This is a genomic window from Bacillus sp. JH7 (assembly GCF_001563515.1).
Lineage (GTDB): Bacteria > Bacillota > Bacilli > Bacillales > Bacillaceae_G > Bacillus_A > Bacillus_A cereus.
In genome coordinates this window covers 2131966-2189636 of sequence record NZ_LPUS01000001.1, presented here as the reverse complement: position 1 = coordinate 2189636, position 57671 = coordinate 2131966, and the positions used below count along the sequence as shown (strand labels likewise).

Below are 57671 nucleotides of genomic sequence, written 5' to 3'. Positions count from 1 at the left end.
AAAATTGAAAAAGAAGATGAAATTTTATTAATTCCTGGAGTCGTATCACAAAAACAAGAATTTAAAAATGGCGAGTATAAAAAGAATATAGAAGTCATTCAAGGTGACTGGACAAAGACATTTCATGTGAAAAAAGCTGTAGAAAATTTAGTTTTACCACACGATTCTAGAACTATTTATATCGCTGTTCAAGATCAGGTATATGATGGAATGCCTCTTACTAGTGACCCAGTTAATAAAGAAATTCCATATCGTACTTACGGATTTGTTGTAGATGATTGGATAAAAACGAAAGAGATTTCCAATCAATTAAAGAGTATATTCGATAAAGATCTTAGGGACAGAGATTTCTACTTTGAAGCTTTAACATTAAACTTGTTGGAAGCAAAGCAAAAGAATGGTTTATTACTTATGGTAAGTATTTTAGTCGGAATCGTCTTCTTTACATTCGCTGCTAGTTTTATTTATTTCCGATTATATACAGATTTGGATCGCGATCAGCAGCAATATAAAATGATTTCGAAAATGGGATTAAGTAAAGGTGAGTTAAAAAAAGTTGTAACGAGACAGTTATTATTAATGTTCTTTTTACCAATTGTCGTTGCAGTGATTCATACTGTAGTCGCTTATATAGCATTACAGCAATTAGTCGATTTTTCTATCATAAATAGCTCTATCGTTATTTTAATTTCATTTATATGTATACAAGTTTTATATTTCTTTATAACCCGTTGGCGTTATCTGCAAAAGCTTTATAAGGTTATGGAGCAATAGAATTTATTAGCTTGTAAGACTACAATAAAGTATGTAGAAAAATGAACTGTATGATGAAAGGAAACGAGATGAAAAGAACTTTAACTATTTTTATGTTAACGATACTATTATTAATAAGTTTTAGTGCATGTTCTAAAAAGGAAAATCCATTTCCTGCAAACGGTGTATTAATTATTGGAGATGAAAATAATATTTCACCAATTATTAATCGTTATCAGGAAATTACGGAAGAAAATGAAGTGTTTTCTGTGAAAAAAGGGGAAGTTGGAAATGGAAATGTCTTAATTTTAAATGAATCTACAGCACAAGCATTGATTAAAGAAAAACTTTTTCGAAAACAAGATAATGGCTCCAATTATATTATAGATACGTTACCGAAATTCCCCAAAGAAGGGGCGCTATTATTTACAAGTGAAGACAATAAGACTATGAAAAGTATTAAAATAGGAGAGGAAGAGATTCCTGTTACATACGATAGTGATGCTTGGATAGGTAACAATCGTAAATATTCAACGGAATGGTATATGATTGTAGCAAAAAATAGTGTTTATAAAGAAATAAAGGCAAATGAAATGAAAATGCATCTTCTTCATTTGAAAAAATCACTAGGTGACGAAAAACCTAAAATGTCGACAGATAATACATTGGTTAATGAAAATGTCAAAGTAAAAAAGTTAATTAAAGGTTTGGAAGGAGAAGTATCTTTTCACTTTGTAACGATTGGCGAAAAACCTTAAAAAAGAGTTCGAAGTTGATAAAAATTTCATCAGCTTCGAACTCTTTTTAGTTTATAGACAAATCAATTATTATGCTTTACATTACTTCATTTAATCGAGTCTCACTCGTTTCCTCAATCCCATTTGAATTTTGAACTGAATTATTTTGTGCTTCTTTTTCTTTACGAGCCTTTTGTAGCATTTCAAGTATAATCCATAAAGGAACACCTTTATCCTTTAACATCTTCCATAAATCTAATTCATTAAATTTATGCTCAGGCTGTTTCATTTCTTTTTCAGATGAACGAATATCAAACTTGATAGGATCATTTATTTTCTTACTTTCAAGTTTAGTAGAAGAGATAGTATTATGCTCAAGAGTAGATGGAGTTATTTTAGTAGGTTGAGATAATGTATGAATATTTGATCCGATTTGCATGCTTTTTCCTCCTTTTCAAGCAATGAGATTAGTTTTCTTATGGTTTTTAAATCTTTTTAACATGAGGCAACTATATCTAATTATAAATTCAAATAAACAGATTTACAAGTTGTATTGTAAAAAGTAAATATTTACTTGAATTAATATTTATCAACATTTGTATATGTTTTCTATATATACAACGTATATAAAATACTTTACATTATGTTTAAGTTGTTAAAGTATTCTGTTAATTTTTTAAAAAAGAAAAATGTAAACGTTTTATTAGGGGGAGAAAGTATGGGGAAGTTATTTTTAAAAATATGTTTTTTCGCATTAGTGACCGTATGTTCATTCGCAGCGAAAATATCATACGCTGAAGAGAGGCAACAAAATAATTATCCAATCATATTGGTGAATGGATTTGCTGGATGGGGTAGAGAAGAAATGCTTGGCGTAAAATATTGGGGTGGTGTTCATGATATACAGGAAGATTTGAAACGCAATGGTTATACGGTACATACCGCAGCTGTTGGACCTGTTTCTAGTAACTGGGATCGTGCATGTGAATTGTATGCACAAATTAGCGGTGGGACAGTAGACTATGGTGCCGTACATGCTGAGAAACATGGACATAATCGTTTTGGCAGAACTTATAGTGGTTTTGCGCCGAATTGGAGTGAAACAAATAAAGTTCATTTAGTTGGACATAGCATGGGTGGACAAACGATTAGAACATTAGTACAGCTATTAAAAGAAGGTAGTTTTGAAGAAAAGAATTATGTGAAAAATCACCCAGACATCAAAATATCACCACTATTTGAAGGCGGAAAATCATATGTTCATAGTGTTACAACATTAGCAACCCCTCACAACGGTACAACACTTGCGGATGGTAGTCTTCTACTGCCGTTCGTTAAAGATTTACTCATTACAGCTGCAAGCTTTGGAGGAAACAATAATTTATCATTATATGATTTTAAATTGGATCAATGGGGTATAAAGAAAAATGCTGGAGAGTCCTTTTTCCAATATAGTAATCGTATTCTAAATAGTTCACTTTGGAAAAATACAAAAGATATAAGTCAATGGGATTTAAGTACAGATGGTGCAAAGGAGTTAAATAATTGGGTAAAGACGCAACCAGATGTGTATTATTTATCCTATAGTGGACATGCATCACAAGCAGCACCTATAACAGGTTTACATTTACCGCATATTACGATGAATAAAGTGTTGATGGGGAATGCATTTTTCTTAGGTTCTTATGCGAGATATGAAGAAAACCGTCCGTTAGTTGATACTTCTTGGTGGCAAAATGATGGTGTAGTAAATACGAATTCTATGATTGCACCATCTTCTAATGTTGCTGTAAATAATAATGGGTCATTACAGATTGGAAAATGGAATCATATCGAAACGAAAGCGAATTGGGATCATCTCGATATGGTAGGATTAAGTGTTTCAGACTCATTAGGTTTTTCTAGCATTCAAGAGTTTTATAGAACAATTGCTGAAAAGCTATCACGTTTACCGAAATAGGTAATAATAAAGCGCTCTCGATGGAATTCGAGAGCGCTTTATATTATATTGAAAGAGGGATTTGGTAGAAAAATATGGGGGGATATTATGAAAATTCAAGTTGTATTATCAGGATACGGAACAGTAGGCAGAGAGTTTATAAAATTATTAAATGAAAAATATTCATATATATATGAAACATATGGGATTCAATTAGTTGTAAGTGGCGTATTAGGGAGAAATATTGCAATACATAATGAAGACGGCTTATCACTTCATCATTTATTGATGTATGGTGGCGGTACCGCTGCAATTGAAAAATATTTAGAGTATCATCCGAAGGAACGTGCAACAACTAGCATAAGTGGTACTGTATTGGTAGAATCAACAGTTACAAATCTTAAAGATGGAAATCCAGGGAAACAATATATGAAACAAGCGATTGAGAAACAGATGGATATAGTAGCAATTTCTAAAGGGGCGCTCGTTACAAACTGGAGAGAAATAAATGAAGCAGCAAGAGGCGCAAATGTACGAATTCGATATAGCGGTGCAACAGCCGCTGCATTACCGACCCTAGATATCGGACAATTTAGTTTAGCCGGTTGCAGTATTGAAAAAATAGAAGGAATATTAAATGGAACAACTAATTATATTCTTACGAAAATGTATGAGGAAGATATGACATTTGAAGAAGCATTGAAAGAAGCACAAGATAAAGGAATTGCTGAGACAAACCCTATATTAGATATAAGTGGTTCAGATAGTGCGTGTAAATTGTTACTTTTGACAAACAGCTTAATGGAAACAGAGAAAACACTTACTGATATACATATAAAAGGAATCGAGCACGTTACAAAACAGCAAATTAGAAATGCTAAGGAACAACATAAAATTATTAAATTAATAGCATCAACATATAAGGATGAGGGTGGCAATGTGAATTTAAATGTTGAACCGTGCGAAATAGAGAAAGATCATCCGTTAGCAAAAGTAAATGGGACCGAAAAAGGAATTACGTTCTTTACAGATACGATGGGACAAGTTACTACAATTGGTGGGGCTTCTAATCCACGAGGCGCTGCAGCTGCAGCTTTAAAAGATGTAATTAACTTATATCGAAAAGATTTGTAAGACCGTACCGCCCTTTATAAAAAATACATATGTCGTGGACCTTTTGAGAATGAAATAAATATGCAAAAATGATTGCAGGGGGTAAGGAATTGTTTAAGGATTTTAAAGTTGTTAAAGATCGTCCCGTTTATATTCAATTGAAAGATTATTTGAAGAAGATGATTATGAAAGGGCATTTGCTCGGGGATCAAAAAATCCCATCAACAAGGGAACTAAGTGAATTACTAAGTGTGAGTAGAAACACTGTACTCGCTGCTTATGCAGATTTAGAGCAAGAAGGACTCATTTATGCAGTTAAAGGAAAAGGGAACTTTGTTGCGAAGGTGGATATATCTAACACTTCATCTGTTGAAATAGATTGGAAAAATAAACTTAATACAGTGACCGCATTAGCGGATGAATTAGATTTAATGAAACATGGTGTTCGTTGGGAAAAGGGAATGATTGTTTTTAATAGTATAGCCCCAGATGAGAAGCTATTTGATGTTGAAAATTTCAAAAGAGCTTTTCTTACTCGTATGTCCATTGAAGGAGACATCGTATTGAACTACGGATATGCAAAGGGATATAGACCGTTAATGAATTATTTACTTCATTACATGGAAATGAAAGGTGTAGACATTTCGAATAAAGATATTCTAATTACAAATGGATTTACAGAAGGATTGGATATTGTACTCTCTTCTTTATCAAAAAAATCCGGTCGTGTCATTTGTGAGAATCCAACTCACCACGCTGCACTTAAGCTTTTCCGTTTACATGGACTTGAAGTTCATGGGATTGATATGCATGAGGATGGTATTGATACGAATGAAGTTGAAAAAAGTTTGCGTGAAAAAGATTTTGATTTTGCTTATTTAATTCCTTCTTATCATAATCCAACCGGTATTGTTACGAGTTCAGAGAAAAGAACGGAATTGATGAGGTTATTCTCAAAATACAACGTTCCTATTATAGAGGACGGATTTAATGAAGAATTACGTTATTCAGGTTCACATTTAGCTCCATTATTAACTTTTGCGGGAGCTGGCAATAATGTGATTTATATTAGTAGCTTTTCAAAGGTACTTTTCCCTGGTTTACGTGTAGGCTGGATTATTGCAGATAAAGAGCTGATTCATTATTTAGAAAGCGTAAAAAGAGCAAGAACGATTCACACATCTACGCTAGATCAAGCTGTTCTGTTTCAATATTTACATGAGGGATATTTTGAGAAATATTTAAAAAAGGCAAGATCTGTTTATAAGAAAAAATATGAGTTAGCTGTCGGGGCATGTAACCAGTACATTCATTTCAAAAGAATGACTGGAGATGGTGGACTTCATTTATTTATAGAACTAGAAGAGCATATGAATGCCCGCACACTTTTACAAAAGTGTTATGAGAAAGGCGTTACGTTTTCACCTGGAGATGTTTTTTACTCTGATGGAGAAGGAGCGAACACTTTCCGATTAGGGTTTTCGCGCTTGAAAGAAGAAGAAATAGTTCGGGGAATTAAAATAATTGGTGATACATTAAAAAATGAAATTTGGAGTTGAGAAAATGAAAATCGGTGTTATTATGGGCGGGGTATCGTCTGAAAAACAAGTTTCAATTATGACGGGGAATGAAATGATTGCTCATTTAGATAAAAATAAGTATGAAATAGTTCCAATTACATTAAATGAAAAAGTGGATTTAATTGAAAAAGCGAAAGACATTGACTTTGCGTTGCTCGCGTTACACGGAAAATACGGAGAAGATGGGACAGTTCAAGGAACACTGGAGAGTTTAGGGATTCCTTATAGCGGAAGTAATATGTTATCTAGCAGTATATGTATGGATAAAAATATTTCGAAAAAGATTTTACGTTATGAAGGTGTAGAAACACCAGATTGGATTGAACTTACAAAAATGGAGGATCTAAATCTTGATGAGTTAGATAAGTTAGGATTTCCATTAGTAGTAAAACCAAACTCTGGCGGATCGAGTGTCGGAGTGAAAATCGTTTATAATAAAAATGAATTGATCTCAATGCTAGAAACTGTATTCGAATGGGATTCTGAAGTAGTAATTGAGAAGTATATAAAAGGTGATGAAATTACATGTTCAATTCTGGATGGAAAACAGTTACCTATAGTTTCAATTCGACATGCAGCCGAGTTCTTTGACTACAATGCAAAATATGATGATACTAGTACAGTTGAGGAAGTTATCGAACTTCCAGCAGAAATTAATGAACGTGTAAATAAAGCGTCACTTGCTTGTTATAAAGCATTAAAATGTAGTGTTTATGCAAGAGTTGATATGATGGTGAAGGACGGAATTCCATATGTAATGGAAATTAATACATTACCAGGGATGACACAATCAAGTTTATTGCCAAAAAGTGCAGAAGCGGCGGGAATTAGTTATAGCGAACTATTAGATATGATTATTGAAACATCATTAAAAGTTAGAAAAGAAGAAGGGTTTTAAGGGAATTATATAACTAATTTTTTGACAGTTTCACGAAGTATGCTATGATGAATACATTATAAAAACAAAATATTTATCCACTAGGGGGGCCTTTTATAGGCTGAGATCAAATGTGATTTTGAGACTCTTAGTACCTGATCTGGTTAATGCCAGCGTAGGGAAGTGGGAAAGACGTTGCTATTTAATGAGTAAATAAATACTGTCGATTTCACTTTCTTTACGCCTGTAAAGAAAGTTTTTTTATTTTACAGCTTTAATAATTGTGGATAAATACTTATATTTTATACATTATTGGAGGGATTTAAATGACTTTTTCACAATCGTTACGTAAAGAAGTAGATTCAATTTGGGAAGCGAGTTTTAACCATCCTTTTGTAAAAAAACTTGGTGAAGGAACGTTAGATTTAGCTAGTTTTCGTTATTATGTGCTTCAAGATTCATATTATTTGAGCCATTTTGCTAGAGTACAAACTTTAGGAGCTGCGAAAGCTCTTGAATTAGAGACGACAGCTCGTATGGCACATCATGCTCAAAATACATATGAGGCAGAGTTATCTTTACATGAGAATTTTGCGAAGAAATTAGGGATAACAAAAGAAGAAAAAGATAATTTTATTCCTGCGCCAACTGCATATGCGTATACTTCACATATGTATCGTGCTGGGTATGAAGGGCATTTAGGAGATATCATTGCAGCAATTTTACCTTGCTATTGGTTGTATTATGAAATTGGCGAACGCTTAAAAGAGTGCCAGCCGGAAGAGCCAATTTATAACGAATGGATTTCTGCTTATGGATCTGATTGGTTCCGTACGCTAGTTGAAGAACAAATTACACGTTTAGATACTATCGCTGAAAAAGTAACAGAGGCAGATCGCAAACGTATGAAACAGCATTTTATTATTAGCAGTCAATATGAATATTCATTTTGGGAAATGGCTTATACATTAGAAAAGTGGCCAGTGGATACAGACGTAAAAGACGTAATTGGATAAAGAATAGAAGTAATGTTATAGCTAGGTATGGATCATACCTAGCTATATATTTTTTCTTGTCAAATTTGCGTAAAGTCATTAGTGCTACGGAAATGGCGAAATAGAATATCGATAATTTAGCTCATTTACTTGTCTACGCATTAACTGGATAAACTTCTGTCACATTTATTTTACAATCAAAGAACGTAAATGTTGGTGGTATGAAGTTAAATAAGAAAAGAAACCCGAGCTGTTAGCTGTAACGGAGTTGTTTTTTCTTTGCAGGAATTTCTAAATTATCATGGAGTGTTGTTAATACGATATGCAAATATGCATATCGTATTTTTTTGAGTTCTTTATGTGTTAAAATTAGATATAGAGATATGGAAATATAAAGAAGCAAAAGCAGGAATATCCAATGAATTTTGAGAGGTGTTATATGTTTACAAATAAGAAATTAATTCGATTTGGTTTATCGTTGTTTGTATTTTTAGGAATAATTAATTTTACAATCAGCTATTTCCAAACATATCTTGAAACAGCAGCAGATATTAAATGGGTAATTCCAGAAATTTGGAAAACTATTTTGCTAGATGTTCCTCAAGGGATACTTGTTCTTTTAGGCGCAATTGCTTTATATGATTTCACAAAAGAGGCATCAAAAAAAGACGCATCAATCTAAATGTGTCTTTTTTCAATTAGCAATTTCATATAGAGATTTGCTGGAGAAATAGAATGAAAAGCCCTAATTAGGGCTTTTTTTGTTGGAATTTCTTAACCGTCATAGAAATCGGTCACTTGGAGGTGTTATAGCGAAAGCCATTTACAGTACAGAAAAATCTAAGCAGCAGACGGAAATATATAGGATATGGCATCATAATTGTTGAGAAATTAATTGAACTTAGTAAGTATGAAGATATGACGCTAGAATTCATATTTTTTAATTTTTATTTATCCCGCTATTTGCCGGGCAGTAAGCCCCCCACCTCAAAATTCAGCGGAAGCAAAGAAGTTAGGTAGGGGATGAACAAAACCCCACTGATTAAAGTTTCACTTTATAAAAATGAGCCCATAGTAAAAATAGGTATATGAACAAGGTGCATCATCTAGTGATAAGTCATACTTTGTTGGTGTACGTATTGAACTTAGTTTATAGCGCTATTTCTACTTAGATGTAACGAACAGGAATATAGGGAAGTATCGATGAGGTTGTATTTTATAAACGGAGGTTATGAAAATGAATCAGTTTCAACAAGAACTACAAGCGTTAAGCCTTAATGATTACCGGTCTGGAAATATTGTCTATTGGGACCAGCAAAACCAATATCCATATTACTATATTGAAGATGCTGCTCGTCGCTGTGGCGGTTGTGGTCGTTGTGGCGGTTGTGGTGGAGGTCGTTGTGGCGGCTTCCGTTGTGGTGGCTTCCGTTGTATTGGTTGCTTCGGTTGTTTTGGTTGCGGAGGCTGTGGCGGTTGTGGCGGCTGTGGTGGTTGCTCTAACTGTTTTGATGGTTTTACTGATACTACCGGTACTATTGTAACGTATGAATATTGATAACATCTATCTTGCTAGTTGCGGGCAGTAACATCCCCAAAAAAATTCAGCGAGAGCAAAGAGAAGTTAGGTGGCGGACTGCCCATAAAAGCCCGATTGGTGAGAGCTGATTAAAGTTTCACTTTATCAATTAAAAAACATTAGTTATATGTACGTGCCGACAAAGAATATAGCCATTATTAATGGATATATTCAATGATTCAAGTGAAAGAGTAACAATAAGATATATAGATGTAATCAAGATGTGATGGATAAAGCAATGACTAGATTTAAAATCTAATCATTGTTTTTTTCTTATGGTTTTATCATTAAATATCTGTCTAGTTTGGGCCTTGCTTCCTTCTAGCTAATGATTTTATTACAACCGTGTAAGGTTAATGTAATGTTAATCGATAGTAAAATAAGTTGCTTAAGTGTATTTTAAATAAGATTAAAAAGTACTGTTTATCTACAAAATAATAGGGTAAATACTATGTAATTAGGAAGTGTATGAATATGGTTGAACTAAAATCTATTTTCCATTCGTATAAACTAAAGAGAAAAATAGCTAAAGATTTATACGGAAAAAGAGATGAATTATCACTGTTATTAAATGAATTTAATAATATGAAATGTACAGTAACATCTGAAAAGAAGAAAAATAATATATTATCTCGTTTGCAACTAATTTATCAAAATATGAAATCGGATAAGCAGTACCCTCTAGCAGTTGCTTTTGATAGTAAATTATTGGAGCGATTAGAAAAAGAATCTGTACATACTATTGAGGATGGTGTAACATGTCTACATTTAATGTTAGATATGAATTATGAGAAGATAAAACAATATGGTTCGGGTACAAGTAGGTCATTCGTTCCATTATCGCAGTCTTCTATTTGTCTTGCTGATTGTATTTGTTTAACAGGATTTGTAGTAGGTTTACTAGGAACAATTTCATTTGGAGGATTACTGTTATCTATATGTTCAATTACATAACGCTTAATATTTGTAAAGAGAGCGCCGATTTAAGGTGTTCTTTTTTAGTTTTTTGTAAATTTTTTGTAAATGATAAGTACAATACATTATATAAATTGTATAATTTAAATGTATTAAAATATAAATATAATGAGGTGCTGTATATGATAATTACTTTTAATTGTTAAAAGAGTCGATTTAATAATGTTTTATTCAGATAAATAGTTTTTACTTTTCTTTTAAATACTTGATTTAAATGGATTGGATTAAGTAACTATTGTTCTAGCTTTTTGATAATCAAGACAACTGAAGAAAGGAAGGAATCATTTTATGAAAAAATTAAGGCTGCTAACATTTGAAAATATAGTAGAACCCCTTTTAAATGAAAAGGTATCATTTATATACTTTCCTATTGAATGGCTGGACATCGTAGAGATACATTATAAGACATTTTTATTAACGAGTAAGTTGAAACGTTTGAATGAAAGATTGTATGATATGTTTTCAGATATATTGTTTATTCAGCATAATCCGTACGTATTAAATGAAAATACACCATGGATTGTATCAAAAGAACCTATTAAACAAGAGCAGCTCGATTATATTTTTCAAAGTTGGTATGAGATTATTCATGATTGGAAGCCAAATAGATTAGTAGAACCACCAAAATATGAATGGCAATCCGATTTGATTTCTAATTTGCCAGTACTACATGATAATGAAACGTATTCTAAGTGGATACCCGCTTTAATCTCACATATTTTTTGTGAGCGTCCTATATATTTAGAAAATACAAATGAAGAAGAATTCTATTTTTCTCCTCTTAGATCACAAAATATTTGTGAGGCGATGTCAGAGCCGATAAAAGATGAAAAAACACAAGATTTTTTCTCCTATGTATATCGATTTCAATGCATAACCCGCGGTGGTGAGAACGCTCCATTATTAAATATTTCAATAGGGATTCGGAGATTTTATCAAGAATATAAGATGATAGGTTAAACAAACCTTGATATAACAACGTTTGTTTGACCTATTTTTATGAATTGCAAACATTTTGCAAACATACGTTATCCAAAGATGCTTTTACCAAAGTTTTTAACGGCTTCTTCTTGCATATTCGGTAAAACATGAGAATAGACACTTAATGTCATTGAAATATCTGTATGACCTAATCTTTCACTGATGATTTTAGGGTTAACTCCTTGTTTCAATAGTAAAGTTGCGTGTGTATGTCTTAAATCATGGAATTTAATTTCTTTTATACCTACTTTGTGTGTCGCCCTAATGAAACCTTTTCTGAAAGGTGCTCTTTTTATGATTCTTCCAAACTCATTACAATTTATTAAATCTTGATCTAGATAAGCAGAACCAAACCTTAATTTCTCTTTATTAATTAAAATTTTATGTTTTTTTAAGGCGGCTATTGTTTCATTAGGTACAGGAATTGTGCGTTTTGACGAATTTGTTTTTGCAGTTTTTTTGATCTTATTGTCATGACCAGATGTTTGATTTATTGTAACGGTATGTTTTTCAAAATCAATATCCTGCCATCGTAAACCTAGAACTTCTCCCAGACGCATACCTGTAGTTATTGCAAGTAGATACCCAATGTGATATCGTGATTCTTGTGAATGAGCTAAAAACTTTTTTACTTCTTCCTCTGTCCAAGTCTGGATAGGGGTTTTTTCTTTTTTAGGTATCTCAGCAAAATCTGCTGGATTTCGAGACATAATATTTTGTTTTACAGCTAGGTTTAAAGCGCTCTTTAAAATTCTATGCATAAGCAGAATAGAATTGCTTGCAATCCCTTTATCTATCGCAGTCTTATAGCATTTTTGAATGTGCATAACATTTAATTTATGGAGCGCGACCATTCCTATACTAGGTATAACATGTTGGTTGATAAATGCCCTATAGCCAGCAAAGGTACTCTTTTCTATGCTCATACTTTTAATTTCTAGCCAATGATTTAGATAATCCTTTAACGTAACCTTAGATGGTTCTATAAAAGTTCCTTCATTCAACTCTGTAATTTTCTTTGCTACATCGGCCTGTGCTTCTTTTTTTGTCTTATATCCAGAAAACCACTTCTGTCTTCTTTTTCCTGTCTCTGGATCAGGACCGATATCAATAACAATACAATACTTATTTCCTCTTTTTCGAATATGTCCCTTCACTTAAAACACTCCTTCATTTGTTTTGAATCATGTTGTATAAGTCTAGTTGTAATTTTGCTGCTATGAAAATTACATGTTTGGACATATCAGCGATGGATATATTCTACCATATATAAACAAATTCAGTTATAGGATATGATTGTCATCCAATGTTAAATAATAGTAAAATATTAATAGAATTAGATAAAGGGGGATGTAAGACTATGAGAAAATTCACAAATGATCCAGGCGGCGGTGGATGGGATATAAGTTTAGACCCTGGAACAGGCATATAGTACATAGGTGGAGCTTAACGGCTCTTTTTTTATTGTAGAAAAAAGAGCCGTTAAGCTCCCTTGAGAAACGTTGATATATAACGATTTTAAAACTTTCTCAATAAGAATCAGATAACTACACGACTGAATTTTGGAAAAAATGTGATATTATGAAAATAATAAAATAAACGGACGTGAAAAAGACCTACGACTGTGCAAGTGGTGCTCGCAACACCCTTACACCGTCCTCCCTAAACGCGCTAGGGAAAACACTTGTCATAAGTCTCAAACATAATTATAACACATAACCTAGATATAATGGCACGTTTTCCTGTAAATATAAGACATCTAGGGTAACGTTGTCTTTTTTGTCCATAAGGAGGACAAGGATTGTGCAAGTTTTATTGGATTTAAATGACATGCAGGAGTGTCTAAAATCAAATGGTTATACAAATCGTAAATTGGCAACACGTTTTAAAGTAACGCATACAACAGTCAATAGTTATTTTAAGAAGCAAGGTAAATTTGATTTTATGCACTTGGTTGATGCGCTGAAGCTATATAAGCCTAAAAATGTTGATTTTAGAAGGGAATGCATCAAAGAGTGTATACCTACACTATCACATAAAAATTTGAAATTAGCATTAGAAGTGTTAGATATGTTTGGAGAATATGATCTTCAAGACCTAGTAATTCAACGAATAATGAGTTTTAAAACTAATAAAAATAAAAGCGAAGAAGAAAAGAAAAAAGGCAATTCAAAAACTGTAAGGATAAATTTAAATTTGGTTCCATTATACAAAACATTAAGAGAAAGAAGTGAAAATACAACTACTCCTAAGAGGTTCTTTGAGAAAGTTGATAAAATGAGAAAAAATCAAAAATACTCAGATAACGAGCTGGTAATAATATCTGTTTTAAATACAATTTACTCTTTTTTTGATTTAGGTAATTATAAGATGGTCAATGAACATATTCAGCAATTATTACCGGACATCTTGGGAATTAAATGTCATACATTAAGAGATTCTCTTTTATTAAGAATAAAAGAGATGGAAGTTTTCGTTGCACTTCACGAAAATAATTTAGACGAATCACGTGAATTATGTTTTGAAATAATAAATGATCAAAGTAATTGCTATGTCAGCACAAAGGCAGTAGCATATTGCAAAATTGGAGAAAGTTATGTTTTCTCTGATTATCAAAATGCTAAAGAGTACATGGAGAAATCATTAAATATAATTGGTGTTCCAGTGAATAAAAAATTAGAAGTAAGAAGAGAAAAAGTACTTAATACACTATTATTTTTAAGAATATATCATGAAAAAGATTTACATACCATTAACCAAGAAAATCTAGATGATGCTGAAAAAGCATTCTTATATGTAAAGCTAGGTGAAAATCAAAAAGCGATTAAAATTTTACAAGCTTTACAAAATACAAATGGATATCTTAGTAGTTTTCAATTGTACTATATGGGGCTTGCGGTCGGAGGAGAAGAAGGGAAGAAATACCTAGAAATGTCTATAGAAAGTTTTTCTAAATCAGGTGATTATTTCTATATATTCCTACCAAAGACAGCATTGAAATGTTATAATTGAATTATACAAAAAGGGTGGTGAAACGCTTGAAAAATAAGCTTTTGAAAATAGTTTTCACTATTGCTACTGTAGCTTGTCTTTCTATCACAGCTTTTCAGGTGACAGAAAAAGATAAGGTGCAAAGTGCTAAAGAACAAAAAACAACTTTATATATGATTGATCCAGGCCCAGGAGGCGGGTAATTAATATAATATTAGAAATGACACTATCAAATTGATAGTGTCATTTCTGCTTTATAGGGAATGGAAACATTTTGACTGAAACGACAAAAACTTTCCACTTTAAGATGGTTAATATATAAAACAGGATGTAAGGGGAGAATTAAGGATGACGAAAGAGGAAATTGTAATCCTATTTTTAGATACTGTGAAAGAATATGCACCAGATCAATTAGAAGAATATATAGCAGAAATTAAAAAAATAGCCATTCCTAATTAAGGGGCTATTTTTCTGTTTTATTATGGTGTTTGCTAAGAGCTTGAGCGATAGCTAACATTTGTTCTAACGCCATATCTTCTTTATCCTTTGGCAGCGGTTCTAGCCATTCCATGATTTCTTTGAATTTTTTATATTTATCATCACTAGAGTCGTCATCTTTATTTTCTCCGTACAAATAATTTACAGGTACATTAAATCTCTTCGCTATCTTTTCTATGGTTTCACGACTTGGGAATGCTTTTCCATTTTCAAACTTTGAAACAGTCCCTTTAGTTAAATCCACTTCTTTTCCGAATTGTTCTTGATTCATTTTGTTATCTATTCGAATTTGTTTAATTCTATCCTTCATTTCCATATTTAAATACTCCCCTTTTTACGATATATCGTAAATTACGTTAATTACATTATAAAGTTTCCTAGCAAGAAACGTAAAGAGTAAAAAAAGTTTCCTTCTCTGAAATTTTTTTGTTAAAAACACTTGAAGTTTCACGTTATGAAACTTATAATGAGTTTGTAAGCATCAGAAGGGAGTGATCAGATGCAAAATCAAAAACAACTAACGGCACTTCAAAAAGCGTTTGAAGATTCTGGTCTTAAATATCATGAATTAGCTAATATGGTTGGTATATCAAAGTCTTACTGCTATAAAATTATAAATTATAATCTAAGAGTTTATTATGATGTAGCTGTAAAAATATCAAATGTTTTAGGTAAAGAAACCGACATTCTATTTAATGAACAGGAAAAAAATTTTGAATATGAAGTTTCATTGGGTGAAACTAAAGGGGGTGAAAAAAATGAGCCAATTACAAGTTTTGCAACATCCAGTAAATGAGTTTGTTTTTATGGAAGGGAATTAAGTTGTTCATGATGGTGGAAAGAAACTTTTCGCAGCAACTTGGAGAGACGTAAAATCAGCGTTTGCAGTAAACAGTTATTGCAACATTTTACAGAAAGATTTCAATGAAGAGATATCATACATAAAAGCATGACGGCCAAGGTTAGTATGATTATCCATCGCTAATATAATTTTGGAAGGAGAAAAAATAAATGGGATTAGATCAAATCATTAAAGAATCAATCCGCGAAGTTGTTCGAGAGGAGATACAAGCTGCTTTAGCGCAGTTCCAACAACAATCACAACCAAACAAAGTAATGAGGGTGAAAGAAGCAGCAGAATATCTCAATATCGCTGTTTGTAGAATGTATGAATTAGCAAGTCATCCACAGTTTCCAGTGATTAGGGAAGGGCGCAAATTACTTTTCCTACAAAAGGATTTAGAAGCTTGGCTTGAAACACAAAAGGAGGTGATTTAGTGGAAGATACAACATCGTTAGTTATATTCGCAATGTTTATCGCGTGCAGCGCATTGTTACTTTACATTACTTATGAACCAATAAAACAGTGGGCTTGGAGTGACGTAAAACAAAATAAAAAGACCCATGGCAGTGGGTCCTTTAAGAAAAAACAGTTGTTATAAGTATATCACGAAAAGTAGGGAAATAGTAGATGTATCTAACTGAATATCAAGTGCTATTACCTAATAAGTTTTGGAACTTAGCAAAGAGCAGGGATGAATTAAAGCAAATGATTGAACAGTATTTCAAGGCTGGTTATCCGCATTATGAAATTCAACGAATTATCAAAAGTGGACAAGTATATGTGGCGGTTTGTACAAGGAGGTAAATAAATGGCAACATTTCGAGTTAGTAAAAGTAAAAATTACACAACCATTAATAATACAGGTCTTCGAGATGAACGTTTAAGTTGGAAAGCAAAAGGAATATTGGCTTACATTTTATCGTTACCAGATGATTGGGTGTTTTACATGGAGGAAATATCTACTCATGCGAAAGATGGAATTGATAGTTTAAGAGTAGGAATGAAAGAACTAAAAAAATTCGGTTATGTTAGAAGGTTTCCTGTAAAAAACGAAAAGGGAAAGATTACTAACTGGGAGACAATTATTTATGAAGTTCCACAAGTGGAGAATCCAGATATGGAAAATCCACAAGTGGAAAAATCACAAATGGAAGTTCCATTTATGGAAAATCCCAAGCTACTAAGTACTAAAGAACTAAGTACTAATAAACAAAATACTAATATACAAAGTAGTGGTAGCATCTTCTCTTTCTACGAAAATAATTTCGGTATTTTAAATTCATTCATAGCCGAAAGTATTTCGCAATGGGTAGACGATACAAGCGAAGAACTTGTACAAGCAGCTATGGAGCGTGCTTTGAAACAGCAGAAGAAATGGAATTATGCTGAGGGGATTTTAAAACAGTGGGTTAATAAAAACATTCGTACTTTAGCTGATGTTAATGCAGCAGAAATAGAGTTTAAGAACAAAGGTAAAAAAGGAGCGAATAGAAATGGCAACACCAATGAAAAAACTGGCAGAATCCCTGGAATCGAAGGTGAATTACCATTCTGATCAATGTATGAATCACTCTTATGAAATAGGTGGACAAATAATCATTAAACCAGTTCAAATGATTATTTATCAAGGTAAGCCTGTTTGTCCAAGATGTGTTGTTGAGCAAAACAATAAGGTTTTGGAAGAACAAGCTAACGCTCATTATAAGAAGATTAGCCGTTTACAGAAATTCAACATGCTGGAAAAGGCTAGTGTTATTACAAATAAGAAAATTCCTCTTTCAAGATTATCTGATTACAGAACCGTGTGTAATGAAACGATTAGTCACAAGAAAGCTGTTGAAGAAACTTTGGAGGATTTAAAGAAAGGAGAAATTAGAAAAGTTGTATTTACAGGAAATCAAGGGACGGCAAAAAGTTTCCTAGCATACAGTATGCTTCATGAATTAAATCAATATTTTTGGGATATCAGTCAAGAAGAAGAAAATTATCATCTTATGAAAAGTTGCTTGTACGTTGAATTAGAAGCAATAACAAGAATGATTATGGATTCTTTTGATGATAAGAGCAGTAAATATACACTTCAATATTTCGTTCAATTAATTGGACAAGCTGATTTTGTTGTGTTAGATGATCTTGGGGCAGAAAGTGGTTCAACGGATTCAAATAGACAGGCATCTGATTTCATACAACGCCTGTTATATGCGGTATCAAATGCTAGACAGGGAATGAGTACATTTACCACAACAAACTTTACTGGAAAACAACTTTTTAATAAATACGATGCTAAGACCGTTAGTCGTTTATTAGGTGATTCAAAGGTATTGAAATTTGCGACAGCTGATCAAAGGCTTGCAAACTTAGGTTTCTAATAAGGAGGAATAAGCATGTGTGTATTATGTCATGATACAGGAATTATTCGTAAAGAAACTTATCCAGGTGTGATTGAAACAAAAGGTTGTAATTGTGAAGTGGCAATACAGCAGCAAGAAGAAAACGATAAGCGTTGGCAAGCATGGTTAATAAAATTTGAATCAATGAAACAAGAGTTGAAACGGAATCAACAACAAAAAGTTAGTTAACAAGGGGGAGCAAGGAATGAAAAACACAGGTGTTTCAAGAAAAGTGGACGAGCTAGGGCGTGTGGTAATTCCAATAGAGTTACGTAGAACTTTAGGAATTGCTGAAGGTACAGCGTTAGGCTTTCATGTTGAAGGGGAAAACATTGTTTTAAGAAAACACGAAAAGTCATGCTTTGTAACGGGTGAAGTTTCTGAAACCAACATAGAGTTGCTAGGTGGCCGAATGTTTTTAAGCAAGGAAGGGGCAAGTGAATTACTGAATTTTATTCAGAAGAGTGGGCTGGCAGATGCCTAAGCAACTAAACATTTTTGATGTAGAGCCAGCAATTTGTGAGTTCGATGTAATGAAGGCAAATGTGAAGAGAGGAACTGGACGCACTACATACGCTGACGTACGCGTTCAGGTTCCAACGAATGCAAAGTGTACGGATGAATTACCACGCACAACTAAACAAGATGATCGCTATGATATTTTTGAACAGTATGTAATGGCAATATGGAGATTTCAAAGAGCTGTAGATAAGTTTTTCAATTGGGATACAGCTGAAGAATTGTGTAAGGCAGCAAGGGATAAAAAAGAAATAATTCCGGTACGGGTTTATTTAGGAAGTGGTTTTAAACCTGATGTTGTCGAGTACATGCGGTAGTAAAAAGGAGAGAGACATATGAAAAAAATAGAAATCGATGTTAGTAGCAACAAACTTTTAATAGTGAAGGACGGAAATGTAACAGTAGTAAATCCGCCAATGAGTGGATTCGGTGAGCAAGTTGCGGTTTGGGTAAACGGTAAAGTTGATCGTGTAGATACTAAGTTTACTGAAAAGATAAAATAATTTTTTACTAGAAAGTAGGTTCGCTTATGAGTGTAGCGAGAAATCATGAAGCGATGAAGGAATCACGGTTGAAGGTATACATTGCTTTAGAAGAAGCTAACTTCATTTGGGATGAAAGAGATGTAATTCTTTTTCGTGAAATGTGGAGTCAGGGCATGAGCTTCCCAAAGATGGCAAAAGCGTTAAGAAGGCACCAAGTGGAAGTTGCACTCCTTGTAATAGATCAGGCTGATAAGTATTTAATTGAAAATCGTCCGATAGGATTAGGGATTTGCTAAATAGGAAGGGGAAAGCAAAATGAATTTAACTAAAATATTCGGAATGCAAAAGGTGTTAGATACAAGAATCATTAAGGAGCATGGATTAGAAGGGCAAAATTTATTTTACAATATGATTCTTGCATTACAGGTTGAAATTGGAGAACTTGCAAATGAAACAAGATGCTTTAAGCATTGGAGCAATAAAGGACCTAGTGAAAAAGAAGTTATTTTAATGGAGTATGTAGATGGATTTCATTTTATATCTTCATTAGGGAATGGCATGGGATTTAATCCTAATGAATATAGCCTGAAGTTATTAGAGCATAATGCAAACGTCTATACCGCAAGTACGCTAGTAAATCAATTTAACAATGTATATGAAGCTGTATCGGAATTTCGTGCGACTCAAGACATTGAGCTTTATGAGGAATTATTGTACTCGTTCTTAGGTTTAGGTAAGAAATTAGGAATCACATTTGAAGAGATTGAGCAAGGTTATTACAAAAAGAATGAAGTGAACCACCAGCGCCAAGATAACGGATATTAAGACCAAATTTGAATTTTGTAGAAAAAGAGCACTATTAGAATAGTGCCCAACTTCAATTCGCAGGAGTATTATGAGGAAACTTAAGTAGGTGGCTTAAGTTTCTCTATAATAATTATGAATCTATGATTATAAAAATGCCTATATTTTAGAGGGGAGTTAGGGAGTATTTGTATACAGTGAAATCCTTTTTGAAAATATCTTCAACTAATTGAATAGTTTCGGAGTCATAAAAACTTTCATATGTTGGGAGTCGTGGGAATAGAGGGTCAGTAATATCAGCATCTGCATAGTTACCTTTAAAAATGGTGATCCCACTTTGATGATGCCATGACTTAGTTAATATATCTAATGGGGACTTCTTTAAGTCGTATATATTCTCTAAATTTGAGATTTCAGAAGAGAAATTTTCAAGGTGAATATAGTTTGTAACAAACTTTTCTTCATCTTAGACATATTGTTGCACATAGTGGGGGTTCACATCATCTAAATTATTCATATGTGCTTTTAAGTAATATAAAAAAAGTTTAAAGGAGATTTTTTTATTACAGTTTTTATCATGATATAAAAACTGTCTAATTGGCTGCCATTCGGGATGTTCAATATTTGGTGGAGGAATTAGTGAGAGAAATGAACTTACTGCCCTTTTATAGGGATTTCTTACAAGTTTATATGTCGGTTTTTCATTTGTGGATAATGCATTAGCAAGTCCAGTAAAGTAGTATACTGAATTTTTGTAAATGTCGAACTCATAATTATGGATGAATGGGTTATATTTAATAGCTTCCTTAAACAAGTTGATTTGATAAAAAAACCAATGAGCAAGTGATGTACATCCACTTTTTTGACTCCAAAATAATATTATGGGGAATTCTTGATGAAAATGGGGTCCTCGGGCGTATTTCATAATGAAGTCATAAATATTTGAGTTAGTCATATGTTACCTCCCATCATATTCTAGAAATCTCATCTTTGTATACGGTATGGAGAAAATTCTATATATATGATAAAAGGCTTGCAGGGCTATCAATTACTTTATAAAAGCGTTATTTTGCAAAAAAAGAACAGTTAGCAAAAGCCAACTGATTAGGTTTAGAGAGGAATAATTTATTATGTATGTTACGCGAAAGCACTGAGTAACATCAATGTAACACCTATAATGAGCCAAAATTTGACTGCTATTAAGAATTTATCTCTTTCCAGGTCTGGCTTTTTAAAATCTTGTGTAAATGAATATAAAGCAAGCATTCCTATGAAGACAAATACCTTAGATCGTAAGGCATCCTGCATATTATCACCCCAAATGTTAGGATAATTTAATTATATGTCGGTCACTGATATGGAAATTGTAGTTTTAATAAAATAGTTATTTTATAACCAAAAATAAAAGAACCCGTTTGTTATAAACGGATTCTTCCCACAAGGTGTGCAAGAAATTCAAGGTAACTGGACCAGAGCTACCTGTGGAATTCCTAGTGATAATAATGTATGCAAAGGAATCAATAAGGTTAATGAAATTTAAACAAAATCTTTATTTGAAATAAAAAAATGCCCTAGAGAACTAGGGCCAAGATAGAAGTATCATCTTTAAAGTGAAAGTAAAAAGATTGATATGAATTTATTTTAACATAAATCTTTTAATAGTGAAATAACGATGTTTATAAAATCTTTATTTAAATAAAAAGAGCGCTAATTGAGAGCGCTCCTTATACCTAATTATAACGAAAGTGACGAACTCACATTATACAGAAAGGCACTATTATTGTATGTCAAAGTATGAGATTGGTGAATGGATTTAGATAAAATCTTTATTTGAATAGGAAAAGAGAGAGGGTTCACAACCCCATCTCTTCCAATAGAGCTAAGTGCAGTTTTGCTTCTTTACAATTTGGATTAATGCAGTAGTGAATAAACGAATGTTCATCCTGTTGTATGAGAGGTTGATCACAAGATATACATGTATATGGTGAAAGCATTAAAAAAACCTCCTTACAAATTATGGGTTAATTTTAGCACAGTTTTAGCTGGTTGAGGAGTAAGACAAAATCGTTATTTGAAAATAAATAAAAAAGAGAGCACGCATATAAGCGTGCTCCTAGACTGAAAGGTTTGAATGTATGAACTGTGGAGTGTCATACACAATAATATATGCTTGTCAGATTAAAAGGTGAAAAAATTTATATAAAAACGCTATTTGATAATAAAAATTAAAAGTGAAAAGAGCACTATGAATAAGTGCCCTTTCCAAGAGTGAGTATAAATACCTATCATTCTATACTAGTATATGCTGATAGATATAAATTGTGAAAAAATTGAAAAAACCTTATTTGATAAAGATATAACTAAGTTACAATAAATTCTACGATAATTGGAGTTGCTCCATCAAGTACATCTCCACCAGGAATGGTAATAGAAGAAGGGCCAACAGTGATAGTTGAGGTATCAGCTGTTTGGAGAACGCCATTAATATAGAGGTTGTAGTAAGAATATGAAGCTGGAAATGCTGTATTGGTCCCTATATCATTTGTAAAAGCTGTTGCAGCAATTGCAAATGTAGCACCAGTACCTGTCCCAGAGCTTGCTAAGCCGGTGAATTTTCTACCAGCCACAAAAGGTTTAACGATAGCCATTGAAATTCACTCCTTTCTAAAATTAACTCGAACAAACTTTTAGAAAGCTTGGTCCTGTATTATATTTTATGGTTTACTTTTCGAAAAGAAACGGCTTATATATTAGCGTATTAGTACAATTTTTATAATTTGTATATGACGTTATTAGGGTTTTGAGGATGCGTTTCGTGTTATTAGGAAGAGATAATTAGGGGGATTTTGAATAAAAATTTCATTTTGTAATAAATAAAAAGAGCACTTACAGGAGTGCTCTTTAAGATAAGAGGTAACTTATATGCACCCTTAGTAAGGTAGGTGAATGTTTCATGAGATATAGAAAATCTAAAAAATCGTAATTAGATTTTCACGAGTAAATTTTTAATATTGTATGCCTTACATGGAATTATGGAGCCTGTCATTAAATAATAAAGAGCGCCTGGAGAGAAAGGCGCTCTGACTAAAACTAATGTTGAAAAAGAATACCCATAATATTGTATGTATGTTTTTGATTTAGGTGCGAGATTAAATAAAATCTTTATTTGAAATAAAAAAGGCCCTAGAGGACTAGGGCCAAGATTGAAGTATCATCTTTAAAGTGAAAGTAAAAAGAATGATATGAGGTTATTTTAACGTGAATCTTTAAATTAAGAAATAACGATATTAATAAAATCGTTATTTTATAACCCAAAATAAAAGAACCCGTTTGTTATAAACGGATTCTTCACACAAGGTCTGCAAGAAACTCAAGGTAACTGGACCAGAGCACTATATAGAATTTCTTGTGATATTAATGTATTCAAGGAAGTCTAAAACGTTAGTAGTAATTAAGCAAAATTCTTATTTGAAATAAAAAAGGCCCTAGAGGACTGGGGCCAAGATTGAAGTATCGTCTTTAAAGTGAAAGTAAAAAGAATGATATGAGGTTATTTGAAAGTAAATAAAAAAGAGCACACATATAAGTGTGTTCCTAGACTAAAAGGTTTGAACTTATGGACTGGAGTGCCCCATACAATAATATATGCTTGTCTGATTAAAACATGAAAAAACTTTGAGAGAATTTTAATTTGAATAAAAGAAACCCCGTTTATTTACGAGGTTTCAAAGGGTAAATGTCAAGTTATGACGTACTCGACTAATTAACCATATCATGAATTTATTGGTAAAAATACTGGTAAATGTGTCCAAAGGTATGGTTGTTAATTTGAAGAAAAATGCTATTTGAATCAATGTGGAAAATACCATATGTAACCTAGAATAACTAAGCAAGTAATTCCAAGTGTAATTAATAAATATTTAAGGGTCGTAAGTACTGTTTTCATTGAATACCACCTAAATTTTTAATTATTTTAGGTATTTAGTCAGGTATTTATGTATATAAAAATTTCATTTTGTAGAAAAATGCCAAAGTAAAACGAGCACTTGTTCCAGAGTGCTCGCTTAAAAAGCATTCCATGTATTGGGGTTATGTTTGTAAGTCATGAACCAGTAAATGATTGAAAAATAAGGTTCAAGATAGTTTATTCATTTTAGAGTAAATGGGTACCTGTACGGAAAAAAAGAGCAGCTAGCAAAAGCTAACTGCTCCATTCCCAAAGAAAAGGTTCCAGGCTGCAAACACTGTTAAGAAAGCAGCTTATCAGTAGTATGTACAGAATTGTGAAGATTATTAGGATGAAAAAAAGAGCGCCTTCGAACAGCGCTATTCCTCAGAGTGTTTAGTACATGATACTTCATGAAGGTTTTTAAGAAATAAAATGAATGAGCTCACAACTCAAAAGATGCGGCTACACAATAACATATGAAAATTCCGTAGTAGGGGTGAAAATAAAATTTAAAATACAAAGAGCAGCTAGCAAAAACTAACTGCTCCAAACAGGGATGTAACTCTAGATATATGTATAGTATCGACAAAATATTGAGTTTTATTCAGGAGGGAGAGGAGTAGGCCATTAACATGAAGATGTGCCAATTCATATCCTGTAAGTACTAAATTAATGACGGGGTAGATTGAGAATGGATGATCCGATTAAGGAGATAGTTGGCGCTTGGTTTGTTGCAGTAGGGACAATTATTGCTGCGATTGGGAGTACACCTTTAAAAAGATTGAACAGCGAATTAAGAAAAGACTTGAACGTATGGGGGAATGTATTACAGGAAACGGGGAATGGTCTGGAAGCTGATGGACAAGGAGAAATATCCCTTGAATTGATTGGGAACGAAATCCAATCAATTGGTAATGTAACGGTTCTAACAGGACTCATTATAGAATTTGAAGATAAAACACAAAAAAATTAGTGATTGCAGGAAATTGGATACAAGCATTAGGTGGTGTTACATCAATAGGTGGAATTGATGAATTGAAAGCTAGTCGGGATAAAGTGGAGGGAATTTCGGAAGACGATGATGAGGATGGACAGCTTATAGTGATTACGGGGAGTTGGGTCCAAGCGGTCGGTTCAGTAGTTTCGTTAATCGGTCAAATAAGAGAAGAAAGCCAAGAGATAGAGGAAAATAATTCATAGAAAACCTAATAAAATAATCCTTTTATAAGAAAGTGAGGTTAGGAGAATGACTAATTTAAAGAAAAGAAAAATTAGAAAAGCTATCGCGTGTCGCACAAAGGCAGTAGAGAAATATCAAGTTGATAACGCTTGGAGAAATATTTTTGTGAAAGCTGGAATAATAAAATAACAGTACTGGAGGGATAGAAAATGAATGGTAAACAGTTTTTCAGAATGTATTGGGCTCTTTACTTAATCATCATGTTTGTGGCCTTTAGTAATGCGAAAAGTTTCATACAGGCTGGAATTATTATGGTACTTGTAATCTTGATTTCGGAAGTTGATCATAGATATGGATTTGATAAGGGAAGCAAGAAAGCTAAAAGCAAACAAATATAGTCCGGCTAGAAAACTAGAGGACACCAATTCATTAAAGCAGCAATTATGGCTGTTTTACGAATAGGTGTCCTTTTTATTTTGAAAAGGGAGATGGGGAAATGAAGGGGTTAAAGGATCAGTTACATGAATGGAAAAAACAATCGAATCAAGCAAAAAAGAAAAAGAAGAAAAAACGAAAAGAGAAATTTAGCACTCGTGAAATTGAGGATTTAATGGGGATGCATAGACCTTTTTATGAACGAAGACGTGGAGCAATAAGACAAAAGTAATCTAAAAATAAAAAGGAGTGGTCTTACATGACTAAACAATTATCTTTCTTACCAAAAATTGATAGAACAGCGACACAAGAGGAATTAGAAGGTGTGTTGGAAAGCGTACGTATACATAGACAATTTGGGATGATGCGTAAAGAAATGAAAGTCACTCCTTCTTATGAAGTACGGGAGCATGGTCCTACACATACAGTTGGAAAACCATTGGAAGATGTTGCTATAGCAAATATTCAACAAAGCAAACGAGAAGAGTGGCTTGAAAAAATGTCATTAAGTATTGATCAGTTTCTAAATCGATTAGGAAACGGACGTGCAGGAAGTATTCAAAGAGATATTATTTATAAACGTTATTTAGAAGAAGAGGATGTGTGTGACTACATGGTTTATAACGAGATAGGGATGTCAGAGCGCACTTATCGACGTTGGAAGTCTAAAGCGTTTTATAAACTTGCTTTTGCACTAGGATTAGAAGTTTATGAGACAGAAGAAACTGGAGGTAATAAATAATGAATTTTGTTCAACCGATACGTGATGCAGAGCAAATACAACAAATTAAAGAATATCTAAAAGAAAAGAATGAACGCAATTATATTTTGTTTGTAATAGGAATTAATACAGGGCTACGTATTAGTGATATTTTAAAACTGAAGGTTAGAGATTTAAATGGCAGCCATATATCAATGCGTGAAATGAAGACAGGTAAGCAGAAACGTATTCACATTACTGCAGCATTAAGAAGAGAGTTAAAGTGGTACATTGAAGATATGGAAGACTATGAGTATATAATTAAGAGCAGACAAGGAAAGAATCGACCAATCGGAAGAAGCATGGCATATAAAATACTTAGTACCACAGCAGCAAAGTTTGGTTTAGAAGAGATTGGGACACATACATTACGTAAGACATTTGGATATCATATGTACATGCAGACAAAGAACATAGCTTTGCTGATGGAGATATTCAATCATTCAAGTGAACGAGTAACGTTAAGATATATAGGAGTAAACCAAGATGCAATGGATAAAGCAATGACTAGGTTTAAAATCTAATGATTGCTTTTTTTGTTCAAGGATAGCAACACATGCTTATCGACTTAAGAACAGAAACTTACGCTTGAACATAAAATCAAATTTAGATGAGCAAAGCTATTTCAAGTGAATAGAATCCACTCTTTAAGAATACATAAAAAATATATATACAAGCGTAGTCTAATCACTACATCATTGGCGAAAGTAGAATTCTATAAATTTTGGAGGAAGAGATATGCAAAAAAAGGTTCTCCTGTTTACAGATTTGGGGATTGATGATGCGTTTGCTATACTGTACACCTTTTTTCGTAAAGACATTCAACTTGTAGGAATTGTGGCCGATTATGGAAATGTATCAAGAGAAAATGTAATAAGAAATATTAACTATTTAAAGTACATTGCGGGAAGAGAAGAAATACCTGTATTCCTTGGTGCTTCTGTACCGTTGACAGGTATATTAATTCAGTATTTCCCTGAGGTACATGGAAAAGTTGGATTAGGACCTATTATTCCACCTGAAATTTCATATCCAGTTTATCCTTTAAATGATATTTATCAAATTATAGAATCAAATTTAGAAGATCTTACCATTATCAATTTAGGAAGACTTTCTTCGCTAGCTACGACTTTTGTATTAAATTTAGAAACAATGCGAAATGTAAGAGAATGCATTTGCATGGGGGGAGCTTTTTTCTATCCAGGTAACGTAACTGCTGTGGCTGAAGCTAATTTTCACGCAGACCCTTATGCAGCAAACTTAATTCTGCAACATGCAAAGAACTTGACAATTATCCCTTTAAATGTGACCCAACATGCGATTGTTACACCCGAAATGGTCGAGCAAATCGATGCATTTCATCGGAATACACAGGATCTTGCAGGACTCATCATTAAACCTATGTTAGATTATTATTATAATTTTTACTCCAAGTCTAATCCAGGTATAAGTGGAAGTCCTATGCATGATTTTGTAACAGTGTGGTATTTGCTAAATAGAGAGGCTGTTAGCCTTTCGAGAGTACCCATTAAAGTAATTCCTGATCAAGGGGAAGGGTTTGGTCAAAGCATTGCAGACTTTCGTTTTGTTACTAATCCAGGTTATAAAACGCATAATGTAGCTTTTCAGTTTGATTATGAAAGATTCAGGAAGGATATTATGGAAACGTTCTTAAAGAAGAGAGTGTAAAAGACTTTATTCATTTTATTTAACGTATAGGAATCCAACTTTTTAGGTTGAAATTCTAGCTCTATCTCATCACTATCAAGCTAATAAAATAAAATCCAGCTAAAAATAAAAATCCACTGACTATTTAAAGTAATTAAATGCAGTGGATTTTTATTTTTGGAGTACATTAAAATTTTAAGTTGGTGTCCATATTATTCTATCCCATTCTATACAGTTACTCATTTTTATTGTGTTGTGTAACTCAAAAGAGGAAGTGTTATGAAGCTATGAATATCAAAGGCTGTAGCATTTGGCTTAGTTACACAAAATATAAGATATGGGTAAGTCATTAGAGAAAAAACAGGAGGAGTAAGTAGTTGACGAAAACTACTGATTTGGGTAAAACAGTTGCAAAGAGTAGGTTAGGATATTGATTGGAAAAATAAGTGGCAGAGTCGTGACCGCTTTTTGGCAGGAAATGTACCGGTTGTTTTGGAATTCACGTGATATATTTGTATTGTGAGAGGTGGCGGAAAACACAACTCACAATGTTCCTTTATAAACTATATGTTGTCTAAACGATTTCGTAATGATGGCACATAAAATCCGAAACCAGCAGATGGTAATGATTGAATGATACTTTCATTAGGGAGAGCTTTTGCTCTTCTTCCAGTCACTTAATATTGTTGATGCGTATCAGCGGTTCATCATTAGGTGATTGGAATAAGGATGAAACTTCACGTACCGGAATTAAAGTACAAATTAATAATTTATAAAAAAGCATCCATTCGGGTGCTTTTTATTTTGGAGGAGGATAAAGGATGGATAATCAATTTCTTAAAATGAGAGTTGATGGATTAGAAAAAAACGTTAGCGATCTACAAAGCGATAATGAAGGTCTGAAACAAGCGTTACTTGATGTTTCTACAAGAGTAGAGGGATTAAGTCGAAAGATTAGTATGTTAGAGCAAGGATTAGCAACGAAAACTGATTTAACTCATGTTAAACAATTAATTAAACAATCTGAAGTGGTTAAAAAGATTAACGAAAGCGAACCAATTAGAACGGATTGTAAAGTTAGTATCAAATTAGATGGAAAGGTTATGGCGGAATCTATAGCTGATTCAATACAAAGTCGTGTAATTAAAAGGAGTGAAATAAATGAAATTAACTAAACAAGAACAAGCGGTTGCAATTGGTACTTTCATTTCAATGTTAGGACAGGACCTTGTGAATGAGTGTATCGATAAACAGAAATTAGAAAGTGTACTTCCTATCTTTAATGAAATGCAAGATAATACAACACCAAAGCAAAAGAGAGAAGCAATGATCAGTTTGCTTGGTAAAGCGGTAGATGAATTCTTAGAAAAATAGCCATAAAAAAGGGAAAAGTAACTCGCTTTGGGGTGCGAATCACTTTTCCTGATGGCAATGTTAACTCTATTATAACAACTTGTATTTATTTGGTAAATATATAATTAGAATATTCTTTCTAAAGGAGTGAAGATAGATGCAAGTCTACTGTTCTATCTGTAATAAAGATTACGATATGCAACCACAAGTAGCACAGCTTTCAAAAAGAATTGAGAAGTGTTTCTACATTTGTCCATATTGTGGTCATGAACATGTTGCTGCATATGTGAACGATAAGGTTCGTAAGCATCAAGCTGACATTATAAAGTGTCACGTACGGATTAATAAAAATAATCTGGCAATCGAGGATGAAATGAAACGGTTGAGGAAGAGGATGGAAGGTGGCAAGTAAACCATTCAAGCCGTGTAAGTCGTTAGGTTGCAACGAACTAACACGGGATAAGTATTGTGCTAAACATATCGAAAAGGAAAAAGAAACCGTAAAATATTATGACAAATATATTCGAAACAAAAGCTCACGTTCCTTCTACAACTCAAGATTGTGGAAGGATATGCGTGAGCTTATTTATCGTAAAGATCATGGCTTATGTGTTCAATGTAGAAGTAAAGATGTCATTAAGATAGGTGATGTAGTCGATCATATCATTCCTATCCGTGTTGATTGGTCGAAACGATTAGAACCATCAAATTTACAAACGCTTTGCCATGCTTGCCATAACAAGAAAACAAAAGAAGATGAGAAGAAAAACAAAAAATAATTCGAAAGAAAAAATTCATCAACATCCCCCCACTATGAAAAAGCAAAAGGCGCCTTCCTGGAGACCGCCGCCTAGCTTTCCGTGTAAAAAGTTCGTTTTATTCCATAAAAGGGGGTTCAGCTGAGGGAGGTGGTTCGCATAGGAAGGAAAGCGAAGCCGATTCATTTGCATTTATTAGAAGGTAATACAAATCGATTGACAAAAGATGAAATTGAACAACGATTAAAAGCTGAAAAACAGTTACAATCAAAAAAAGACAAGGTAAAGCCACCAACGTGGTTAGATTCAGTTGCAAAGAAAGAGTTTAGGAGAATTGCTGGTGAATTACTGGAGCTAGACGTTATCACAAACATAGATGTGAATGCATTAGCAACGTATTGTGATGCTTATTCTAACTATGTTGAATGCACCAAAATTATCCGAGAAGAAGGACTTCTTGTTGAATATACCAATAAGGCAGCTGAAACCAATAAAGTTCCACATCCACTACTTACAAAGAAGAAGCAGTTGCATGAACAAATGAAGGCTTTGGCTGTTGAGTTTGGTCTTACACCAAGTGCAAGAGCGAAAATTGTCATTCCAAATAGTAAACAAGGTCCGAAAACAAATGTAGAGAAGGAGTTTGACGTATAACATGATCAGACAATGGATGTTGGACTACTGTGATGATGTATTAAATGGTGAAGTTGTGGCTTGTCAGAAGCATAAACAAGCTTGTAAACGATTTTTAAAAGATATTGAACGTGAAGGTTCTGAAGATTTTCCATATGTTTTTAAGGAAGAAAAAGCACTTCGTTTCTTAAAGTGGATGTCTCTTTTTAAACATACAAAAGGAAAATTAGCAGGTCAGAGAATTGAACCACATTCCATACAAATTTTCGTATTTAGCAATATTTACGGATGGGTTCATCGTAATACAGGATTAAGGCGATTTAAAAAGGCGTATTGGCAAGTTGGACGTAAAAACGCAAAGTCTCAATCTTTAGCGTGTGTAGGTTCTTATGAAGCAATGGCATTTGGCGAAAATATGTCAGAAGTCTACATTGGTGCTACGAAAACGGAACAAAGTAAAATTGTTTGGAATGAAATCAAAGCACAAATGAATGGGTGTGAAGATTTAAAAGGGAAGTTTAATATTGCGTATGGGAAAATTGAACACCTTAAAACCGATTCTTTTATTTCAGCTCTATCAAAAGATGCTGGGAAATCTGGTGATGGGCTGAATGTTCAGTGTGGAATTATTGATGAATATCATGCACATCCTACTTCTGAAATTTATGATGTTCTGGTGTCAGGTTCGGGTGCTCGTCCAAATCCACTTATGATGATTATAACGACAGCTGGTTTTAATTTGAGTCATCCTTGCTATCGTGTGGAGTATCAATATGTTTCTAAGATTTTGGACCCTAATATTGATATTGAAAACGAAGAATATTTTGTCATGGTTAATGAATTAGATAAAGATGATGAGATTACGAATCCAGAAGTATGGGAGAAAGCAAATCCAATCCTATGTAGTTATGAAGAAGGACGTACTTTCTTAAAGGGAGAGCTTCAATCAGCCCTTGATGTACCTGAGAAAATGCGTAATTATCTCACAAAAAACATGAATAGATGGGTGGATATGAAAGAAAACGGCTACATGGATATGCAAAAATGGAAGGATTGCAAGGAAACGGTGGAATTATCCGAATTAAAAGGGCTGGAATGCACAGTAGGTGTTGATTTATCAGCAAAAATTGACTTAACAAGTATTTCATTTGAGTTTAAAAAGGACGATAAGTATATCGTAATTAGTCATAGCTTTATGCCAGAAGATACGTTAGCTGAAAAGAGAAAAACGGATAAAGTCCCTTATGATCTGTGGGTACAACAAAAATGGATCACAACAACACCTGGTGCAGTAGTTGATTACGAATATATTAAAACACATATTAAAAATATGGAAAAAGATCATAAATTTAAGATTAAAGAAATATGTGCTGATCCATGGAACGCAACGCAATTTATGCAAGACATGGAGGCAGAAGGGTATACCATGATAGAGATACGCCAAGGTATGGCAACTTTATCAGGCCCTACAAAGGATTTTCGTGAACAAGTGTATCAAAAGAAGGTCATCCATAACAACAACCCTGTACTGAACTGGGCAACTAGTAATGCTATAACAAAACAGGATGCTAACGAAAATATCATGTTGGACAAGTCGAAAACAACAGAAAGAATTGATCCGATAGCGGCTGTAATTAACTCGCATGTTCGATGCATGCTTAATTCTGGTGAGATGGACTTAAACTCTTATATTTTAAGTCAAGATTTCTCATTCTAGGAGGAATCACATGCGATTCTTATTATTTTTTATAAGTATTTTAGAAGATATTCTATTGATTTCGGGGTTGTCCATTATTGTAGGGACGACTTTTTTTGTTAATCCGATTTATGGATGGTATCTATTAGGGATTATTCTCACAATGCTGGGGGTGGTAATGATAAGAAGATAGAAAGGAGGTGAAACTTTTGATTTTTCGGCATTTATTTAAAAATCAGGATACGACAGATTTAAAAAATCCTTCTCCTTGGTTTAAAAGTTTATTTGGATATCAAGCAGCAAGCGGTGAAAAGGTAACAGTTGAGTCCTCTTTAGGTGTCCCGACAGTTTATCGCTGTATTAATATCCTTGCAAACAGTGTTGCAATGCTTCCTTTTCAAGTTTTTAGAAAGACATCAAAAGGAAGAGAACGAGATAAGATGCATCAAGTGTCATTTGTTTTGGAAAGAAGACCGAACCCTTATCAAAGCCCATTTAAATTCAAGCATTTAATCGAAACGCACCGAAATACATGGGGAAATGCTTACATCAATATTCATTGGGGTGCGGATGGTAGACCGAAAGAATTATGGGCACTAAATCCGGCTGTAACAACTCCAATCGTGGACCTGAAGACAAATAAATTATGGTATTTTACGAGTTTACCAGATGGTACACCTATTAAAATAACTGATGATGACATTATTCATCTTACTACGTTGTCTACTGATGGACTGAAGGGTAAACCACCGATTCAGATCGCAAGAGAGTCTATAGGTAGTTCACAAGCGGCACAAAAATTTAAAGGTAAATTCTTTACAAATGGTGCAGCACATAGTGGGATATTGAAAACTCAACAAGCCCTTGGAAAAGAAGCAAAAGAAGTACTTCGTGATGCTTGGGAAGAAGCAAATACAGGTTTGAATAATGCTCAAAGGATAGCAATTTTGGATGCTGGTTTAGAATTTGAGAAAGTCGGGATGCCATTAAAGGATGCTCAATTTATTGAAGGTATGAAGTTCGATAAGGCTGAGATTGCAAACATTTTTAATATTCCATTACACATGATTAATGAGTTAGATCGAGCTACATTCTCAAACATTGAGCAACAGGCATTGGATTTTATCCAAAATACATTGAGTCCAATTCTTATCCAGTATGAAGAAGAATTTTCTTATAAAACATTTTCATTTAATGAACAAAAGCGTTATTATTTGAAATTTAATCTAACAAGTTTACTTCGCGCCGATTCTAAATCTAGAGCGGAATTTTACAAGATTATGTTAGATGCTGGTGCTTTCTCAATTAATAAAGTATTAGAGCTTGAAGATATAGATGGAATTGGAGAATATGGTGATAAACATCGTGTCGATCTAAATCATGTATCCATTGAGATTGCGGATGAATATCAATTAGCAAAAGCTAGTGGAGGTTTGTCGCTGAAAGGAGGTGAGGACAATTAAAGACGTATTCACTATTAAAAATCAAACAGAATCGTCAGCAGACCTATTTATCTATGGTGACATCATAAATAATACAGGTTGGAAATGGGATGATTCTGACATTATGCCTGATGATGTGAAAAATATTTTGGGGCAATTGGATGATAAAAGTAACCTTAATATCTATGTAAATAGTGGCGGTGGCTCTGTATTTGCTGGTCTAGCCATTTATAACATGTTAAAGCGACTGTTAGTTATAGGGAGAGATATAGATGAGAACACCAAGTGGCATTTTGCATGTTGTGGATTTCAAAACAGATCAAATCGTTGCAGCTATTCAGCCACAGGACTATTGGGATGATAAAAGGCATTGGGAAATCAAAAACAATGTTGATATGTTGGATTTTACAGTTTTTGATGGCACAACTCATTCGGCTACATTACAACAACAAAATCTTGTTTTAAAAGAAGTTCGAGACGGAAGAATTGTACCATATGTCATTACAGAAGCTGAGAAGAATTCGGATAAACGATCCATTACCACATATGCTTCAGGAGCTTGGGTTCAAATCGCTAAGTCAGGCATTATTAAACCACAACGAATAGAAGGTAAAACAGTAAACGAATTTATTGATATAGCCTTAGTAGGAATGAAATGGAAACGTGGAAAAACAGATTATGCAGGATTCCACACTATGACTATTGATGAATTTATTGATCCGTTAACGTTTTTAAAGAAAATAGCTTCTTTATTTAAATTAGAAATCCAGTACCGCGTTGAGATTCAAGGTTCACAAATAATTGGATGGTATGTTGATATGATTCAAAGGCGTGGTCGAGACACGGAAAAAGAAATAGAACTGGGGAAAGATTTAATAGGTGTTACACGTATTGAACATTCAAGAGACATTTGTACAGCGCTAGTCGGGTTTGTGAAGGGTGAAGGCGATAATGTAATTACTATTGAAAGCATTAACAGGGGACTCCCGTATATTGTTGATAATGAAGCATTTCAACGATGGAATGAACGTGGTAAACATAAGTTCGGTTTTTATACGCCGGAAACAGAAGAATTAGACATGACTCCAAAACGTTTAATGACGTTAATGGAAATAGAATTAAAAAAACGTGTCAATTCTTCCGTTTCTTATGAAGTAGAAGCACAATCGATTGGACGTATTTTCGGACTAGCACATGAACTAATTAATGAGGGCGATACGATCCGAATCAAAGATATAGGCTTCACTCCTAAATTATACCTTGAAGCACGGGTAATTGCTGGTGATGAATCTTTTACGGACCCTACACAAGATAAATATGTGTTTGGTGATTATCGTGAAATTACTGATCCAAACGAAGAACTACGAAAAATTTACAATCGAATCTTAGGGTCATTAGGCAATAAACAAGAGCTGATAGATCAGTTAGATAAATTGGTGAAAGATGCAAATGAAACAGCTAGTAATGCTAAGAAAGAATCTGAAGCAGCGAAAACACTGGCTGAAAAGGTTCAAGAGAATCTTAAAAATAACACGGTAGAAATCATTGAAGCAAAGAATCCACCGACAACGGGGATGCAGCCTTATAAAACACTTTGGCGTGATATTAGTAATGGGAAGCCTGGTATTTTGAAAATATGGACAGGCGCAGCTTGGGAATCGGTTGTACCAGATGTTGAATCCGTTAAGAAAGAAACACTTGAGCAGGTTAATAAAGATATTGAATCAACAAAAACAGAATTAAATCAAAAGGTTCAAGAGATACAAAATCAGGCGACGGGACAATTCAACGAAGTAAAGGAAAGTTTACAAGGTGTCAACCGTACAATTTCTAATATTGAAAATAAACAAGGTGAAATTGATAAGAAAGTAACTAAGTTTGAACAGGATTCTAATGGATTTAAAACTTCTATTGAATCGTTAACGAAAAAAGATACTGACATTAGCAATAAATTAAATACAGTTGAATCTACTGTAGAAGGTACAAAGAAGACTATTTCTGATGTGCAGCAAACAACAAGTGAGCTTAAGAAAACAACTACTGAAATAGAAGAAAAAGCTGGGAAAATCAGTGAGAAGTTGACGAGTGTAGAAACAAAGGTTAATAGTAATAAAGCTGGTGGACGTAACCTTTTATTAAAATCAAATGTTAAATATGAAAAAACAGACTATCTAATCAATCAATATTCTCTAACTGAAAATTTCTTTGCGGGTGAGGAATATACCTTTGTAATTAAAGGGAGTGTCCCACAAGGACAGAAATTTGGAATTTGGCAGAATGGTGGGTCTAGCAATGTTGGATATACAACAAGTGTTTACGCGAATGGAATAACTTATGTAACCTTCAAAGCAGTTGCAGCTACAAGTGGAAATGAACGAAAGTTAAGCTTATATAACTATCCGAGTAGCACTACGAAATCTGTTGTGGAATGGGTTGCCTTGTATAAAGGGAATAAGCCGCAAGATTGGACAGCACCGCCTGAAGAACAGGTAACAACGGATGAGTTCACTCAGAAAACAACTGAAATTGCAAAAAACGTGGATGGAATTAAAGAAACAATTACAAAAGTGGAAAACAATCAAAGTGGATTTGATAAGCGTGTTGCAACTGTAGAAAAAGATGCAACTACCATTAAACAAAATGTCTCTCTAATACAAAATACGCAGACGGAACAAGGAAAACAATTACAAGAGGCGAAAGCTGGATGGGAAAATACTGCGAAAGCACTTGAAGGTAAAGTTGAGCTTAAACAAGTAGAGGATTATGTTGCTGGGTTTAAGATTCCAGAGTTGAAGCAAACAGTTAATCAGAATAAACAAGATTTATTAGATGAATTGGCTAACAAACTTGCAACGGAGCAATTTAATCAAAAAATGACTTTGATTGATAACCGCTTTACTATCAATGAACAGGGAATCAATGCTTCAGCCAAAAAGATAGAGGTATATACAAAAGAGCAAGCAAATGGGCAATTTGCCACATCATCTTATGTAAGAGATATGGAAACCCGTCTTCAGTTAACTGAAAAGGGTGTTAGTATATCCGTAAAAGAAAATGATGTAATCGCAGCATTCAATATGAGTAAAGAGAACATTACTTTGAATGCTAATAGGATTAACTTAGTAGGTTTTATTACAGCGAATCATATCAAAGGAAAAGTTTTAGAAGGAGTAACACTTAAAACGAGTGGAAACAGATTTGTTGAAATAAATAAGCAAGACATGAAGATTTTCGATTTAGATAAGCCACGTGGTTATATAGGATTTATGGAAACAAATGATGGAAGTATTCAACCCTCATTAGTCCTTGGTTCTGATAATAGAAAATACGCTGGTACAGGATCATTTTATATTTATCAAGTCATGCCGCGAATTAATGGAGTCGATCAACCTTCTAAAGCGTATGCAAAATTTGGGGTTTCTAAAGGAGAAAATGCAGAAGGTACTAATATTTGGTCAAATTATATTCAAATGCAGAATGACGGTGGACATCTGAGCGTATATTCAGATGGACAATTTCGTTTACAAAACTTGAATGATATTATTTTTGAATCTGAAGGATGGGCTCCAGGATATGGTTACTTCTCTGTAACTACAACTGAACCGCATATTTTTAACAATAACAAGGGACAGTTTACTTTCAAAAGAAAAGGCAGTGACTATAAAATACATTTCATAAACGGCGCCACCGATCATGATTTAATCATGGGTAATGCAATGATAAGATCAAGTTTTGTACAAGGTTATAACAACGGATTACAGATTAAAGATATGATGGGCCAAGGATGGAAAGATATAGAATTAAGAACGCTACGAGCGCAAGAAAATGTAAGTGCTAATGGTCAAATGTGGGCGAAAGCATTTAATCCTACATCAGCTAGGAATATGAAAGAAAATATAAAAGATATTCCTTTCTCAGCTCTTGATAAAATCATGAGTTTAGCTATCAAACAGTACAACTTCAAGGACGACATGTATGATCTGTATCAAATGCGTGTGAACAAGCCGGAAGAACAAACAGAACCATATACAACAAAAGAAATTGAAACGTATTTCGGTATGATTGCAGATGATACGGAAGATATATTTACAGATAAAGAGAAACGGGCCATTAATTTATATAATACTGTTTCAATCTTTATTGCAGCTTTCCAACAGCAGTATCATCAATTTAACGAAGAGTTAACTACTGTTAAAGGTGAGAATAAACAACTAAAAGAGCAAGTTACAAAACTAACAAACGATGTGTCCACATTAACAGAATTAGTACAAAAATTAATAGACGAGAAACCAGAGCAGCCATAAGCTGGTCTTTTTTTATTATCTAAAAAAGGAGAGAAAAAGATGGATCGTATTGATGTGTTATTAAAGACCTTTATTGCCACTTTCGGTGGCTTCTGTGGGTATTTCTTGGGAGGATGGGATGCAACATTGAAAATCTTAGTGACGATGGCAGTTATTGATTATTTAACTGGCATGATTGCAGCAGGGTATAACGGAGAATTAAAAAGTAAAGTTGGTTTCAAAGGCATCGCCAAAAAGGTGGTGCTTTTTCTTTTGGTTGGAGTGGCGACCCAGCTAGATGTGGCACTTGGAAGCAATAGTGCTATTCGAGAAGCAACAATTTTCTTCTTCATGGGTAATGAATTACTTTCACTTTTAGAAAATGCTGGCCGCATGGGTATTCCGTTGCCGCAAGCTTTAACAAATGCAGTTGAGATTTTGGGTGGTAAACAAAAACAAGAAGAGAAAAAGGGAGATGTTCAATAATGGAAATCAGAAAAAAATTAGTTGACCCAAGTAAATATGGTACAAAGTGTCCGTATACAATGAATCCAGAATTTATCACAGTTCATAATACGTATAATGATGCTACAGCAGAAAATGAAGTATCTTATATGATTCGCAATGATAACCAAGTCTCGTTTCATATTGCGGTAGATGATAAAGAAGCTGTACAAGGAATTCCTTTAGAACGTAACGCTTGGCATTGCGGTGATGGTGGTGGTAACGGAAATCGTAAATCTATTGGAGTTGAAATCTGTTACTCTTTAAATGGTGGAGATCAATATTATAAAGCAGAAGATAATGCAGCTATCGTTGTAGCTCGACTAATGAAACTGTACAATATTTCAATTAGTAAAGTTCGCACACACCAATCATGGAGTGGAAAGTATTGTCCTCATCGTATGTTGGCAGAAGGACGTTGGAATAGCTTTATTGAAAGAGTCCAAAATGCATATAACGGCGGAGGTAGTCCAGTAATGACAACTCCTATTCCACCTTCAAACGATAGTACAAAAGTTGCTTATATTAACGGCGATAACGTGAATTTACGAAAAGGACCTGGAACTGGATATGCAGTTATTCGTAAATTAGGTAAAGGAGAATGCTACCAAGTATGGGGTGAGTCAAATGGGTGGCTAAACTTAGGTGGCGATCAGTGGGTATATAATGATTCATCATATATTCGTTATACAGGAGAAAATGTACCAGCACCTTCTAAACCTTCAATTGATGGCATTGGTGTAGTGACTATTACAGCTGATGTATTACGCGTTCGTACTGGTCCAGGAACTAACTATGGTGTCGTAAAAAATGTGTACCAAAGTGAAAGATATCAGTCTTGGGGATATAGAGACGGTTGGTATAATGTTGGTGGAGACCAATGGGTTTCTGGTGAATATTTGAAGTTTGAAAAATAAAACATACTATGTAACAGCAAATGAAGCTTATGTGTATGTAAAGTAATTAAAAAGCTGAAAATAATTAGTCAGCTTTTTAATTACTATAATCTAGTATCTATCTAAAAATATTAATTTTCTGAATTTTCAATAAAAATGATTAGATTATACCAACTTAATGATAATGATTAAAGAGACTACTATAGAACCCGAACATTAATAGAAGAAAGACATATACAGGTATTATGAGTTTGAAAATTTTATAAACTCTAAAATCTTATAAAAAGAGGAGCATAAAACATGAGCGAACAATGTCCAATTAATGTACCATGTCAGGTAGCAGGGCAAACCCAAACACCATTAAGTGATGAGACTGCAACACCAATTGTTACTCCAGGAGCACCCATTGTAAAGATTCCAGTTGTATTAGCTGAAAGAACGCTTCAAATTGTTGTAGAGTCCGATATTTCATTAGAGCCTCCAGCAGTTGAAATTAAACGCATATTAAAAAACGTATTTTTAACACAATGTAAGTTAGTGCCTGTAGCATTTGTACCAGTACCAGGTACACCTTACCGACGAGTTACAAGAGCAAAATTATTTGTACAAGGCTATATTCGTAAAAATATTGAATATGCAAATAATGAGTGTAATGGAGTTCTATATGATCGTATTGCAAATGTTCCATTTTCTGGTTTTGCAGATCTGACAGAAGGTGATTTTCTATCATTAGCTGTAGTAGCTTCTTCTTCGGACACTACTTCTCATTTTATAAATCCTAAAAACGGTGATTTACCACGTCTAGACAAATATTTCTTTGAAAATGCAGTTTTTTATAACGAACAACCATATTGTGAATTAGTAAGTGCTCAATTTTTTGAATTAGACTTTTCACCTTGTTCTACAGAGCTAAACGAACCATTTGATACGCTTCGTGAAAAAATTGTACTAGATCTTACTTTAAAAGTTTTACAAGTACAACAAGTACAAGTAGCACTATAAAAATAAAAAGAAATTGTCTTTTTAACAAAGACAATTTCTTTTTATTTTTATACAACATATATAATGATGAAATGGTCACATATAAAAAACAAATTTTTTGAATTTCATCAGACGGGGGGATGGTGATGAAAAATCCATGGATTGGTAAGGGAATATGGGATGAAATTTACAAGTATAAAAACCTGAATATACAAGATAATTTACACGAAAAAAGAGGTGAAAAAGAAGAAGTACCACCTGAATTAAAGAAAGAAGGTCAAGCGTCTGGATCACAAATAGGGCCTTTAATACGCTCACTGGTGGTCAAAACTCCATTTTCTATTTTTTCAGAAGTAACTAGTTTTAAAATATTTCCAAAAATAAATGTAAAAAATCAAGAAGCATTTGTATTTAGGAATGAAAAAGGTGTAGAAGGGCGTGAATTAGATTGTAAGTTATTAAATACAGTGCAACAATATCATTCGGATAGTTATTGTAAATTAGTTTCTTTAAATCTTCATGAGAAGAGAGTTCATTTTGAATTATATAACAAAAAAAATAAAGGGAATAAAGAAGAGAATAAGGTAGAGGCATCTTCATGGATTCCTATTCACAGTATAATATTAGAGAGTGAAAATGGGGAAGACGTAAATAATTTTATTACAGCGAAACTACCAATAGAAATAGGAAGATATAAAGGTGAAATTAGTTTACGAGAAAAGGTTGTATTTAAAGAAAAAGTCATAGGAATAAAAGAGGTTGAACAGGAGATTATTTTGACAAAAAACGAATTTTTAATACCAAAGGTAAAAAAGAATGGGCAAAATACACTTACAGTTGAAAAAGGGAGCTTATTGGTAGAAGGGTATATATATCAATGTATTCAATACATATCAGAACAAAGTACACTTCATGATAATGAGCATCAGTTAATACAAAATATTGTATTGGAGTTAATCATTCAAGTAATACAAGAACAAGAAGTACAAGTGCGAATTAAATAAAAATAATTATATTCCCTCGATTAGCTGATTATTTTTATTCGTAGTGTATCGATGGGTATTCTTTTGTAAATCATTCAGTGCTGCAAACTAATTGTTAAATGGTTTATCCTTGATAAATTCAATTTTATATTGTTACTAAATAGTATGAATCTCCTCTGGTTTATGTTTTAAAAAAGTGCTAACAAGTTTGCAAACGAACTTGCTAACACTTATACAGAATAGACATAAATTATCGCCGATATGTCGTCTTTGAAAATAGCTTTAATCAGTTACATCATACTTATACGAAATGCTCATAAAAACAGTCTTAATATCAAGAATATAATCATCCAGATATTCCTTTACTTTTAAGACGGAAACGAGGCATGATATTGATTTCTACCTCAGAGTTTGCGTCAAATAATAAAAAAATACGGTTTGTAAAACTAAAAATACAACAAGCTACAACCGGTATGAAATGGATTAAAATATTTAGAAATTTAAAAGATGATTTTCAAATAGGGGGAGAGGTGGATTTAGACCATATTCTCCAATATCCGAAAGATTATATTGTAGGGGAAAATAAAAGGGTGTTATTTCCATACAATGAGAGAATTTATAAAGTTCAAGGTACTAAAATAGAACCGGGTATAAAAGTAAAGGAAAGAGAGTATTTATTTAAAGAATTTCAGCGTAAATTCTCTTATTTCACAATACTTCCAGAATGTAAAAAGGTAGCAACAAATAACAAAAATGAATTATTTCCTTTATTTGCACCAAAAGGATTAGAGACATTAACATTAGAGGTTTGGTCTGAAAATATAGTGCTGGAAATAGAACAAGCATTACTTGATAGTGAAATTATTTTGACTAAAGTTGGTGAAAATACTTATGTATTGAATACAGATTTTCCAGTGTTATTAAAGGTTGTGAGATACAATATTGAAAAGGTGTTACAAAATCCATATAAAATGCAATATTGCCAAAAATATAAAACAAATCTTGTAGATGATGTTACGAAAGCTGTCTATGCTACCGCGGGCGAGCGCAGTGATGCGACATTAGCATTAATCGCATTGAAAAATTGTGATGGACGAGAAAAAATTGATCCAAAACAAATCATTAGAGAGGGATTTGCACGAGCAAACCGTATTTCAACATTTATTAATTTATTTATAGGCCAAAGTGTATCGCGTAAAACAATTGTAAATAGTGTTTTTAGTTTATTAGAGCAAAAAGGATTTTTGAAGCGTAGTTGGAATAAGATAAATTTACCTTGTATATATGTTAATTTATCAATTGAACGAATATCGAAATTTGATTTCTTACCTATTCTTTCAAAAATAAAAGGAAAAGAAATTTTATATAAATTATATGGGAATACAGAATGGCAAACGATTGATTACGTATTATTAAATATAAATAAACATAATGCATTTTTACCACAACCATCAAAGAGAAATGATATGGGAGCTCTTTTTAAACAATATGTTTCCGAAACATTAATGGAAATTGTAAAATATGCAACAGAACAAAATGAACAAGTTTACTTCATTGTAGATGCAAATTTGAGAAGGTATTGGATAAAAAAGTTACAAAATAAAGAAATTAATACAGATATTTTACCTGATATTGTTCCAGAGGTGTTAAAGGTTCCAAATTTAAATATTATTAGAATAAATACAGGTTTTGATGTACCAAGTTACGGTGTAATAGAATGTGATGATGCTCTAGATAGCATTGGCTTATATGCAGATCAAAAAGGGATGTATTATAGCACTGGTGAATATTCACTTAATTGTAGTGGGATTTTTCAGCGATATATACTTGAAATTCTACCATTAGGTGTAAAACCTGTAGAAAGGGATTATATCGCTAAAATGATACATTACATGTGCTGTAATTCTAGTATGCTTTCGAAAAAGAATGTACACATGACATATTCCATGCATATGGAAAAGGTAATAAAGAGTTATATTACTGACATAGATGCAAGAGAGTTTAAAGAATTTGATGATGAATTGGATGTAGATGTAGTAAAAGTAGAAAAGAAAGATTCAATTATTCTACTTTAAATACTAGTAAACAAATCCTGCTCGTTATATCGATCAGGATTTGTCATTTTTTCATGTAAATAAGGATATCCTTTGTCAAGTATCTTTTCGTTTACATATTTACTTTATGTGCAGACAGGATTAATATGTTTTTTAGAAATACAAAAACTATTTCATATGGAAAAACGATTTTTATTAATTGAAAAAATTTGAAAGGAATGGGGAATTGTGAAGAAATTAGATGTGCTCTTAATGCTACTGAGCGGCCTCTTTCCAATTGCAGGACTTACAAAGCAAATCCCTCTAGAACAATCTATATATATTGGAGGGCTTTTATTTTTTACTAGTTTCGGTAGTTATTTTGCTAAAAAGATGTATTCACGTATATGCAGTTGGATAGCGTATGCGCCATTTATAACATTACTGTTAGTTATTTGGCATCAAGATATTTCAACAAGCTCAATCATAGCAAATGCGAAAATTGCTGCATGTGTCGCGTTAATTCCATGTTTATTCCGTTTTCGTACATATGGACTTACTTTGGGCTTATTCTCATTATGGGCCGCTTTACTATGGGATATAAAAGAAGTACAGTCGTTAGTCATACTTGAACGCATAACGAGTTTAATGACAAGCCATTATGTATATATATTACTATTAATTGGAGGACTTGTAATAGGAGGATTACTTGCGATGTTCATTCACCGCAAAGAGAAAGATAATAATAAAGAAAATATAAATCTACTTGGACCAAAAAAGAAACGCAAAAGATTATCATTTAAGATTCGTCTTCCAAGATTACCGAAATTAAAGATGAAACTATTTAAGTTTGGTGGGAAAGAATCTAAAAGTAAAATGCCAGAAAAAATCCATGAATATAAGTACGAAGAACCAGTTGCAACATATGAAATGACAGAGAAAATAGATCCATACAAAGAAAATGCAGTTCAAGGTCAAACAAGGATGGAACGCCGAAGAAATAGGTATAATGCATAATGAAGTTTAATAACCCCGTAATGACTTATCTTAATATTGATAAATCATTACGGTTTTTTTATGTAATGAAATGAAGGTTGCTATTGCGGAGGGGAATAGCATATTTTATAGATAGGAACTAAAATAAGGGGAGGATAAAATGCTTATCATTACATATATATCTGCTTGCATATTATTCTTAGTTAGCTTTTTACATGTATATTGGGCTTTCGGAGGTAATTGGGGGACAAATAGTGTTATTCCAACTAAATCAGGGGAAAAGGCGTTTACACCTCGCGCCGGAATGACATTGTTCATTGCATTATTATTAAGTATGGCAGCAATAATTTTGTTGTAACAAGCAAATATTGTTCATTTTGCAGTTCCTAATGTTATTATTCAAGTCGGTTCCTGGATTTGTATGATTGTCTTTTCTATTAGAGTGATTGGTGAGTTTAACTATTTTGGTATCTTTAAACGACAAAAAGATACGCACTTTGCAAGAATGGATACCGGTTTATATATTCCACTTTGTGCATTTTTATCTTTATCTTTCTTATTAGCGATAATTTTGTGAGTGAATAATAGTAGTTTCTTTTCTCAACATATATGTAAACGTGAGAAATCTAAGAGTAAATAAAAAGGATGTAAGCGCCTTCTTGTCGAAATGTAAATTATTATGAAAGGCGGTGACACTATGAAGTATGTAAAAGTTAGTATGAATGGTGGAAGTGAACATAAATTCTCAATGACTTTAGATCGGTTTAAAGAACTTATTACTACAGAGAATGGGATATTAGAAAATAAATTAGTATGTATTGAAAATGTAATGATTAATCCTACTAATATATCTTCTGTAGTTGAAAAAATTGGTGTACCGGCTAAGTTTATGGAAGCTTAAAATGTTAGATAAAAAACATCCATTAGGGATGTTTTTTAATTTATAAATATGATAATCGTACAGTAAATATTTGAGTAGATTTTATAGCAATGACTATGCATATATTAAGTACCTGAACATGGTTCTTAATACATGCACGAAATAATAAGTACAAGCATATATTATATAGTAGGACAAGATCTTCGTGTCCTACTTAATACTCAGAAAAAACCTCTAATCACATAAGAGCATCCAATTGCAGGGTGCTCTTATTTTTTATGAAAATCTACTACGAGTCTTATTTTATAGTAGGATGCAATAATAAAGGGCTATTTTGAAATAGTGTTCTTTAGCCTTTAATGTTAAATTTATCTTTAACGTTAATAAATATTAAAAATAATATGATAGCAGAAATTAAGTTAGATAAGTAGAAATTTTGATGAAACAGTAGTTCGAAGATGACATAGAAAGTAACGAATAAGGCAATAGCAGGTAGTATGCAAATAAATATAAATCTCCAATTTTTTAAGTAATGTTTATAATTAGTAAGTACTTTCTCCATAAATATAGCTCCTATATTTTTGTTTTTATATAATTATACATTTAGATACAAAGATTTTCAAAGTAAAATATTTAGCAATTCAAAAATATAAGGAGAGCTTTTGTTGAAAATCCAGATTGCTGTAGCAATCTGGATTTGACTTTAAAGAACTATACTAAAATGATACACTATAATCTACGTTATTTTTGAAATGAATAGAGGGATTTGTGTGATAGATAAAATTAAAAATGCTGTAGAGGATATGTACGAAGATGAGGCTAAAGATTTACTTCAAAGTATTCTCATACAGTTAAACTTATTAGAAGAAAACTACAGTGAAGATACAATTAAAAATTTGATGGATATTCCGAAACAATTAACGAGTAATCCTACTTATAAAAGGAATGTAAAAGAAAGTGCGCACGTACATATTGCTTTTGATGATTCAACGGCTGGTTGCTTAAAATATATGTTAAGTCAAGAAGAATTATTTGAAGAGAGTGTTGTTGCTTTTTCGGAATTCTTTTCAATTGGACCGATATATAGGTTGCATACGAATGAGGGGCAACTAGCAAGACAGAAGTGGTTAATAAATAACTTAACTGCTTATGATAGTTATTTTGAAGAAGAATATTTATCAAGATTTATAGCAACTATAGAAGAACTACATACTATTCCTGTTGAAACGCCTATTACAATTTGGAAGGCTGATAATGCACATGAACATGTAGGCCTAAGTTTTGTAATGGCACAATTAAAGGATAAGAAAAATATTCGAGTTATTAATACGTCTGAAGCAAGTAGAGAAATATTAAAACAAGAGTATGATATTCGTGGAACGGGAGAATTACCACCTGAAAGTTTAGCTCTATTCCAAAAAAGTTTTATAAAGCTACCTTATTTAACTGAAGAGAAGCGCATGAAGTTTGAAAATGAGTGGGATAGATTATCGGAAAGCATAGAATGTTTAAGAGTTTGGAAAGAAAATGAAGTGCATTCTGTACAGGAAGATTATTTTGATCAATTTATAATTGAATGCGCGAAAAGTGTGGGTGCTGATCGAGAGTTCCTTAAAGCTCCTAGAGTAATTGGTGAAGCACTTGGTCTTGTTGAACAGTTAGTTGGAGATACTTTCTTAGAATATCGCTTGAAACAATTAATTAAACAAGAAGTATTTGAATTTGAAGGTTCGTTAGATGAAATGCGTTTTTATAGTGTGAAGTTAAGGAAATAATAAACATATTCTATTTTTGAAAGGCTCGTATTTTTAATAATACGAGCTTTTTAAGTTGAATTTGGGCTATACATAAGCTTCCCAGAGAGGGCATATCACATATGAATGGTAAAGGTAATGAATGAAAAGAAGGTGATTTGTTAATATGTATAACCAACAAAATTATCCATATGATCAAGCGATGTATTATAATCCACATGACTACGGGTATGAACCTACAAATGAAGTGAGAGATATTGAACAAGAAGATTACAGACCAGATGATGCAGAAGATGCTCCAACGTCACCACCTCCGTCACAAGCGCCGTCGTTACCGTCTACATTTGCTTCTCCAGCACAACCAGGTAATATGAAATCATGGATGTGTAACTGTCTAGGAAGATGGGGCTATTTACGCTTACATCGTCCTGGTCCTTTCGGAAGAGATTTATGGTTCTTCCCGACTGAAGTGAGAAGAAATGGAGTGTCAGGTTACACGTGGCAAGGTGGTCGTCGTCGTAAAGTAAGTTATCGCTATCAACAAATTAGTAATTTTATGTGCTTCGCATAAAGAGAAGTGGGAGAGTGAAACGATTTTACTCTCTCACTTTTTTATTTTTCAATATACGAAGTAAGATTTTGATTAAAAATTTACAATTTTCACGTTTTTATTAGAGTATAATGCATATGTTGGGTTGATTTTCAAAAACAAATGAGAGTGAGGGAATACAATGTCAATGAAAAACAAAGTTGGGTTAAGCATAGAGGATGGCATTAATTTAGCTTCAGCTCAGTTTAAAGAAGATGCGTATGAAATTTATAAAGAATCGCGAAAAAAACAACCTATATTATTTGTAAACCAAGTTGAAATCGGTAAAGAATGGCTCATTACTAGATATGAAGATGCTCTGCCACTTTTAAAAGATAATCGTTTAAAAAAAGATTGGACAAATGTGTTTTCTCAAGATATAAAGAACATGTATCTTTCCGTTGATAATAGTGACCACTTAACAACACATATGCTAAATTCAGATCCACCTAACCACAGTCGTTTACGATCTTTAGTTCAAAAAGCTTTTACACCGAAGATGATTGCACAATTAGACAAAAGAATTGAGAGAATAGCAGATGAGTTGATAAGTGATATAGAGCGAAAAGGTACATTAAATCTTGTGGATGATTATTCATTTCCATTACCGATTATTGTAATAAGTGAGATGCTCGGTATTCCAAAAGAAGATCAAGCGAAATTTAGAATTTGGTCTCATGCTGTTATTGCATCACCAGAAACACCTGAAGAAATAAAAGAGACCGAAAAACAACTATCTGAGTTTATTACATATCTTCAATATTTAGTTGATATTAAACGAAAAGAGCCAAAAGAAGACTTAGTGAGTGCTTTAATACTTGCAGAGAGTGAAGGGCATAAACTTAGCGCTCGGGAACTATATTCAATGATAATGCTATTAATTGTAGCAGGACACGAGACGACAGTGAATTTAATTACAAATACGGTATTAGCACTTCTTGAAAATCCAAATCAATTACAGTTATTAAAAGATAATCCAAAACTAATTGATTCGGCTATTGAGGAAGGATTGCGTTATTATTCTCCAGTTGAGGTTACAACTGCAAGATGGGCAGCGGAACCTTTTCAAATTCACGACCGAACAATCGAAAAAGGAGATATGGTTGTCATTGCCTTAGCTTCTGCAAATCGTGATGAAACTGTATTTGAAAACCCAGAAGTATTCGATATTACTCGGGAAAATAATCGTCATATTGCCTTTGGTCATGGTAGCCATTTCTGTTTAGGCGCTCCACTTGCGAGGTTAGAAGCAAAGATTGCTATTACTACTTTGTTTAATCGAATGCCTGAACTACAAATAAAAGGGAATCGTGAAGAAATTAAATGGCAAGGTAACTATTTAATGCGTTCTTTAGAGGAATTGCCTTTAACTTTCTAGAATAGTTAAAAGGAGACATGCATACATCGAAAATGATTTACATAGAGTATGTATGTGTTATTTAAATTCGAAACGGAAGGGTGAAAACATCCCAATGATCAACTAATTCTATTTGTAAGAGATCTTCGTTAAAAAACGAAATATTCTTCTGAATAGGGTTAGTCTGTACATTTATAGAAAAGGGATGTATTTCGCTCTGCGAATATATAGTCTTTTTATATGATTTGTGCTGCCTCCTGTTCAGAACATGAAATAGGAGGCTTTTTTATGTCGACAAATGTAGTAACGAAACAAAACAATGGGGTATCACAAGTATTAAAAAATCGGTTTGTTCAAGGGATTTTAGCATCAGCATTATTTTTACAAATAGGAATATGGGTTCGAAACTTTGCGGTATTACTATATGTAATGGAAATGACAAAAGGTGATGCTTTTGCTATTTCGATGATTTCAGTTGCTGAATTCGCTCCAATTTTTATTTTTTCATTTATTGGCGGTACTTTTGCTGATAGGTGGAAGCCAAAGAAGACAATGATATGGTGTGAAACGTTAAGTTCCATTTCAGTATTCGCTGTATTAATTACGCTTATGTTTGGAACGTGGAAAATTGTGTTTTTTGTGACACTCATCTCTGCAATCCTTTCACAGTTTTCACAACCATCTGGAATGAAGTTGTTTAAACAACATTTATCAACGGAACAAATTCAATTAGCAATGTCTATATATCAAACGATATTTGCAATATTTATGGTATTAGGACCAATACTAGGGACATTTATCTTTCATAGTTTTGGAATTTATATTTCAATCATCATAACAGGTATTTCGTTTTTACTTGCGGCAGTTGTATTGTTATTCCTTCCGAAAGATCTTGAAAACGACGTAGAAAAGAAGGATATCACTCTGTTGCAGGAGATGAAGGATGGTATTAAGTATGTCAAAAAGAAAAAAGCATTAACTTTGCTAGGGCTTTGTTTTATGGCTGCAGGACTAGGTATAGGATTAATTCAGCCATTAGGTATATTTATTGTGACTGAGCAGTTAGGATTATCAAAAGAGAGTTTACAGTGGCTACTAACAGTAAATGGTGCGGGAATGATTGTTGGCGGAGCATTAGCAATGGTATTTGCGAAAAACGTTGCTCCGCAAAAGATGTTAATTATCGGTATGCTTGGTCAAGCAATTGGTATTGGCATTATAGGATATTCTACAAATTTATGGGTGACACTTACAGCGCAGCTTTTTAGTGGTTTAGCTCTTCCTTGTATCCAAATTGGTATTAATACGCTTATTATTCAAAATAGCGATACCGATTTTATAGGTCGTGTAAATGGTATTTTAAGTCCGCTTTTTACCGGTTCAATGGTAGTAACGATGAGTATAGCTGGCTCATTAAAAGAGATGTTTTCATTAAGTATGATGTATGAAGGGACGGCTTTACTTTTTATAATTGGATTATTGTTTATTTTACCTATATACAATTTAAAGCCAGTAATAGCGGTAGAAAGTGAAATAAGTGGTAAAGGAAGTGCTATACAAAATGAATCCTAATCCAAATGTTAAATACCCTATTGAAGGCAATCAAAACGTTCAATTTATAAAAAATATAATAACAAAACCTAATATACTTGTTGGTGACTATTCTTATTATGATGCGAAAGATGGAGAAACATTTGAAGATCGAGTATTACATCATTATGAATTTCTTGGAGATCGCCTTACTATTGGAAAGTTTTGTTGTATTGCATCTGGAGTTAACTTTATTATGAACGGAGCCAATCATCGGATGGATGGATTTTCGGCATATCCATTTAATATATTTGGAAATGGGTGGGAGAAGTATACACCTAGTTTGTCTGATTTACCTTATAAAGGTGATACAGTTATAGGAAATGACGTTTGGATTGGTATGGATACAACAATTATGCCCGGAATAAAAATAGGGGATGGTGCAATCATTGCAGCTAAATCTGTTGTGACTAGAGACGTCGCACCATATACAATTGTTGGTGGAAACCCTGCAAATAAAATAAAAGAGAGATTTTCAAATGAAATAATTCAAGAATTATTGCAAATTCAATGGTGGCATTTTGATATTGAAAAAATAACTGGAAATATTGATGCTATTGTACGCGGAGATATTGAACCATTAAGAAAGCTAAAAAGGGAATGAAAAATGGATGACAAATAGTATCATACCTCCGAATTTTGTTAATGATAATAGAACAAGGAGGTGTGATACTATGGCACAAGACGTTTTATGTGAAGTAAACAACTGTAAATTTTGGGCGAACGGTAATAAATGTAGTGCAGAGGCAATTTACGTAGTAAGTCATAAAGGTAAACATGCATCTACAACGGAAGAAACAGATTGCAAAACATTTGATCCAGAAGTGTAAATTCTTTAAGGGTAGCCAAATCGTGGTTGCCCTTTTATTAATGATAGTATTGATAATAAATATCATTTTCATTCATTAATTTTAGCTTTTTTTGTTATTTTTTCATATTTTCTTCATAAGTGATGTAATCCAACTCAATTCATGTTCAATTCGTGATTTACTAAATTCAATGACTTCAGTAATAAAGGCTGAGGTAACCTCTAGAGACTGAATAGCGGTAAGTTGACTATGTAGTACGTTTTGACGTACAGTCAAAATCTCTTTTCTAGCTTCATATTCAAGTTTTTCAAATAGCGCGATACGAACAAGAAATTCTGCATTATTTGTCGCAAGTTTTTCGGGAAACTCTCGTAACATTTCAGAAAAAATTTCTTCTCCTGTTTCTGTTATATCGTACATATTTCGGTTTGGTTTTCCAACTTGTTTATGTATTTTTTTCGTTATAGCACCCATATTTTCAAAGCGCCGAAGGGCAGGGTAAAGCATGTTGTGATTTAATTCAAAATTCTCACCTAAACGATTTTGAACATTTTTTTTGATTTCATATCCATGTTTTGGTCCGGTCGTTAATTCTGCTAGTAGTAAAATATCAACGTACATAAAAATCCCCCTTATATATTTCTCAAGTTCTTTAATGAAAAATCCCCTTTAGTATATGTTAAAATAACATATGATAGTTTATACAACTTTGAACTGCCGACCTATCACTTTTATTGTAAAAGAAAAGGGAGGAAAGAACTATGGCTTCACCTGAAAATGTTATTTTAGTTCATGAAATTTCAAAGCTGAAAACAAAAGAAGAATTATGGAATCCATATGAATGGTATCGTTTGATGAGGGATAATCACCCAGTTCATTATGATGAAGAGCAGGATGTATGGAATGTTTTTTTATATGATGATGTAAATCGTGTTTTATCAGATTATCGCTTATTTTCAAGTAGAAGGGAGCGCAGACAATTCTCAATCCCTCCTTTAGAAACTAGAATAAATATAAACTCTACAGATCCACCAGAACATCGCAATGTACGTTCCATTGTTTCTAAGGCATTTACTCCAAGAAGTTTAGAACAGTGGAAACCTCGAATACAGGCTATCGCAGATGAACTTGTACAACATATCGAAAAATGTAGTGAAGTTAATATCGTTGAACAGTTTGCTGCACCTTTACCTGTTACCGTTATTTCTGATTTATTAGGAGTCCCAACAACAGATCGTAAAAAAATTAAAGAATGGTCTGATATTTTATTTATGCCGTATAGTAAAGAAAAGTTTAATGATCTGGATGCTGAGAAAGGGATAGCATTAAATGAATTCAAAGCATACCTTCTACCGATTGTTCAGGAAAAGAGATATCATTTAACCAATGATATCATTTCTGATTTAATTCGAGCTGAATATGAAGGCGAAAGATTAACCGATGAAGAAATTGTAACCTTTTCATTAGGTTTACTAGCAGCTGGGAATGAAACCACTACAAATTTAATTATTAATAGCTTTTATTGCTTTTTAGTAGATTCACCTGGAATTTATGAAGAGTTAAGAAAAGAACCTAACTTAATTTCAAAAGCGATTGAGGAAGTATTACGCTATCGCTTTCCTGTTACATTAGCCCGGAGGATTACAGAGGATACAAATATATTTGGTTCTTTAATGAAAAAGGATCAGATGATTGTTGCGTGGGTTAGTGCAGCGAATTTAGACGAGAAAAAATTTTCACAAGCCTCTCAATTTAATGTACATCGAACAGGAAATGAAAAGCATTTAACCTTTGGGAAAGGTCCTCACTTTTGCTTAGGAGCACCACTTGCACGTTTAGAGGCTGAGATTGCATTAACTACCTTTATAAATGCTTTTGAAAAAATAGAGCTATCTCCATCTTTCTGTTTAGAAAAATGTATATTGGAAAATGAACAAACATTAAAATACTTACCTATTCGATTGAAAGCTAAATAAAAATCTTAACAAGGTGCATACATTTGCATCTTGTTTTTTGTTTCTCAATTGTGAGTTTTCGGTAATCACCTTAATATGGAATTGTATAAAACGTAGAGGAGGATTCTTATGTTGACTTGTAATGGAAGTAAATCATTTCAAAAGTTTATTAAAGGTGTTACAGATCTTATGGAAAACGGTTTATTTGAAGAAGAAATAGTGTGTGGCATTGAAAAGTTACTAGAAGAACTTTTAGAAAAGAAAACATGGCTTCCGTTAGATAAACAGAAGGCCAATTTGACTCAATATGCACGACATTTATTGTATGAAGATCCGCTCAAACGTTTTGAAGTACTAGCTCTCGTATGGAAAGATGGACAATCTACACCTTTACATGATCATGACGGCACATGGGGAGTAGAAGGCGTTTTTTCAGGAAGGATTATGGTGCAGAACTTTATACAAACGAAACAACTTGGAAATTCACTTGTTTATTTAACACATACAGGAAATCTTTATTTGGGAGAAGGAGAAACAGATAAAGTAATTCCACCAGCGGATTGTCATATTCTTGAAATTAGCAAAAATGAAAGCGTTATTACGATTCATGTCTATGGAAAACGGTTAGAAAAGTTTAAAGTATATATACCAACTGAAGAAAAAAATGTGTACATGTGTGAGACAAAATACATTAGTTATAATTCATAGTTTAAAATCCAAAGCTTTTTTAAAAAGAAAAGCTTTGGATTTTATTTTTAATTATTTCTTGACCTGAAACGCTTTTCATAAATTATAAATAAGAAGTACCTCACGAGGATTGTATGAAAACGATACCTAATAATTAATTAGAACTCGTGTATTTATAGAAAGTGGTGAAGAAATAATGAAATTAATCGCAATTGATTTAGATGGAACTCTTCTTTCGGGGAATAAAATGATAAGTAAAGAAAATGCAGAAGCAATTCGAACATGTCAAGAAGCTGGCCATGTTGTAGCAATTTGTACAGGACGTTCAATTGTTGACATTGAGCGATTATTGTTAGAAGTTGATTTAGAGTGTCCAATCATTGCGGAAAATGGTGCTCTTATATATAAAGATAAAAAAATGATGAAGAGATATCCAATTCAAAATATGCAGGCACTTGAAATTGTAGAATATCTTGAAGAGAATGGTTTATATTATCAGCTCTATACTGATAAAGGTGTGTATGTGCCGGATTATGGAGTAGAGAGTGTACGTAATGAAATTGAGCATGTGAAGAATTCAAAAGAAAATTTCGACTTGAAAGAGTTAGAAACAATCGCAGCATTATATCTTGAGCATACAGCGTTTCATAGTGCGGAAAGTTGTAAACCAATTGTAGAAACAGATATACATGTGCATAAACTATTACCATTTTCTTATGAAATTGAGAAATTAAAAAAACTCAAAGAAACATTTCTTCATAATACAGATTTAGCAATTACATCTTCATATTGGCACAATTTAGAGATTAATCATCGAGATGCTCAAAAAGGGAATGGATTATATACTTTAGCAGAACATCTTAATATTCCAGTTGAAAACACTGTAGCGATAGGTGATGGGCTAAACGATGTTTCTATGATGGAAAAAGCGAACATATCAATTGCAATGGGGAATGCAGTAGAAGAAATAAAAGCAATGTGTAAATACGAAACGTTATCAAATGAAGAACATGGTGTGGCACATGCTTTATATAAATATGTAATGTAATTAAAAAAGAAAAAAGAATCCAAATGGATTCTTTTTTCTTTTTTATTAGGGGTAAGGTATTCTATGAGATTCATAGAAGCCTTATTACATTTTATTATATAGAATATATTGGAATAAATGTTTATATTTTTCATAAAAATTGTGAATATTTTATGAACTTTATACTTATTGCATGTTTATACCGCTATTAGTGACGCGTATGACTCTCAAGTGAAAATTCAGTGAATGTAAGAAGGAATTCAAGTTACCTAGACAATAAGTGAGGAATCAACGAAATATATACTAATTAAAGGTATATTCAGTATATATATTCTTTTCTTATTTTAATTGAAAAATAAAATTTGTTAGAATAATTATTCTACAGCTATATACCTACACTAGCTTTCTTCGTATAATGGAGAAGTATGAATTTTAGATTTGTATTAATTTTACATATTGAGGTGAAAAAGGAATGAATTCGCGGCTAATGGAACTTATTGATGTGAGTACAATAGAAACCATGGCAGAACAATTTTATAAATTAACTAACATATCACATCAACTTCTTGATGCTGAAAAACAGTGTGTTTTTTCATTCGGAATGAATGAGATAAAAAAGAGTAAACTTCCAAAGATTGAAATCCCCATTTTCTTATACAATCAACATTTAGGATCTTTTGTTGTATGGTCCAAAAAAAGCGAAATTTTCAGTTGTCAAAAATACTTTGAAATGCTCTCAAGTTTAATTTTAGATGGCGCAATAAAAGTATTTCAAAGCAAAAATACAACATTGCTTTCTCGGAAAGAGGAGGAACTACATACGATTTTACAAAACATGCCTGTTATGGTCGATGCGCTTGATTATAATGGAGATTTTGTTTTGTGGAATCGAGAATGTGAAATTGTAACAGGTTATACCGCTGAAGAAATAATTGGAAATCCCAATGCACTGCAATTACTGTATCCTGATTATAATTATCGCCATCAAATACAAAAGAAATTTTTAACTTGTGGAAAAAATTTCAGAGATTGGGAAATGCACTTAACATGTAAAAATGGTGAAGTCAAAACAATAATGTGGTCGAATATATCAGAACAGTTTCCTGTAACAGGATATAGTTATTGGGCTGTTGGTGTAGATATTACACATTTAAAAGCGATAGAAGAGCAGTTAAAACAACAAACATCTGAACTGGAATTAATTTTTAAAGCTTTACCAGATTTATGTTTCTTAACAGAAGATGATGGCACAATTATAGATTACAAGGCAGGATCTCCTACAAAGTTTTACGTACCTGCAGAAGCTTTTATGGGAAAAAAGTTTTACGAAGTATTACCATCTTCAGTAGCACAGCAGTTTCAGGAAGCCATTAATCAAGTGAAGGAAAAAGGAACGAATGTAATTGTAGAATATCCACTCACACTTAATGGAAGTATTAATTTCTTTGAGGCTAGGTGCTTACCATTATTACATGATAAAATTATGATTATTGTACGCGACATTACAGAGAGAAAAAAGACAGAAGAATTGCTAAATAAATCAGATACGCTTGCAGCAATTGGTCAATTAGCAGCTGGCGTGGCTCATGAAGTAAGAAATCCTTTAACTGTAATTAAAGGATTTATACAGTTATTTCAAATTAATAAAGAAGATCAAGAAAAATATTTTGATCTTATGCTCTCTGAAATTGAAAGGATAGAAGCGATCCTGCAAGAATTTCTGGCAATTGCTAAAACAGATGAGATAAATACAGAAAAGAAAAATATTTATCAAATTTTTAAAAATGTCGTATCGTTAATGAATACAAAAGCAATTATGACAAATATTCAAGTTGAACTATTTACGGATGACAAAGATATAATTATTGAATGCTCAGAAAATCAATTGAAACAAGTATTTATTAATATTTTGCAAAATTCAATCGAAGCTATGCCAAATGGTGGGGAAATTTCAATTCACATAAAAGAAATAAATGATGATGGTGTCATCATTCATGTAATAGATGAAGGAATAGGAATACCTGAAGAAAGAATTAAGAGATTAGGTGAACCTTTTTATAGTACGAAAGAAAAAGGAACTGGTATTGGATTAATGTTAAGTTATAAAATTATTGAAAGTCATCAAGGGACAATTAGTATCATGAGCGAGGTTGGTATCGGGACAACAGTAACTATTTACTTACCGAAAGTACTAAGTAAACAATCTCTTTCTAATTGTGACGATAAATGTATAGCAATACGCACTAGTAGTAATTCTTAAATCAATTAATACCCAATAACAAAGCGATTAGTGAAAACTAAGCTTTTTGTTATTGGGTATTTTTTATATTTAATTTAGTAAACTTTACCTTTTCTTTACCTTTGTTTTAATTTCTATTAAGTTTTAAACATTATATTAATATTTGTACAAAGC

65 protein-coding genes, 4 pseudogenes and 1 riboswitch (1 of these 70 running past the window's edge) are annotated in these 57671 nt (G+C 32.9%); of the genes and pseudogenes, 61 read left to right on the top strand and 8 right to left on the bottom strand.

Features of this window, described 5'->3' with window-relative positions:
* Positions 1-774, top strand: the 3' portion of a protein-coding gene (locus AU379_RS11100; RefSeq protein ID WP_061139257.1) for an ABC transporter permease. 1158 nt of this gene lie to the left of the window's left edge; 774 of the gene's 1932 nt are visible here — the last part of the coding sequence; its start codon lies off the left edge, out of view; it ends in the stop codon at positions 772-774.
* A gap of 50 nt (positions 775-824) precedes the next feature.
* On the top strand, positions 825-1511 hold the full coding sequence (locus AU379_RS11095; protein WP_000975419.1) for a lipoprotein BA_5634 family protein: 687 nt from the start codon (positions 825-827) through the stop codon (positions 1509-1511).
* A 76-nt stretch (positions 1512-1587) separates the two neighbouring features.
* Here AU379_RS11095 and AU379_RS11090 read toward each other — a convergent pair whose 3' ends face one another.
* The gene (locus tag AU379_RS11090; RefSeq protein WP_061139256.1) at positions 1588-1929 is read right to left on the bottom strand and encodes a DUF3914 domain-containing protein; all 342 of its coding nucleotides are present in this window, start codon (positions 1927-1929) and stop codon (positions 1588-1590) included.
* Between the two features lie 279 nt (positions 1930-2208).
* Here AU379_RS11090 and AU379_RS11085 point away from each other — a divergent pair, with 279 nt between their 5' ends.
* The 9 genes from AU379_RS11085 (at position 2209) to AU379_RS11045 (ending at position 11508) form a co-directional block, all read left to right on the top strand.
* Positions 2209-3450 carry a lipase gene (locus tag AU379_RS11085; protein ID WP_000517066.1) on the top strand — a complete coding sequence of 414 codons (1242 nt, stop codon included), beginning with the start codon at positions 2209-2211 and terminating at the stop codon, positions 3448-3450.
* Positions 3451-3537: 87 nt separating this feature from the next.
* Complete coding sequence (locus AU379_RS11080) at positions 3538-4563, top strand: homoserine dehydrogenase (RefSeq protein ID WP_000701762.1); 1026 nt, start codon at positions 3538-3540, stop codon at positions 4561-4563.
* Positions 4564-4652: 89 nt separating this feature from the next.
* Positions 4653-6101 (top strand): PLP-dependent aminotransferase family protein, encoded by a 1449-nt coding sequence (locus AU379_RS11075; RefSeq protein WP_000471610.1) that lies wholly within the window; start codon positions 4653-4655, stop codon positions 6099-6101.
* 4 nt (positions 6102-6105) lie between these two features.
* A complete protein-coding gene (locus AU379_RS11070; protein ID WP_002063153.1) occupies positions 6106-7020 on the top strand; it encodes a D-alanine--D-alanine ligase in 915 nt (304 codons plus the stop codon).
* Positions 7021-7092: 72 nt separating this feature from the next.
* A riboswitch (TPP riboswitch) is annotated at positions 7093-7198 on the top strand.
* A gap of 127 nt (positions 7199-7325) precedes the next feature.
* Positions 7326-8015: a thiaminase II gene (gene tenA, locus AU379_RS11065; RefSeq protein ID WP_000144519.1), complete on the top strand. Its 690-nt coding sequence runs from the start codon at positions 7326-7328 to the stop codon at positions 8013-8015.
* 397 nt (positions 8016-8412) lie between these two features.
* The gene (locus tag AU379_RS11060) at positions 8413-8676 is read left to right on the top strand and encodes a DUF3937 family protein (RefSeq protein ID WP_002101034.1); all 264 of its coding nucleotides are present in this window, start codon (positions 8413-8415) and stop codon (positions 8674-8676) included.
* Positions 8677-9231: 555 nt separating this feature from the next.
* Positions 9232-9552 (top strand): heterocycloanthracin/sonorensin family bacteriocin, encoded by a 321-nt coding sequence (locus AU379_RS11055; protein WP_001071364.1) that lies wholly within the window; start codon positions 9232-9234, stop codon positions 9550-9552.
* Between the two features lie 489 nt (positions 9553-10041).
* Entirely contained in the window at positions 10042-10527 is a 486-nt protein-coding gene (locus tag AU379_RS11050; RefSeq protein WP_002063155.1) for a hypothetical protein, read from the top strand.
* Positions 10528-10836: 309 nt separating this feature from the next.
* A complete protein-coding gene (locus tag AU379_RS11045; RefSeq protein ID WP_061139255.1) occupies positions 10837-11508 on the top strand; it encodes a DUF3962 domain-containing protein in 672 nt (223 codons plus the stop codon).
* A gap of 68 nt (positions 11509-11576) precedes the next feature.
* On the opposite strand, the gene AU379_RS11040 is transcribed toward AU379_RS11045, so the two are convergent.
* The gene (locus tag AU379_RS11040) at positions 11577-12686 is read right to left on the bottom strand and encodes a tyrosine-type recombinase/integrase (RefSeq protein ID WP_061139254.1); all 1110 of its coding nucleotides are present in this window, start codon (positions 12684-12686) and stop codon (positions 11577-11579) included.
* 646 nt (positions 12687-13332) lie between these two features.
* Here AU379_RS11040 and AU379_RS11035 point away from each other — a divergent pair.
* Positions 13333-14541, top strand: coding sequence for an AimR family lysis-lysogeny pheromone receptor (locus AU379_RS11035; RefSeq protein WP_061139253.1), 1209 nt, complete (start codon positions 13333-13335; stop codon positions 14539-14541).
* Positions 14542-14567: 26 nt separating this feature from the next.
* Entirely contained in the window at positions 14568-14723 is a 156-nt protein-coding gene (locus AU379_RS30260; RefSeq protein ID WP_000791664.1) for a hypothetical protein, read from the top strand.
* 260 nt (positions 14724-14983) lie between these two features.
* On the opposite strand, the gene AU379_RS11025 is transcribed toward AU379_RS30260, so the two are convergent.
* Positions 14984-15334, bottom strand: a complete 351-nt coding sequence (locus AU379_RS11025; RefSeq protein WP_000425256.1) for a helix-turn-helix transcriptional regulator — start codon at positions 15332-15334, stop codon at positions 14984-14986.
* A 183-nt stretch (positions 15335-15517) separates the two neighbouring features.
* Between AU379_RS11025 and AU379_RS11020 the strand changes: the two genes are divergently transcribed.
* The 13 genes and pseudogenes from AU379_RS11020 (at position 15518) to AU379_RS10980 (ending at position 20081) form a co-directional block, all read left to right on the top strand.
* Positions 15518-15814 (top strand): helix-turn-helix transcriptional regulator, encoded by a 297-nt coding sequence (locus tag AU379_RS11020; protein WP_061139252.1) that lies wholly within the window; start codon positions 15518-15520, stop codon positions 15812-15814.
* Between the two features lie 55 nt (positions 15815-15869).
* Positions 15870-15971 (top strand): annotated as a pseudogene (locus AU379_RS31130) (ORF6C domain-containing protein); the annotation flags it as partial.
* A gap of 58 nt (positions 15972-16029) precedes the next feature.
* Positions 16030-16296 (top strand): helix-turn-helix domain-containing protein, encoded by a 267-nt coding sequence (locus tag AU379_RS11015; protein WP_000522024.1) that lies wholly within the window; start codon positions 16030-16032, stop codon positions 16294-16296.
* Complete coding sequence (locus AU379_RS30555; protein ID WP_000390298.1) at positions 16296-16460, top strand: hypothetical protein; 165 nt, start codon at positions 16296-16298, stop codon at positions 16458-16460. Before AU379_RS11015 ends, AU379_RS30555 begins: the two co-directional genes overlap by 1 nt.
* 29 nt (positions 16461-16489) lie before the next feature.
* Complete coding sequence (locus AU379_RS30550) at positions 16490-16666, top strand: hypothetical protein (RefSeq protein WP_000281548.1); 177 nt, start codon at positions 16490-16492, stop codon at positions 16664-16666.
* Positions 16667-16670: 4 nt separating this feature from the next.
* Positions 16671-17417 carry a DnaD domain protein gene (locus AU379_RS11010; RefSeq protein WP_061139251.1) on the top strand — a complete coding sequence of 249 codons (747 nt, stop codon included), beginning with the start codon at positions 16671-16673 and terminating at the stop codon, positions 17415-17417.
* Complete coding sequence (locus AU379_RS11005) at positions 17356-18231, top strand: ATP-binding protein (protein ID WP_061139250.1); 876 nt, start codon at positions 17356-17358, stop codon at positions 18229-18231. Before AU379_RS11010 ends, AU379_RS11005 begins: the two co-directional genes overlap by 62 nt.
* 15 nt (positions 18232-18246) lie before the next feature.
* A complete protein-coding gene (locus AU379_RS11000) occupies positions 18247-18441 on the top strand; it encodes a hypothetical protein (RefSeq protein ID WP_000337979.1) in 195 nt (64 codons plus the stop codon).
* Between the two features lie 16 nt (positions 18442-18457).
* A complete protein-coding gene (locus tag AU379_RS10995) occupies positions 18458-18736 on the top strand; it encodes an AbrB/MazE/SpoVT family DNA-binding domain-containing protein (protein WP_000799096.1) in 279 nt (92 codons plus the stop codon).
* A complete protein-coding gene (locus tag AU379_RS10990) occupies positions 18729-19088 on the top strand; it encodes a hypothetical protein (RefSeq protein ID WP_001125968.1) in 360 nt (119 codons plus the stop codon). The genes AU379_RS10995 and AU379_RS10990 overlap by 8 nt, the downstream gene beginning before the upstream one ends.
* Before the next feature lie 18 nt (positions 19089-19106).
* Positions 19107-19274: a DUF3954 domain-containing protein gene (locus AU379_RS28940; protein ID WP_000717828.1), complete on the top strand. Its 168-nt coding sequence runs from the start codon at positions 19107-19109 to the stop codon at positions 19272-19274.
* Positions 19275-19300: 26 nt separating this feature from the next.
* Complete coding sequence (locus AU379_RS10985; protein WP_000109494.1) at positions 19301-19552, top strand: hypothetical protein; 252 nt, start codon at positions 19301-19303, stop codon at positions 19550-19552.
* Between the two features lie 19 nt (positions 19553-19571).
* On the top strand, positions 19572-20081 hold the full coding sequence (locus AU379_RS10980; protein WP_061139249.1) for a dUTP diphosphatase: 510 nt from the start codon (positions 19572-19574) through the stop codon (positions 20079-20081).
* Positions 20082-20226: 145 nt separating this feature from the next.
* Here AU379_RS10980 and AU379_RS10975 read toward each other — a convergent pair.
* From AU379_RS10975 to AU379_RS10970, 3 genes and pseudogenes are all read right to left on the bottom strand, one after another.
* Positions 20227-21015 (bottom strand): annotated as a pseudogene (locus AU379_RS10975) (sulfotransferase family 2 domain-containing protein).
* Positions 21016-21913: 898 nt separating this feature from the next.
* Positions 21914-22054 carry a hypothetical protein gene (locus tag AU379_RS30545; protein ID WP_172794110.1) on the bottom strand — a complete coding sequence of 47 codons (141 nt, stop codon included), beginning with the start codon at positions 22052-22054 and terminating at the stop codon, positions 21914-21916.
* A gap of 366 nt (positions 22055-22420) precedes the next feature.
* The gene (locus AU379_RS10970) at positions 22421-22708 is read right to left on the bottom strand and encodes a DUF4183 domain-containing protein (RefSeq protein ID WP_044585247.1); all 288 of its coding nucleotides are present in this window, start codon (positions 22706-22708) and stop codon (positions 22421-22423) included.
* A 1992-nt stretch (positions 22709-24700) separates the two neighbouring features.
* Between AU379_RS10970 and AU379_RS10965 the strand changes: the two genes are divergently transcribed.
* The 25 genes and pseudogenes from AU379_RS10965 (at position 24701) to AU379_RS10860 (ending at position 45511) form a co-directional block, all read left to right on the top strand.
* Entirely contained in the window at positions 24701-24982 is a 282-nt protein-coding gene (locus tag AU379_RS10965) for a hypothetical protein (protein ID WP_061139248.1), read from the top strand.
* Between the two features lie 62 nt (positions 24983-25044).
* Positions 25045-25209, top strand: coding sequence for a hypothetical protein (locus AU379_RS10960; protein WP_232487800.1), 165 nt, complete (start codon positions 25045-25047; stop codon positions 25207-25209).
* A gap of 46 nt (positions 25210-25255) precedes the next feature.
* Positions 25256-25378, top strand: coding sequence for a DUF3983 domain-containing protein (locus AU379_RS28935; protein WP_071740168.1), 123 nt, complete (start codon positions 25256-25258; stop codon positions 25376-25378).
* A gap of 20 nt (positions 25379-25398) precedes the next feature.
* Positions 25399-25587: a hypothetical protein gene (locus AU379_RS10955; RefSeq protein WP_061139246.1), complete on the top strand. Its 189-nt coding sequence runs from the start codon at positions 25399-25401 to the stop codon at positions 25585-25587.
* 98 nt (positions 25588-25685) lie between these two features.
* Positions 25686-25856 carry a hypothetical protein gene (locus AU379_RS30540; protein ID WP_071740169.1) on the top strand — a complete coding sequence of 57 codons (171 nt, stop codon included), beginning with the start codon at positions 25686-25688 and terminating at the stop codon, positions 25854-25856.
* A 27-nt stretch (positions 25857-25883) separates the two neighbouring features.
* Positions 25884-26366 carry an ArpU family phage packaging/lysis transcriptional regulator gene (locus AU379_RS10950; protein WP_061139245.1) on the top strand — a complete coding sequence of 161 codons (483 nt, stop codon included), beginning with the start codon at positions 25884-25886 and terminating at the stop codon, positions 26364-26366.
* Positions 26366-26908 carry a site-specific integrase gene (locus tag AU379_RS10945; protein WP_061139244.1) on the top strand — a complete coding sequence of 181 codons (543 nt, stop codon included), beginning with the start codon at positions 26366-26368 and terminating at the stop codon, positions 26906-26908. The genes AU379_RS10950 and AU379_RS10945 overlap by 1 nt, the downstream gene beginning before the upstream one ends.
* A 214-nt stretch (positions 26909-27122) precedes the next feature.
* On the top strand, positions 27123-28073 hold the full coding sequence (locus tag AU379_RS10940) for a nucleoside hydrolase (protein WP_061139243.1): 951 nt from the start codon (positions 27123-27125) through the stop codon (positions 28071-28073).
* A gap of 800 nt (positions 28074-28873) precedes the next feature.
* Entirely contained in the window at positions 28874-29227 is a 354-nt protein-coding gene (locus AU379_RS10935) for a hypothetical protein (protein WP_061139242.1), read from the top strand.
* Positions 29214-29426 carry a hypothetical protein gene (locus AU379_RS10930; RefSeq protein WP_061139241.1) on the top strand — a complete coding sequence of 71 codons (213 nt, stop codon included), beginning with the start codon at positions 29214-29216 and terminating at the stop codon, positions 29424-29426. The genes AU379_RS10935 and AU379_RS10930 overlap by 14 nt, the downstream gene beginning before the upstream one ends.
* A 136-nt stretch (positions 29427-29562) precedes the next feature.
* Positions 29563-29817: a hypothetical protein gene (locus AU379_RS10925; RefSeq protein ID WP_061139240.1), complete on the top strand. Its 255-nt coding sequence runs from the start codon at positions 29563-29565 to the stop codon at positions 29815-29817.
* Complete coding sequence (locus AU379_RS10920) at positions 29807-30184, top strand: HNH endonuclease (RefSeq protein ID WP_061139239.1); 378 nt, start codon at positions 29807-29809, stop codon at positions 30182-30184. The genes AU379_RS10925 and AU379_RS10920 overlap by 11 nt, the downstream gene beginning before the upstream one ends.
* Positions 30185-30313: 129 nt before the next feature.
* Positions 30314-30817: a phage terminase small subunit P27 family gene (locus AU379_RS10915; RefSeq protein WP_082769931.1), complete on the top strand. Its 504-nt coding sequence runs from the start codon at positions 30314-30316 to the stop codon at positions 30815-30817.
* Between the two features lies 1 nt (position 30818).
* The gene (locus AU379_RS10910; protein ID WP_061139238.1) at positions 30819-32513 is read left to right on the top strand and encodes a terminase TerL endonuclease subunit; all 1695 of its coding nucleotides are present in this window, start codon (positions 30819-30821) and stop codon (positions 32511-32513) included.
* Positions 32514-32701: 188 nt separating this feature from the next.
* Complete coding sequence (locus AU379_RS10905) at positions 32702-33955, top strand: phage portal protein (protein WP_061139237.1); 1254 nt, start codon at positions 32702-32704, stop codon at positions 33953-33955.
* Positions 33942-34181, top strand: a pseudogene (locus AU379_RS28920) (ATP-dependent Clp protease proteolytic subunit); the annotation flags it as partial. The gene AU379_RS10905 and the pseudogene AU379_RS28920, both read left to right, overlap by 14 nt.
* Before the next feature lie 25 nt (positions 34182-34206).
* Positions 34207-38238, top strand: coding sequence for a phage tail spike protein (locus AU379_RS10900; RefSeq protein WP_061139236.1), 4032 nt, complete (start codon positions 34207-34209; stop codon positions 38236-38238).
* A 39-nt stretch (positions 38239-38277) separates the two neighbouring features.
* Positions 38278-38703 (top strand): phage holin family protein, encoded by a 426-nt coding sequence (locus AU379_RS10895; protein ID WP_061139235.1) that lies wholly within the window; start codon positions 38278-38280, stop codon positions 38701-38703.
* On the top strand, positions 38703-39638 hold the full coding sequence (locus tag AU379_RS10890) for an N-acetylmuramoyl-L-alanine amidase (protein WP_061139234.1): 936 nt from the start codon (positions 38703-38705) through the stop codon (positions 39636-39638). The genes AU379_RS10895 and AU379_RS10890 overlap by 1 nt, the downstream gene beginning before the upstream one ends.
* Positions 39639-39917: 279 nt before the next feature.
* Positions 39918-40619, top strand: coding sequence for a CsxC family protein (locus AU379_RS10885; RefSeq protein WP_061139233.1), 702 nt, complete (start codon positions 39918-39920; stop codon positions 40617-40619).
* A gap of 125 nt (positions 40620-40744) precedes the next feature.
* Complete coding sequence (locus tag AU379_RS10880) at positions 40745-41602, top strand: BC_2427 family protein (RefSeq protein ID WP_061139232.1); 858 nt, start codon at positions 40745-40747, stop codon at positions 41600-41602.
* A gap of 371 nt (positions 41603-41973) precedes the next feature.
* A complete protein-coding gene (locus AU379_RS10875) occupies positions 41974-43656 on the top strand; it encodes an RNaseH domain-containing protein (protein ID WP_061139231.1) in 1683 nt (560 codons plus the stop codon).
* Between the two features lie 207 nt (positions 43657-43863).
* On the top strand, positions 43864-44631 hold the full coding sequence (locus AU379_RS10870; protein WP_000732183.1) for a DUF3959 family protein: 768 nt from the start codon (positions 43864-43866) through the stop codon (positions 44629-44631).
* Between the two features lie 139 nt (positions 44632-44770).
* Positions 44771-45187 (top strand): annotated as a pseudogene (locus AU379_RS10865) (DUF3995 domain-containing protein).
* A 120-nt stretch (positions 45188-45307) separates the two neighbouring features.
* On the top strand, positions 45308-45511 hold the full coding sequence (locus AU379_RS10860; protein ID WP_000878372.1) for a hypothetical protein: 204 nt from the start codon (positions 45308-45310) through the stop codon (positions 45509-45511).
* A gap of 328 nt (positions 45512-45839) precedes the next feature.
* On the opposite strand, the gene AU379_RS10855 is transcribed toward AU379_RS10860, so the two are convergent.
* Positions 45840-46052 (bottom strand): hypothetical protein, encoded by a 213-nt coding sequence (locus tag AU379_RS10855; RefSeq protein ID WP_000416828.1) that lies wholly within the window; start codon positions 46050-46052, stop codon positions 45840-45842.
* Between the two features lie 208 nt (positions 46053-46260).
* On the opposite strand from AU379_RS10855, the gene AU379_RS10850 reads away from it, so the two are divergent.
* From AU379_RS10850 to AU379_RS10825, 6 genes are all read left to right on the top strand, one after another.
* A complete protein-coding gene (locus tag AU379_RS10850) occupies positions 46261-47265 on the top strand; it encodes a DUF1835 domain-containing protein (RefSeq protein ID WP_000565683.1) in 1005 nt (334 codons plus the stop codon).
* Between the two features lie 145 nt (positions 47266-47410).
* The gene (locus AU379_RS10845; RefSeq protein WP_000282680.1) at positions 47411-47815 is read left to right on the top strand and encodes a hypothetical protein; all 405 of its coding nucleotides are present in this window, start codon (positions 47411-47413) and stop codon (positions 47813-47815) included.
* A 160-nt stretch (positions 47816-47975) separates the two neighbouring features.
* Positions 47976-49211 (top strand): cytochrome P450, encoded by a 1236-nt coding sequence (locus tag AU379_RS10840; protein WP_000062129.1) that lies wholly within the window; start codon positions 47976-47978, stop codon positions 49209-49211.
* Between the two features lie 267 nt (positions 49212-49478).
* The gene (locus AU379_RS10835; protein WP_000106395.1) at positions 49479-50762 is read left to right on the top strand and encodes an MFS transporter; all 1284 of its coding nucleotides are present in this window, start codon (positions 49479-49481) and stop codon (positions 50760-50762) included.
* Positions 50752-51384 (top strand): Vat family streptogramin A O-acetyltransferase, encoded by a 633-nt coding sequence (locus AU379_RS10830; RefSeq protein ID WP_001069249.1) that lies wholly within the window; start codon positions 50752-50754, stop codon positions 51382-51384. Before AU379_RS10835 ends, AU379_RS10830 begins: the two co-directional genes overlap by 11 nt.
* 70 nt (positions 51385-51454) lie before the next feature.
* The gene (locus AU379_RS10825; RefSeq protein WP_000046095.1) at positions 51455-51610 is read left to right on the top strand and encodes a DUF1540 domain-containing protein; all 156 of its coding nucleotides are present in this window, start codon (positions 51455-51457) and stop codon (positions 51608-51610) included.
* Between the two features lie 102 nt (positions 51611-51712).
* Here AU379_RS10825 and AU379_RS10820 read toward each other — a convergent pair whose 3' ends face one another.
* Positions 51713-52210 (bottom strand): PadR family transcriptional regulator, encoded by a 498-nt coding sequence (locus AU379_RS10820; protein WP_000289122.1) that lies wholly within the window; start codon positions 52208-52210, stop codon positions 51713-51715.
* Between the two features lie 140 nt (positions 52211-52350).
* Between AU379_RS10820 and AU379_RS10815 the strand changes: the two genes are divergently transcribed.
* The 4 genes from AU379_RS10815 to AU379_RS10800 all read left to right on the top strand — a co-directional run bounded on the left by AU379_RS10815 (position 52351) and on the right by AU379_RS10800 (position 57518).
* A complete protein-coding gene (locus tag AU379_RS10815) occupies positions 52351-53565 on the top strand; it encodes a cytochrome P450 (protein ID WP_061139230.1) in 1215 nt (404 codons plus the stop codon).
* A 108-nt stretch (positions 53566-53673) separates the two neighbouring features.
* Entirely contained in the window at positions 53674-54252 is a 579-nt protein-coding gene (locus tag AU379_RS10810) for a cysteine dioxygenase family protein (RefSeq protein WP_000954437.1), read from the top strand.
* Positions 54253-54427: 175 nt separating this feature from the next.
* Entirely contained in the window at positions 54428-55279 is an 852-nt protein-coding gene (locus AU379_RS10805; RefSeq protein ID WP_000766385.1) for a Cof-type HAD-IIB family hydrolase, read from the top strand.
* Positions 55280-55730: 451 nt separating this feature from the next.
* Positions 55731-57518 (top strand): PAS domain-containing sensor histidine kinase, encoded by a 1788-nt coding sequence (locus AU379_RS10800; RefSeq protein WP_001088567.1) that lies wholly within the window; start codon positions 55731-55733, stop codon positions 57516-57518.
* The last annotated feature ends 153 nt before the right edge of the window (positions 57519-57671 follow it).

What these genes read in the sequence shown, in the direction of transcription:
- AU379_RS10840 (WP_000062129.1), top strand. Translation starts at nt 47,976, where the DNA reads ATGTCAATGAAAAACAAAGTTGGGTTAAGCATAGAGGATGGCATTAAT.
- AU379_RS11090 (WP_061139256.1), bottom strand. Translation starts at nt 1,929, where the DNA reads ATGCAAATCGGATCAAATATTCATACATTATCTCAACCTACTAAAATA.
- AU379_RS11015 (WP_000522024.1), top strand. Translation starts at nt 16,030, where the DNA reads ATGGGATTAGATCAAATCATTAAAGAATCAATCCGCGAAGTTGTTCGA.
- AU379_RS10995 (WP_000799096.1), top strand. Translation starts at nt 18,458, where the DNA reads ATGAAAAACACAGGTGTTTCAAGAAAAGTGGACGAGCTAGGGCGTGTG.
- AU379_RS10890 (WP_061139234.1), top strand. Translation starts at nt 38,703, where the DNA reads ATGGAAATCAGAAAAAAATTAGTTGACCCAAGTAAATATGGTACAAAG.
- AU379_RS10880 (WP_061139232.1), top strand. Translation starts at nt 40,745, where the DNA reads ATGAAAAATCCATGGATTGGTAAGGGAATATGGGATGAAATTTACAAG.
- AU379_RS10860 (WP_000878372.1), top strand. Translation starts at nt 45,308, where the DNA reads ATGAAGTATGTAAAAGTTAGTATGAATGGTGGAAGTGAACATAAATTC.
- AU379_RS30540 (WP_071740169.1), top strand. Translation starts at nt 25,686, where the DNA reads ATGAAGGGGTTAAAGGATCAGTTACATGAATGGAAAAAACAATCGAAT.
- AU379_RS10835 (WP_000106395.1), top strand. Translation starts at nt 49,479, where the DNA reads ATGTCGACAAATGTAGTAACGAAACAAAACAATGGGGTATCACAAGTA.
- AU379_RS10930 (WP_061139241.1), top strand. Translation starts at nt 29,214, where the DNA reads ATGAAATTAACTAAACAAGAACAAGCGGTTGCAATTGGTACTTTCATT.
- AU379_RS10910 (WP_061139238.1), top strand. Translation starts at nt 30,819, where the DNA reads ATGATCAGACAATGGATGTTGGACTACTGTGATGATGTATTAAATGGT.
- AU379_RS10945 (WP_061139244.1), top strand. Translation starts at nt 26,366, where the DNA reads ATGAATTTTGTTCAACCGATACGTGATGCAGAGCAAATACAACAAATT.
- AU379_RS10980 (WP_061139249.1), top strand. Translation starts at nt 19,572, where the DNA reads ATGAATTTAACTAAAATATTCGGAATGCAAAAGGTGTTAGATACAAGA.
- AU379_RS10965 (WP_061139248.1), top strand. Translation starts at nt 24,701, where the DNA reads ATGGATGATCCGATTAAGGAGATAGTTGGCGCTTGGTTTGTTGCAGTA.
- AU379_RS11070 (WP_002063153.1), top strand. Translation starts at nt 6,106, where the DNA reads ATGAAAATCGGTGTTATTATGGGCGGGGTATCGTCTGAAAAACAAGTT.
- AU379_RS11010 (WP_061139251.1), top strand. Translation starts at nt 16,671, where the DNA reads ATGGCAACATTTCGAGTTAGTAAAAGTAAAAATTACACAACCATTAAT.
- AU379_RS10830 (WP_001069249.1), top strand. Translation starts at nt 50,752, where the DNA reads ATGAATCCTAATCCAAATGTTAAATACCCTATTGAAGGCAATCAAAAC.
- AU379_RS11045 (WP_061139255.1), top strand. Translation starts at nt 10,837, where the DNA reads ATGAAAAAATTAAGGCTGCTAACATTTGAAAATATAGTAGAACCCCTT.
- AU379_RS10925 (WP_061139240.1), top strand. Translation starts at nt 29,563, where the DNA reads ATGCAAGTCTACTGTTCTATCTGTAATAAAGATTACGATATGCAACCA.
- AU379_RS11055 (WP_001071364.1), top strand. Translation starts at nt 9,232, where the DNA reads ATGAATCAGTTTCAACAAGAACTACAAGCGTTAAGCCTTAATGATTAC.
- AU379_RS10810 (WP_000954437.1), top strand. Translation starts at nt 53,674, where the DNA reads ATGTTGACTTGTAATGGAAGTAAATCATTTCAAAAGTTTATTAAAGGT.
- AU379_RS11080 (WP_000701762.1), top strand. Translation starts at nt 3,538, where the DNA reads ATGAAAATTCAAGTTGTATTATCAGGATACGGAACAGTAGGCAGAGAG.
- AU379_RS10895 (WP_061139235.1), top strand. Translation starts at nt 38,278, where the DNA reads ATGGATCGTATTGATGTGTTATTAAAGACCTTTATTGCCACTTTCGGT.
- AU379_RS10955 (WP_061139246.1), top strand. Translation starts at nt 25,399, where the DNA reads ATGAATGGTAAACAGTTTTTCAGAATGTATTGGGCTCTTTACTTAATC.
- AU379_RS10970 (WP_044585247.1), bottom strand. Translation starts at nt 22,708, where the DNA reads ATGGCTATCGTTAAACCTTTTGTGGCTGGTAGAAAATTCACCGGCTTA.
- AU379_RS10820 (WP_000289122.1), bottom strand. Translation starts at nt 52,210, where the DNA reads ATGTACGTTGATATTTTACTACTAGCAGAATTAACGACCGGACCAAAA.
- AU379_RS10950 (WP_061139245.1), top strand. Translation starts at nt 25,884, where the DNA reads ATGACTAAACAATTATCTTTCTTACCAAAAATTGATAGAACAGCGACA.
- AU379_RS10990 (WP_001125968.1), top strand. Translation starts at nt 18,729, where the DNA reads ATGCCTAAGCAACTAAACATTTTTGATGTAGAGCCAGCAATTTGTGAG.
- AU379_RS10805 (WP_000766385.1), top strand. Translation starts at nt 54,428, where the DNA reads ATGAAATTAATCGCAATTGATTTAGATGGAACTCTTCTTTCGGGGAAT.
- AU379_RS11000 (WP_000337979.1), top strand. Translation starts at nt 18,247, where the DNA reads ATGTGTGTATTATGTCATGATACAGGAATTATTCGTAAAGAAACTTAT.
- AU379_RS10940 (WP_061139243.1), top strand. Translation starts at nt 27,123, where the DNA reads ATGCAAAAAAAGGTTCTCCTGTTTACAGATTTGGGGATTGATGATGCG.
- AU379_RS11050 (WP_002063155.1), top strand. Translation starts at nt 10,042, where the DNA reads ATGAATATGGTTGAACTAAAATCTATTTTCCATTCGTATAAACTAAAG.
- AU379_RS11085 (WP_000517066.1), top strand. Translation starts at nt 2,209, where the DNA reads ATGGGGAAGTTATTTTTAAAAATATGTTTTTTCGCATTAGTGACCGTA.
- AU379_RS10845 (WP_000282680.1), top strand. Translation starts at nt 47,411, where the DNA reads ATGTATAACCAACAAAATTATCCATATGATCAAGCGATGTATTATAAT.
- AU379_RS11095 (WP_000975419.1), top strand. Translation starts at nt 825, where the DNA reads ATGATGAAAGGAAACGAGATGAAAAGAACTTTAACTATTTTTATGTTA.
- AU379_RS28935 (WP_071740168.1), top strand. Translation starts at nt 25,256, where the DNA reads ATGACTAATTTAAAGAAAAGAAAAATTAGAAAAGCTATCGCGTGTCGC.
- AU379_RS10885 (WP_061139233.1), top strand. Translation starts at nt 39,918, where the DNA reads ATGAGCGAACAATGTCCAATTAATGTACCATGTCAGGTAGCAGGGCAA.
- AU379_RS10815 (WP_061139230.1), top strand. Translation starts at nt 52,351, where the DNA reads ATGGCTTCACCTGAAAATGTTATTTTAGTTCATGAAATTTCAAAGCTG.
- AU379_RS28940 (WP_000717828.1), top strand. Translation starts at nt 19,107, where the DNA reads ATGAAAAAAATAGAAATCGATGTTAGTAGCAACAAACTTTTAATAGTG.
- AU379_RS11005 (WP_061139250.1), top strand. Translation starts at nt 17,356, where the DNA reads ATGGCAACACCAATGAAAAAACTGGCAGAATCCCTGGAATCGAAGGTG.
- AU379_RS11025 (WP_000425256.1), bottom strand. Translation starts at nt 15,334, where the DNA reads ATGGAAATGAAGGATAGAATTAAACAAATTCGAATAGATAACAAAATG.
- AU379_RS30545 (WP_172794110.1), bottom strand. Translation starts at nt 22,054, where the DNA reads ATGCTTTCACCATATACATGTATATCTTGTGATCAACCTCTCATACAA.
- AU379_RS11060 (WP_002101034.1), top strand. Translation starts at nt 8,413, where the DNA reads ATGAATTTTGAGAGGTGTTATATGTTTACAAATAAGAAATTAATTCGA.
- AU379_RS10935 (WP_061139242.1), top strand. Translation starts at nt 28,874, where the DNA reads ATGGATAATCAATTTCTTAAAATGAGAGTTGATGGATTAGAAAAAAAC.
- AU379_RS10800 (WP_001088567.1), top strand. Translation starts at nt 55,731, where the DNA reads ATGAATTCGCGGCTAATGGAACTTATTGATGTGAGTACAATAGAAACC.
- AU379_RS10825 (WP_000046095.1), top strand. Translation starts at nt 51,455, where the DNA reads ATGGCACAAGACGTTTTATGTGAAGTAAACAACTGTAAATTTTGGGCG.
- AU379_RS11020 (WP_061139252.1), top strand. Translation starts at nt 15,518, where the DNA reads ATGCAAAATCAAAAACAACTAACGGCACTTCAAAAAGCGTTTGAAGAT.
- AU379_RS30550 (WP_000281548.1), top strand. Translation starts at nt 16,490, where the DNA reads ATGTATCTAACTGAATATCAAGTGCTATTACCTAATAAGTTTTGGAAC.
- AU379_RS10900 (WP_061139236.1), top strand. Translation starts at nt 34,207, where the DNA reads ATGAGAACACCAAGTGGCATTTTGCATGTTGTGGATTTCAAAACAGAT.
- AU379_RS10855 (WP_000416828.1), bottom strand. Translation starts at nt 46,052, where the DNA reads ATGGAGAAAGTACTTACTAATTATAAACATTACTTAAAAAATTGGAGA.
- AU379_RS10985 (WP_000109494.1), top strand. Translation starts at nt 19,301, where the DNA reads ATGAGTGTAGCGAGAAATCATGAAGCGATGAAGGAATCACGGTTGAAG.
- tenA (WP_000144519.1), top strand. Translation starts at nt 7,326, where the DNA reads ATGACTTTTTCACAATCGTTACGTAAAGAAGTAGATTCAATTTGGGAA.